The following is a 55071-nucleotide window of genomic DNA, read 5'->3' as shown; positions in this document are numbered from 1 at the left end:
TAGTGCACGCCGGCAGCCGCCGCGGCTTCGGCAATCGCGACCGTCAGGTGGTAGGGAGCGGCCGAAAGAACGGCGAACTTGCCGGTCAGCAGGGCCTTCATGGCGGCAGCGTCGGCGATGTCGACGACGACGGTCGAAACGGCATCGTGGCGCTCGACGGCGGCGAGCTGCTCGTCCGAACGGTCCGCGACGGTGACGCGGTAGTCCCCGCTGTGAGCCAGCATGCGGGCGATGGTCGAGCCGATCTTGCCTGCGCCGATGACGACGATGTCTTTCATGTGATTTCCCTCCGGCATGAATTGATGCGCTTATTTTGGAGGCAGTGACTGTCGATTTAAAGCGCCACATCCGGCATAATACATTATCAGTATCGGCAGAATGACGGCAAAAATGAGCATTTCGACGTTAGGCACCAAGGATCGCGAGCTTCTCGCCATCCTTAGCGAAAACGCCCGCGAACAGACCGCGACGATCGCCCGCAAGCTCGGGCTGTCGCGCACCACCGTGCAGGCAAAGATCGACCGGCTGGAGCGGGACGGGGTGATCGCCGGCTACGGCGTCAAACTTTCCGACGCCTATGAGAGCGGCATGGTGAAGGCCCACGTGCTGATCACCATCGCGCCCAAGACGCTTTCGCGCATCACGACAGAGCTGCACGCCATTTCCGCCGTGCGCACGCTGCATTCAGTGAGCGGAAACTTCGACCTGATCGCCGTGGTCGAGGCGGCATCCATCGCCGAACTCGACCACCTGATCGACAAGATCGGCGCGATCGACGGCGTGGAACGCACGCTGTCCTCGATCATTCTTTCGACGCGGATAAGGCGTTAGGTCACGACACCGGCCGGGTAAGCCTCTCAGCCTGTCCCGCCACCTCTCCTCCGTCATCCTCGGGCTTGACCCGAGGATCCATGCCACAAACTCGTGGCGTGCCGTGATGTGTGGATCCTCGGGTCAAGCCCGAGGATGACGGAGGGTGGGGTGAACGGTGGTGGCAAAGCGGATCAGGCGGGGCGGTTGGGCAAGCACTCTTTGTGCCGACGCCTCGCCTTCGCGGCGTCCGCACCCGCGGTCAGGCGATGAAGCGCTCCGGCCGATACGGGCCGATATTGATCACCGTCCGCTCGCCCAGCATCTTTTCCGCCAGCACGCGCCCGGTGATCGGACCGAGCGTCATGCCATGATGGGCGTGGCCGAAGGCGAACCAGAGGCCGGAATGGCGCGGGGCCTTGCCGATGATCGGCATCATGTCCGGCGTGCAGGGGCGGCAGCCCATCCACGGCTCGTCGTCGCGCCGTTCGGCGAGCGGAAAGAATTCGCGCGCCACTTTTTCCGCGCGGCGCAGCTGCACCGGCGTCTTGCGCGTGTCGCGCCTTGCAAATTCGGCACCGGTGGTGAGGCGGATGCCGCGCTGCATCGGCGCGAGGAAATAGCCGCGCTCGGCGTCGAGCACCCAGTTGTTGAGGTGTGCACCCTCTTCGGCACCATAGTGCATGTGATAACCGCGCTTGACGGCGAGCGGGAAACGGTAGCCGAGCTTGCGCGTTACCGTATCGGCCCAGGGGCCGAGCGCCACGACGACTTCCTTGCCCTCCAGCGGACCTTCCGGCGTCGCGATGCGCCAGCCCTCGCCTTCCAGCACATGCTCGATGGTCGCGGCGTCGCCGGACTGGAGCGTGCCGCCGAGCGACTGGAAATAGGCGAGATAGCGCTTCATCAGGCTCTGCGGATCGAGGATCGACCATGGGTCGGTCCAGCGCAGGCCACCGGTGAGCTCCGCGCGGATGGACGGCTCGGCCGCCGCCACTTCGGCCGTCGTCAGCTTCTGGTGGTTGACGCCAAAATTGGCGGACAGCTTTTCCGCATCCGCATAGGCGGCGTCGCGCGCCTTCTCGGAACGGAAAACCTTCATCCAGCCGTCCTTGCGGATGAGGTCGTCGGCACCGGACGCCGCGATCAGGTCGGCATGTTCGGAAATCGAATTCTCGATGAGCGGCGCATAGAGATGGGCGATGCTCTGGTGCTGCCGGAAGCCGGAATGCCACCAGTAGCGCGCCAGGAACGGAATGATGCTCGGGATCGCCGACGGATGATAATGCGCATCGATCGTGTTGTTCAGCGCATAGCGGAACAGCGCGCCGAAATCGTGCGGGAAACCGTAGGGAAAGACACCCTCGCGCTGGATCAGGCCGGCATTGCCATAGGATGTCTCTTCCGCAGCACCCCGGCGATCGACGAGCACCACCGATTTGCCGCGCCGTGCCAGATGGATCGCGGTCGAAATGCCGATCACGCCCGCGCCGAGAACAATGACGTCCGTCTTCATGTGCCTGCCCCATAGTCCACATTCAGGTTTTCTGATCCATTGCATGGGCCGAACGGGGGATGCAAGCCGCTTGCTTGCGGCAAAGCGCCTTCAGGCGCCAGAGATGGACACCGGCCGGATGCGGCGATAGCGTCACGACACGAGGGGACCTTCGAAAGGAAGCGGCATGCAGTTTGGTACCACGCGCGAACTCTGGCGTTATCCCGTCAGCTCGCTGACCGGAGAACAGCTCGAAACCGCCGAGCTCGACGAAGCCGGTATCGTCGGCGACCGCCAATGGGGCCTGTTCGACAAAGACAGCAAGGCCGTTGCGGCGCCGGAAAAAGAGCGGCGCTGGCGGCCGGTTCCGGGGCTCCAATCGCGGGCGGCTGTCGATGGGCCGGAAATCAGCCGCGATGGCACCGCATGGCATGCCCTCCCCTCGCCGACGGCCGACACGATCGCTTCCGACCATCTCGAATTCCCCGTCCAGTTCCTGCCCTTCGGCGAAACGGGTGCGGCACCGCGTTATGATCGCGATCACCTGCATATTCTGACCACGTCTTCGCTGGCACACCTGCAAGCACTGTTGCCCACGGCCATCCTCGACATCAGGCGTTTTCGGCCCAACATCCTGATCGGCACATATGCGGGTGACGTCGATTTCGTCGAGCAAAAGCTCATTGGCCGCATCCTACGCGCCGGCAACGCGGTCATCGAAATCCTCGAGCCCTGCGCGCGTTGCGCCTTTACCGCGCTTGGCCAGCCCGGCGTGCCGTTCGACAAGGATGTGCTGCACACGATCGCCAAACATGGCGGCGGCGGCTTTGGCGTACTGGCCAGGGTGGTCGCCCCGGGCAGGATTGCGCTTGGCGATACTGTGACGGTCGATTAGACCTATTGCCCGGCAAGCCGCAGCAGGTTTTCGATCGCCGCGCGCTCGAAGCCGCCGATGCCCTCGGAAATATCGGCCTTGATCGCCGCCGCCACAGCATCCTCGTCGCGCTTGCGCAGCGCCTCGATGGCCTCCACGTGACGATCGACGAAATAGAGCTGGGCGACATGTTCCATGGCGATGCCGAGGAAGGGGCCGAGCTGGAGCCAGATGCTCTCCACCATCGGCATGATCACCTGCTCGGGATTGGCAGTGTATAGCGTGCGATGGAATTCCTGGTTCAGCAACAGGGCCGTCCCGTTGTCCTTGCGGGAAATCGCCTCGTCCTGCGCCTTGTCGATCTCGGCAAGCCGGTCGATGCGCCGTTCGGTGATGTGCGGCACGGCCCGGCGGGCGGCATGCTGCTCCAGCACGGAGCGCAGCGAGACCAGCTCGCTGAAGCGGTCCGCCGTCATGCGCGGCACCATGATGCGCCTGTTGTCGAGCACCCGGAGTGCCCCCTCGGAGCTGAGGCGCCGCAGGGCTTCGCGCACGGGCGTCGGGCTCGATTCCATCGCCTCCGCAATGCCGCGAATGGTCAGTGATTCGCCCGGCCGGATGGAGCCCACCATGATCGCCTGGCGCAGGCGCCGATGCGCATATTCATGCGTCGTCATGCCTTCCGGCCGGTCCAGCGGCTCAAGCGCCAAATTGCCCAATCCATCCCTCCTGTGACCGGCTGCGGGGTGCTATCCTACCCCTTGTGACAGGTTCTAGCAGCTTGACCGGCGACAAGAAAGTGTGCATATTTCCAAAATGTGATCACAAATATTACTATGTGATATAGAAAGACGAGGGCGATGAACGAAGATTCCAATTGGCTGATCACCGCCGATGGCGTGGAAAGCATCCAGGCCGTCGTCTGCGATCTGAACGGCATCCTGCGCGGCAAGCGCGTGCCCGTCGGGCAGGCGGAAAAGGTGTTGAAGGGCGGCATCCGCATGCCGCTTTCCATCGTCGGCGTGGACGTCTGGGGCGAGGACATCGTCGGCTCGAGCCACGTCTTCGCGAGCGGCGACATGGACGGCATCTGCGCGGCGACCGGCCGTGGTGCGCTGCCCGTGAGCTGGACGCTGAAACCGTCCGCCGTCGTGCCGCTCTGGCTGTTCAAGGAGAATGGCGAACCCTTCCTCGCCGATCCGCGCCAGGCGCTCGCCAATATCGTGCGCCAGTATCACGAACTCGGCTTGCGCCCCGTCGTCGCCTCGGAGATGGAATTCTACCTGATCGACGCCGAGCCGGATCATGCCCAGCCGCCGATCTCGCCCTATACCGGCAAGCGGCTCGATTCCGACGCCATCCTGTCGATCGACGAGCTTGACGATTTCGGCCAGTTCTTCTCCGACGTCTATGCGGAATGCGAGCGGCAGAACGTGCCGGCGGATTCGGCCGTCGCCGAAAACGGCATTGGCCAGTTCGAAATCAATCTCATGCATTCCGACGACCCGTTGAAGGCCGCCGACGACGCACTGTTCTTCAAGCGCATCATCAAGGGCATCGCCCGCAAACACGGCTTTGCCGCCACCTTCATGGCAAAACCCTACGGCATGCGTTCCGGCAGCGGCATGCACATGCATTTCAGCCTGATCGACGAGGACGGCAACAACGTCTTCGACGACGGCACGCCTGAGGGCTCCGACATCATGAAACATGCCGTCGCGGGCCTCACGCGCGGCATGGCGGAATCGACGCTGCTCTTCGCGCCGCATTTCAACTCCTACCGCCGCCTCAGGCCGGACACGCACGCCCCGACCTCCGTCTCCTGGGGCTACGAGAACCGCACCGCCGCCATCCGCATTCCCGGCGGCAGCAACAAGGCGCGGCGCATCGAGCACCGCGTCGCCGGCGCCGACGCCAACCCCTATCTCGTCATGGCGGGCATCCTTGGCGCTGCGCTTGTCGGCATCCGCAACAAGTGGGAGCCGCCGGCACCGGTCTCGGGCCGCGCCTATCTCTCGCAGCTGCCGCGCATCCCCTCGGAATGGGGTTCGGCCGTCACCGCCTTCGAGAACGGCTCGATCGTCTCGGAAATCTTCGACGCGGATCTCCGCTCCATGCTGATCGCCTGCAAGCGGCAGGAAATCGCCGGCTTCGCCGAACAGGTGACCGACTTCGAGTTCAGCGCCTACCTGGAAATCGTCTGATGGCTACGAATGAATCCTATGCCGGCAACGGCACCTATCCCGACAGCTACTACGCCGCTTCCCGCAACATCGTGCGTACGCCAAAAGTGCTTGAAGGCGCAGTGACGGCCGACGTCGCCGTGCTCGGCGCCGGCTATTCCGGCCTCTCGACCGCCATCCATCTCGCCGAGAAGGGCTACAAGGTCGTGATGGTCGAAGGTGCGGGCATCGGCTGGGGCGCATCGGGCCGCAACGGCGGCCAGATCGTCAACGGTCTGAACGCCAGCCTCGACACGATCAAGCGCCGTTACGGCGACCAGGCTGGCGCCTTTGTCGGTGGCCTCGTGCAGGAAGGCGGCAAGATCATTCGCCGCATCGTCTCGCAATACGACATCGATTGCGACATGAAGACCGGCAACATCTACGCCGCCTACACGCCCGCGCACATGAAGGACCTGGAGCACAAGAAAGCTCTGTGGAAGAGCTACGGCATGGACGACCACCAGATGCTCGACAAGGCGGCGATCCAGAAACTCGTCAAGACGGATGCCTATGTCGGCGGCATGCTGGACACCACCGGCGGCCACATGCACCCGCTCAACCTCACCCTCGGCGAGGCCAAGGCACTCGAATCGCTCGGCGGCGTGATCTACGAACAATCGCCCGTCATCCGCGTCGAACATGAGGCTGAAAAGCCGGTCATCCACACCGCGCGCGGCAGCGTCACGGCAAACACCGCCGTCATCTGCGGCAATGCCTATCTCGGCCATGTCGTGCCGAAACTCGTCTCGCGCGTCATGCCGGTCTCGACCCAGATGGTCGCGACCGAACCGCTCGGTGACCGCGCCGATGGATTGATCCCGAGCGACATGTGCGTCGAGGACGTACGCTACATCCTAGATTATTTCCGCCTGTCGGCCGACAAGCGCATGATCTTCGGTGGCGGCACCGTCTATGGCGGCACCGACCCGACGGACGTGCGGGCAAAAATCCGCCCGAACCTCGAAAAGGTTTTTCCTTCACTGAAGGGCGTGAAGATCGACTACGCCTGGAGCGGCAATTTTGCCCTCTCCTTCTCGCGCGTGCCGCAGATGGGCAAGATCGGCAAGAACACCTATTTCGCCCATGGCTACAGCGGCCACGGCGTTACGGGCTCGCACCTGTTCGGCCGCATCCTCAGCGAGGCGATCCACGGCGACCTGTCGCGTTTCAGCCAGTTCGAGAAACTGCCCTGGATTCCCTTCCCGGGCGGACGCATGTTCCGCGCGCAGTATTCCACCATCGGGTCTTGGTGGTACCAGTTCAAGGACGCCTTCGGCCTCTGAGATCGAACCCTCCCAAGCAAAAAGCCCGCTGTTGTTTCCAACAGCGGGCTTTTTCATGGGTAGACGATCGGATCAGCTGCGGCGGTTACGGGCGGCAAGCGTGCGAAGGCGCAGCGCGTTCAGCTTGATGAAGCCGGCAGCGTCCTTCTGGTCGTAGGCGCCCTGGTCGTCCTCGAAGGTGACAAGCTTGTCGGAATAGAGCGACTTGTCCGATTCACGGCCGGTGACCATGACATTGCCCTTGTAGAGCTTCAGCGTCACTTCGCCCTCGACATGCTCCTGGCTCCGGTCGATCAGCGCCTGCAGCATTTCGCGTTCCGGCGAGAACCAGAAGCCGTAATAGATCAGCTCGGCATAACGCGGCATCAGGTCGTCCTTGAGATGTGCTGCACCCCGGTCGAGCGTGATGGATTCGATTGCGCGGTGCGCGGCCAGCAGGATGGTGCCGCCGGGCGTCTCGTAGACGCCGCGCGACTTCATGCCGACGAAACGGTTTTCCACGAGGTCGAGGCGGCCGATGCCGTTGTCGCGTCCGTAATTGTTGAGGGTCGCGAGCAGCGTTGCCGGCGACATGCGAACGCCGTTGATCGAGACGGCGTCGCCGCGCTCGAAGCCGACCTTGATGGTGGTCGCCTTGTCGGGAGCAGCTTCCGGCGAAATCGTGCGCATGTGCACATATTCCGGGGCCTCGACGGCCGGGTCTTCCAGCACCTTGCCCTCGGAGGAGGAGTGCAGCAGGTTCGCGTCGACGGAGAATGGCGCTTCGCCCTTCTTGTCCTTGGCGACCGGGATCTGGTGCTGCTCGGCGAATTCGAGAAGATGCGTGCGGCTCTTGAACGACCAGTCGCGCCACGGCGCGATGATCTTGATGTCCGGGTTCAGCGCATAGGCCGACAGTTCGAAGCGGACCTGGTCGTTGCCCTTGCCGGTCGCGCCATGCGCGATGGCATCGGCGCCGGTCTTGGCGGCGATCTCGATCAGGTGCTTGGAGATCAGCGGACGGGCAATCGACGTGCCGAGCAGATAGACGCCTTCATAGACCGCATTGGCACGGAACATCGGGAAGACGAAATCGCGCACGAATTCCTCGCGCACGTCCTCGATGAAGATCTCCTTGATGCCCAGCATCTCGGCCTTCTTGCGCGCCGGCTCCAGTTCTTCGCCCTGGCCGAGGTCGGCCGTGAACGTCACGACTTCCGCATTGAGCTCGGTCTGCAGCCATTTCAGGATGATCGAGGTGTCGAGGCCGCCGGAATAGGCCAGCACGACTTTTTTCACGTCTTTGTAAGATGCCATGGTGATGAGGTCCGTTGCATGGAGAGGATCTGCGGCAAGCCCGCAAGGCCCGGTGTCGCGGCACTTTTAGCGAAGTTGGCGCGTGACGCAAGGGCGAGGCGGGCGGCTTCCTGATGCAAGCCAGGTTTGACAGCGCGCCATCGCAACCCATATTCGCCTCAGTAAACCATGGAAGGGGTGCCCCATGACGAACATCCAGGACATCATCAAGGAAGCCAATGTCGCCGTCATCACCGGCGGTGCCTCCGGCATCGGGCTGGCGGCTGCACGGCGTTTCGCAGAAGCCGGCATGTGCGTCGCGATCGCCGATCTCGGCGGCGACCGGCTCGGTGAAGCCCGTCTGGAACTCGAGGCGATTGCCGGCGAAGCCAACACCATGGCGGTGGAGACGGACGTCGCCCACCGTCACGAACTGGAGGCGCTGGAACGCGCCGTGCTCCAGCGCTTCGGCCGTGTGCATGTGCTGATGAACAATGCCGGCATCCAGCCGGCCACCTCGATCTTCAGCGCCGAGGCCAACTGGGACCATATCCTCGCCGTCAACCTGATGGGCGTCATCCACGGCAGCCAGGTCTTCGGCCCCAACATGCTGGCCCATGGCGAACCCGGCCTCATCATCAACACCGGCTCCAAGCAGGGCATCACCACGCCGCCCGGCAATCCGGCCTACAATGTCTCCAAGGCCGGGGTGAAGGTGTTTACCGAAGCCCTCCAGCACGAATTGCGCAACACCGAGGGCGCAAACATCTCCGCCCATCTACTCATCCCAGGCTTCGTCTTCACCGGCCTGACCAGAGGCGACCGCACGGAAAAGCCGGATGCCGCCTGGACCTCCTCCCAGACCGTCGACTTCCTGCTGGAAAGCCTGGAGCGCGGCGACTTCTACATCCTTTGCCCCGACAACGACGTGCCCCGCGCACTCGATGAACGCCGCATGGCCTGGGCGATCGGCGACGTCATCGAAAACCGCCCGCCGCTATCGCGCTGGCACAATGACTATGCGGAAAAGTTCCGGGCCTTCGTCGAGGGCGAGTAACGCCCGAGACCTTCCCCCTCGACACAGATCCTCGGCTCAGGGCCGGGGATGACGTCCCGGGTGGGGCAGGCCTGTCGGCAAAACCGGGGCGTTCATCGAGCGTTATGACGGCTTATCACAAGCTTTGATTGGTAATTCGCTGAAAGCCGGACTAGGGATTTCGCATCCTTCCGGCTTCTGAGAAACACCATCATGGACTTTCTGCCCACGCTGCCGACACTTCTCACCTTCGCTGCCGCAAGCCTGCTTCTGGCGGCCACCCCCGGCCCGGACATGACGCTGTCGATCAGTCGGGCCTTGTCGCAGGGCCGTGGTCCGGCGCTCTTCGTGGTGGTCGGCACGGGCCTCGGCATCATCGTGCACACGCTGCTGGTCGCCTTCGGCATTTCGGCGCTGATCACCGCCTCGCCGACCGCCTTCATGATCCTGAAGACCGGCGGTGCCGCCTACCTGCTGTGGCTCGCCATTCAGGCTATCCGCTACGGCTCGAATTTTTCTGTCGATGCCGCGGCCGGCCCGCGCGGTACGGCTCTGGCCAACATTTCCAGCGGCTTCTGGGTGAACCTGCTCAACCCCAAGGTCATCATCTTCTTCATGACCTTCCTGCCGCAATTCATCTCGGCCGGCGACCCGGACGTCACCGGCAAGCTGATCTTCCTCGGCCTGTTCTTCATCATCGTCGGCATGCCGATTAACATCATTGTCATTCTCGCCGCCGACAGGCTCGCCGCCTGGCTCCAGCAGAACCCCAAGGTGCTGCGCGGCATCGACTACACCTTCGCCGGCGTCTTCTCGGTCTTTGCGATGAAGATTTTCTTCACGCAGGCGAAGTAGGGGCGGTCACACGCCGTAGCGGTAATGCCCGGTGATCGGGTAAGCGAAAAGCACGTCCTCCAGACGCGCGCCTGCGCCGATATTGTGCACGACGAGTGGCCGGGAGCCATCGGAAGAACGCTCATTCGCCACGATGGCGATATGCGGCAGATTGCCGGGCAGCATCTGCGAGACGATATCACCCGGCAGGTAATCCCCACCATTCTCGCTCAGCGCCAATGCCGCACCCGCGCGCCTGAAGAACGCCTGAAGGTTGGGCACCCGGCGATGGTCGATATTGCGGTCCGTCTTCTTCAGGCCCCAGAGCGCCGGATAGGCCGAGAAGGCGCGCCGCATGTCCTCGTGCACCAGCACCTGAAGGTCGATGCCGAGCCCATCCCGGTAGGCCCGGACGAGCACGTCGGTGCACACGCCCCTCTCGCGTTGCACGTCGCCGCCGGGATAGTCGAGCCTGGAATAGGCCGCATCATAGGTCAGCGTCACGCCGACCTGTTTTCGCGCGGCCGCAACGAGCCGATCCGCCGGTGCGGCCTCTGCCCGCAAGACTGCCGGCAGCGCGAACACAACCCCTGAAGACAGGCCACCGGCCAGCAGCGTACGGCGAAACAGCATGCGCATCCCCCAAATCCGACTAAAGCAAGCTGTTGCCGGATTCGGGCGCTTTGTGGGCGTCAGCCGATCAGCAGGGCGTCATCGTCCAGCGTCTGGCCACGCATCTTGCGGAACATGTCGATCAGGTCCTCGACCTGGAGGTCCTTGCGGCTGTCACCGGCCACATCGAGCACGATCTCGCCGCCATGCAGCATCACCGTGCGGTGGCCGTAGTCGAGCGCCTGACGCATCGAATGCGTCACCATCAGCGTCGTCAGCTTGCGCTCCGACACGATCTTTTGCGTGAGGGTCATGATGAACTCCGCCATGCCCGGATCGAGCGCTGCGGTGTGCTCGTCGAGCAGCAGCACGTCGGATCCGGCGAGCGTCGCCATGACGAGCGAGACGGCCTGACGCTGGCCGCCGGACAGGAGGTCCATGCGGTCGCGCATGCGGTTCTCAAGCCCGAGGTTCAGTTCGGCGATGCGCTCGCGAAAATGCGCGCGGCGCTTGGGGCCGAGCGACGAGGACAGTCCGCGCCGTTCGCCGCGACGGGCGGCAAGGGCCAGATTTTCCTCAATCGAGAGTGCACCGCAGCTTCCCGTCAGTGGGTCCTGGAACACGCGGGCGACCCGGCCGGCGCGCGCCGCCGTGCCTTGGCGCGTAACGTCCACAGTGCCGATCTTCACATGGCCTTCGGTCGCGATGACGTCGCCGGCCAACACGCCGAGCAGCGTCGACTTGCCGGCGCCGTTCGAGCCGATGACGGTGACGAACTGGCCTTCCTCGATGGTGAGGCTGACGCCGTTCAGCGCCTGCTTCTGCAGCGGCGTGCCCTTGCCGAAGACGACCTTGATATCGGAAACGGAAATCATCAGGCGGCTCCCCCGCGGCGAAGGCGCGGCAGCACGAGCGCCACGGTGACAAGCAGCGCCGTCACGAAGTTGAGGTCGGAGGCCTGAAGGCCGAGCACGTCGGAGGAGAGTGCCAGCTGGATCGCGATTCGGTAGAGGATCGACCCCAGCACGCAGCCGATCAGGGCCATCAGGATGCCGCGTGCGCCAAACAGCGTCTCGCCGATGATGACGGCTGCAAGACCGACGACGATGGTGCCGACGCCGGAGGTAACATCGGCAAAACCGTTCGTCTGGGCAAAGAGCGCGCCGCCGAGCGCCACGAGCGCATTGGACAGCGCGATGCCGAGATAGATCTGGCGGTTGGTATCGACGCCCTGTGCGCGGGCCATGCGGGCGTTCGCGCCGGTTGCCCGCATCGAAAGACCGGCGTCGCTTTCCAGGAAGCGCCAGACGATGATGACCGCGATTACCACCAGAACGCCGACGAACAGCGGGCGGACATAGAAATCACGCAGGCCGAGGCCGAAGAACGGGCTGATCATCGTATCGGCATTGATCAGTGCGACATTCGGCTTGCCCATCACACGCAGGTTGACCGAGAAGAGCGCGATCATGGTCAGGATCGAGGCAAGCAGGTTGAGAATGCGGAAACGTACGTTCAGCATCGCCGTAACGAGGCCGGCACCCGCACCGGCCACCATGGCGACACCAGCCGAAAGCCAGGGATTGACGCCCGCGATGATCAGAACCGCCGTGACGGCAGCGCCGAGCGGAAACGAGCCGTCCACGGTCAGGTCCGGAAAATCCAGCACGCGGAAGGCAAGGTAAACGCCGATCGCGACGAAGGCATAGACCAGCCCCAGTTCGACGGCACCCCAGAAGGCAATCAGGCTCACGGCTCTTACGCTTTCTCCTAAGCAATTCCAGCAAAAGTGCGCAGCGGTTTTGCGTCCGGAATTGCGTAAAAACAAAAAGATAGAGCATTTTCACTGAAGGTGGAAATGCTCTGCCCGTTTCCCGCGGGTCTTGCGGGAGGGGTCCTTTTAACAGATCAACCGCCGCCGGGCGATCCGGCAGCGGTTGATTCCGATTTCAGCTGTCCGGGGGACGGCAGATTATTCGATGACGCGGGTCGCGCGGCCGACCACGGCTTCCGTAAGGGTGACGCCCATCTTGGTGGCGGCGGACTTGTTGACCACGAGGTCGGTGCCGGCGGCAACCTTCACGGCGATGTCGCCCGGGTTTTCACCCTTGAGGATGCGCACAACGATCTCGCCCGTCTGCTTGCCGACGTCCTTGTAGTTGAAGCCGAGTGCCGCGACGGCGCCGCGCGAAACGGAATCCGTGTCGGCGGTGAAGAGCGGCAGTTTTGCTTCTTCGGCAACGGCAACCGCGCCTTCGAGCGCCGAAATGATCGTGTTGTCGGTCGGGATGTAGATCGCATCGGCACGGCCAACGAGCGCGCGGGCCGCACCCTGGACTTCAGCCGACTTCGTGGCAGCGGATTCGACGACCGTCAGGCCGGCCTTTTCCGCTTCCGTCTTCAGCACGGCAAGCAGCGAAACGGAGTTGGCTTCACCCGAATTGTAGAGGAAGCCGATGGTCTTGGCGTTCGGCAGGATTTCCTTGATCAGCGCCAGGTGTTCGGCGACCGGCGACATGTCGGACAGGCCGGTGACGTTGCCGCCGGGCTTGTCCATGTCCTTGACGAGCTGCGCGCCGAGTGGGTCGGAAACGGCCGTGAAGACCACCGGGATGTCGCGCGTCGTGGAAACGACGGCCTGGGCGGACGGCGTGGAGATCGGCACGATGACGTTCGGCTCCTCGCCGGCGAACTGGCGGGCGATCTGCGCTGCCGTCGCGGGGTTGCCCTGCGCCGACTCGTAGAGGAACTTCAGGTTCTCGCCTTCCTTGTAGCCGGCGGCTTCTAGCGCTTCCTTGACGCCGTCACGAGCAGCATCCAGTGCCGGATGTTCGACGATGGCCGTCACGGCAACCGTGACGTTTTCGGCCTTGGCCGGCAGCGAAATCGCGAGCGTTGCCGCGAAAGCGAGGAGAAGTTGACGCATGGAGGGCCTCCCTAGAATGATTTTGACCCGTTTCTAGGCAAAACGGCCGTTCAAATCAATTCTCGGAATCCGCTTCTTCAATCACAATTTCTGATAGGAGATGGAGGTGTCGACCCCTCAGTCGTCCTCGCCATGCCCGACGATCATCATCGCCTCGAAGGCCATGCGGTCGACCTTGCGCATGCGCTCGGATTCCGACTTCAGCTGGCCGCAGGCGGCGAGAATGTCGCGGCCGCGCGGGGTGCGAATCGGCGAGGCATAGCCGGCCTGGTTGATGAAATCGGCGAAACGCTCGATCTGCTCCCAGTCCGAACACTGGTAGTTGGTGCCCGGCCAGGGGTTGAACGGGATGAGGTTGATCTTCGCCGGAATGCCCTTGAGCAGCTGGGTGAGCAGCTTGGCGTCCTCCAGCGAGTCGTTGACGTCCTTCAGCATCACATATTCGAAAGTGATGCGGCGTGCATTCGACAGGCTCGGATAGGCCCGGCAGGCCTCGAGCAGGTCCTTCAGCGGATATTTCTTGTTGATCGGCACCAGCATGTCGCGCAGGTCGTCGCGCACCGCATGCAGCGAGATCGCCAGCATGACGCCGATCTCGGAGCCCGTGCGATAGATTTCCGGCACGATGCCCGATGTCGACAGCGTCACGCGGCGCTTGGAGAGCGACAGGCCATCGCCGTCAGTCGCGATCAACAGCGCCGTCTTGACGTGCTCGAAGTTGTAGAGCGGCTCGCCCATGCCCATCATGACGATGTTGGAGACCTTGCGGCCTTCGGCCGGCGCGATCATGCCGGCCGGCGTGTCCCGGTCGGGGAAATCGCCGAGGCGATCACGGGCAAGCAGCAGCTGCGCAAGGATTTCCTCGGCCGTCAGATTGCGCACCAGCTTCTGCGTGCCGGTGTGACAGAAGGAGCAGGTGAGCGTGCAGCCGACCTGGCTGGAAATGCACAGCGTGCCGCGGCCTTCTTCGGGAATGTAGACGGTCTCGATCTCGACCGGTCGGCCGGCACCGCGCGGCGGGAAACGCAGCAGCCACTTGCGCGTGCCATCGGCGGAAACCTGCTCCTCGACGATCTCCGGACGGGCGATGGTGAAATGCGTCTTCAGCATTTCGCGCATGTCTTTGGAGATATTCGCCATGTCGTCGAAATCGGAAACACCGCGCACATAGAGCCAGTGCCAGAGCTGGCTGACGCGCATCTTCACCTGCCGCTCGGGAATGCCCTTTTCAGCGAGCGCCCGGCCCATGTCCTCACGCGAAAGGCCGATCAGCGACGGCTTTTCGGCGGCGGGAAGGGCACGGACGACCGGTGCCTTGACGGGCTCGGCCGTGTTGAGAAAATCCATGCTTGCCATCGGGTCATCCTCAAGAACAGGCCAGGCTGGCGCAGGCTGTTGCGCCGCAAGCGGTCCATGCTCGACAGAAGTTCGTTGCGGGCCCACCGGCGCCGCTCGATGCGGCTCAGGGCCCAGTTGCCGGCCCTTTAGCATTGTTCCGGCAGAAAGTCACCTGCCTTGCCGATGCAGACCTCGCGGAAACAGGCGCGCAGCCAGCGATGCGCCGGATCGGCATCCATGCGCGGATGCCAGAGCATGGAAATGGTGAAGTCCGGCAGGGCGATCGGCAGCGGGAAACTCGCCATGTCGTCGCGAAGCGACAGGGTCGAACGGTCGGAGACCTGGGCGATCAGGTCGGAGTGCCGCGCGAGCGTCACGGCCTCGGCAAAACTTGCGACGGTCACGGCAACGGTGCGCGCCAGCCCCATCAAAGCCAGTGCCTCGTCGACTGGGCCGCGCTCGCGCCGGCCGCGGGAAACAAGGATATGGCTGCCCTCAACGTAGCGCTCCGGCGTGATCGGGCCGTCAAGCAGCGGGTGCCCCTTGCGCACGACACCGATGAAACGATCGCGAAACAGCGCCTGTGCGCGCACTTCCGGTCCCGTCGTATCGCCGATCACGCCCGTTTCGAGATCGACCGTTCCATCGCGCAGCGGCGTGCTTTCCTTGTCCGGCTTTGGAACGAAGCGGATTTTCACATGGGGCGCCTCCCGCGTAAGGCGCGCCAGCAAGGCCGACCCGAACGTATCGACGAAACCCTCGCGGTTGCGGAGCGTAAAGGTCCGCTCGAGGGTTGCGAGATCGAGAAGCTTTGCCGGGCGCAGCAGCGCTTCGGCTGCCGCAACGACCTGGCCGACCTCACCGCGCAGCTCCAGCGCCCGCGGCGTCGGCACGAGCCCCCGCCCGGCCCGCACGAGCAGCGGATCGCCGGTCACCTCCCGCAACCGCGCGAGCGCACGGCTCATCGCCGAGGGGCTGAGCCGCAGCCTTTGCGCTGCCCGCGCCACATTGCCCTCGGCGAGCAGCACATCGAGCATGACGAGAAGATTGAGATCGGGTCGTGACATGGCGCGATCCTAGCATGCCCGCGAAAAGATGACATGGCGTCAAACGCACGAGCACAATGCAAATGATGCGCCTTCCGCCTTATCACGCGGAGGACTACCTGCTCTGAGGATCCCAAGGAGCAAAACCATGCACGATACAGAGACCATAACGGCGAACCGTCAACGGGCCGGGGCCCTTGCCGGCCTCTCGCTCGCCATCCTCTTGTCCTCCCTCGGCACCAGCATCGCCAATGTCGCTTTGCCGACGCTGGCGGATGTCTTTGCCGCACCCTTCCAGCAGGTGCAGTGGGTCGTGCTCGCCTATCTCTTGAGCAGCACCGTGCTGATCGCCAGCATCGGGCGCCTTGGCGACCTATTCGGCCGCCGCCGGTTGCTGCTGGCGGGCCTTGCGGTGTTTTCCGCCGCCTCTTTGCTGGCGGGCCTGTCGCCGTCGCTGCCCCTCCTCATTGCCGCCCGCGCCGTTCAGGGAGCGGGTGCCGCGGCGATGATGGCGCTTGCCATGGCCTTCGTCAGCGAAACCGTGCCGAAGGAAAGGATCGGCAGCGTCATGGGCCTGCTTGGCACCATGTCCGCCGTCGGCACAGCGCTTGGCCCGTCGCTCGGCGGCCTGCTGATATCGGGCTTCGGATGGCACGCGATCTTCCTCGTCGCCGTACCCTTCGGCCTGTCGGCCTTCGCCCTCGTCCACCATTTCCTTCCCGACGACCGCAAAGCTGCCGCGACCGGCCGTTTCGACCTCGTCGGCGCCGGCCTGCTGGCAGCAACGCTGACGGCCTACGCACTGGCGATGACGGTGGGCGAGGGCCGGATCGGTCCGCTGAATGTCGCGCTCGTCGCCGCCTCGGCCGTGGGTGCCGGCCTCTTCGTGCTTCGGCAACGCCGGATCGCCTTTCCGCTGATTCGGCCTGCCGCCTTCCGCCGTGCCGGTTTTCCCGCAAGCCTTGCGGCGAACATCCTCGTCGCGACGGTGATCATGGTGACGCTGGTCGTCGGACCGTTCTACCTGTCGCGCACGCTCGGCCTCGGCCCGGCGCAGGTCGGCTTCGTGCTGGCGATCGGTCCCGTGGTGTCGGTGCTGACCGGTATTCTTGCCGGACGCCTCGTCGACCGATTCGGCGCAAGCCCCATGGTCGCCGCCGGACTTGCCACAATGGCGACGGGCGCCGCAGGCCTGCCCGTGCTGTCCGCCCTGTTCGGCCTTCCCGGCTATATGCTGGCGATCGTTGTTCTTACACCCGGCTACCAGCTCTTCCAGGCCGCCAACAATGCGGCCGTGATGACGGGCATTGCCGCGGAGGAGCGCGGCGTCACCTCCGGCCTGCTCAACCTGTCGCGCAATCTCGGCCTGATCACCGGCGCCTCGCTGATGGGCGCGATCTTCACGCTTGCCGTCGGCACGAAGGACGTAACGGGCGCCAGCGCCGCGGCCGTGGCGACCGGCATGCATGTCACCTTCGCGGTGGCCGCCATCCTGCTCCTGATCGCCCTCGCTCTTGTAAGCGGCTTCAAGCGCCAGGCCTGAAACGGCAAGACCTCCGCCAAGGGCGGAGGTCTCTCTAGGACACAGCAATACCGGGCCTTAGCAGCCGTCGTTTGGTCAGCCCATACGCTCGGATGCGTAGGAGCCCGGGCTCGGCGGGAAGACGATGGTCTTGTTGCCGTTCATGAAGGTGCGGTGGTGGATGTGGGCATGCACTGCGCGGGCCAGAACCTGGCTCTCCACGTCCCGCCCGATCGACACATAGTCCTCCGCAGACTGCGCATGCGTGATGCGCGCCACGTCCTGCTCGATGATCGGACCCTCGTCGAGGTCCTCCGTCACATAGTGCGCCGTCGCGCCGATCAGCTTCACCCCGCGCTCGAAGGCCTGCTTGTACGGGTTCGCACCCTTGAACGACGGCAGGAACGAGTGGTGGATGTTGATGATCCGGCCAGACATCTTCTTGCACACCGCATCCGACAGAACCTGCATGTAGCGGGCGAGCACGATGAGTTCCGCACCGGACTGTTCCACCACCTCCATCAGGCGGGCTTCGGCCTGCGGCTTGTTCTCCTTCGTCACCTTGATGTGGTGGAAGGGGATGTCGTGGTTGACGATGACCTTCTGGTAATCGAAGTGGTTCGACACGACGCCGACGATGTCGATCGGCAGCGCGCCGATCTTCCAGCGGTAGAGCAGGTCGTTCAGGCAATGGCCGAAGCGCGACACCATCAGCAGAACCTTCATACGCTCGTCGCTGTCGTTGAAGCGGTAGTTCATGCCGAAGGGCTTGGCGACCGGGGCGAAGCCGGCCTTGATGTCCTCCTCCGATACGCCTTCCTGGGACAGGAAGGTGAGGCGCATGAAGAACAGGCCCGTTTCGAGGTCGTCGAACTGCGACGAATCCGAGATGTAACACCCCTTCTCGGCGAGGTAGCCGGTGATCGCGGCGACGATGCCGCGGGTCGATTGGCACGATACTGTCAGGACGTGGCTTTTCATCGGTTCCATCTCGCGTTCGGCCGATGCGGGGGCAAGCATCGGCGATCCCCTTGTCATGCGGGCCGCACTTACGGCATGGCGCATATTTCAGTCCGCTTGCGCCAGCGCAAGCCCCTGCAATGGCGAGAAGCTACGCCGCCTCTTGCAAGGAATCCCTCCGGTTCGCGACATCCAATGCGTCGAAAATGCCAACGGGGTCGTTCCGGGCTGTGACTGAAGCCGAGGATCGCCCCGACATGATCCCACCTGAAAGACAGGCCGCACCGAATCTCTCAGCAATGCAAGCCCGCCTGTCGTGTCTCCAAAATCCATCTGGACACTATTATGGACACATGTTCTAAGTACCGGACAAGCGCAACGGGAGCACGCCATGCATCTTTCTATGTGGACCTATCCCTGGGACATCCAGGACCAGGGGCTCGAGGCGCTTGCCGCCGATCTTGCCGGCCGGGCCGGCCTCAACACCGTGAGCGTTGCGACCTCCTACCATGCAGGCCGCTTCCTGCAGCCGCGCAGCCCGAGCCAGAAGGCCTATTTCCCGGAAGACGGCACCGTCTATTTCCGCCCGGATGACACGCTCTGGCAGGACAAGGTGATCCGCCCGCTGGTGGCGCAGAACGTTCTCGATCGCGGCGACATGCTCGACGCACTGACGAAGGCACGCGAAACGACCGGCCTCAAGGTCTCCTGCTGGACCGTCTGCCTGCACAACAGCCGGCTCGGCATGCTGCACCCGGACCACGTCACCCGAAATGCCTATGGCAACGCCAACTACTACAATCTCTGCCCGTCGAGCCCGGCAGCCCGCGACTATGTCGTGACCCTCGTCCGCGACATCACGACGAACTACCAGCCCGACATGCTGGAGCTGGAAAGCCCGAACTTCATGGGCTTCGCGCATGAATACCACCATGAAAAGGACGGCGTCGGCCTCACCGCCGAGGACGACTTTTTGCTGTCGCTGTGCTTCTGCGACCATTGCACCGCGCGCGCCGAAAAAGCCGGTGTCCCGGTGGAGGGCGCCCGAAAGACGGTCGCCCGCTTCATTGCCGAACTGTGCGAGCGGGCCGTGCCGGAAAAACAGTTTCCCGATTTCCCCGCGGCCGGTATCGACGCCTTCCGCGCCCACCCGGAACTGCACGCCTTCCTGATCTGGCGCTCCGAACCGGTGACGAGCCTGATCGGCGAGATCAAGGCCGCCGCCGACCCGGCGACGCGCATCGTGCTGATCGATCTCAAGGACGGCTGGCTCGGTGGGGTCGATCTCGCGGCCGTCGGAAAACTCTGCGACGGCGCGATCCTCTGCTGCTACGACATGACGCCCGAGGCCATCGCCGATGTCATGCACACCGGCCGCGCCCTGCTCGGCCCGGAAAAGTTTTTAGGGTTGGGCCTGCGCGTCTTCTATCCCGAAGTCGACGGTCCGGCGATCCTCACCGCGCGCGCCAAGGCCGCCGTCGAAGCCGGCGCCGATGGCGTGAACTTCTACAACTACGGCCTCATTCCGGCAAAACGCCTCGACTGGGTACGCGAGGCCGTCGACGCGATCACCTGAGATGATCATCCTCACCCGTCGATCGGCTCGGCGACCTGGATCAGGCAATCGCCGGCCTGGCTGTCGCAATGCAGGCGATGGGAGATGACGATGCCACCCTCGGCAAAGCGCAGCTCCTCCTCGGGCTGCTCCAGCCGTTCGAGGTCGTGATACCAGCCGGCACGATCGCCGGCCGCAACACGCGTTCCGAGTGCCGCGGCCGGCTCGAACCAGCCGCGTCGGCTGGCATAGATACCCTGGCTGTGCCGCGACAAAGAGAGTAGCTGCAGAGCCGGTGGCGCAGGCAGCGATGCGCCCGAAAGCACCGGAGCCTCGACGAGGCCGAGCGCCACGAGCAAACGATCGATCGCTCCGGCCGTGAACGCCATCGTCTCCGGCGTCACCGTTCCCCCACCGCCGAACTCGCCCGAAAGGCCGATCGCCCCGGCCCGGCCCGCCGCCCCCATCGAGGTCGGTGCCGCCGGCCCGTTGTCGGCGATGAAGGCATGCGCGGCGCCCATGGCCCGCATCAGCGAGACGGCGCGGGCGAAGCGCGCGGCATCCGCCTGCCGCTCGATCAGCGTACAGGGCAGATGCGCCATGGAGGTGCCGCCCGAATGCAGATCGAGCACCACGTCATGCAGGGGAAAAAGCGTGTGTTCGAGGAAATGCGCCATCCGCGCCGTCGGCGTACCCGTCGCATCGCCCGGAAAGGCGCGGTTGAGATTGCCGCCGTCGAACGGCGAGCAGCGCTTCGCCGCCATCACCGCCGGCAGGTTCGCCATCGGCAGGATGGTGACGGAGCCGCGAATCCTGTCGACGTCGAGCAGGCGCATCAGCCGCCCGAGCTGGAGTTCGCCTTCATATTCGTCGCCATGGTTGCCGGCCATCAGGAGCAGGCTCGGCCCCTCGCCGTTGCTGAGGCGCAGGATCGGGACACGGATCTGATAATAGGGCGAACGGTCGATCGAATAGGGGATGGCGAGATGGCCGGACTGCCGGCCTTCCAGCGTAAAATCGATCGGATTGACGAGGCCGCTGTGCATGATGCGCCTCTCAAAGCGCCGCGACGGCGGTCATTTCGACGCGCAGGTCCGGATCGGCAAGGCGCGCCTCGACACAGGCGCGGGCCGGCGGGTTTGCCGGGTCGATCCAGGCATCGTAGACGCCGTTCATGGCCTCGAAATCGACAATCGCCGGCAGGAAGACATTGACGGCGAGCAGTTTCGAGCGATCCGTGCCGGCCTCCTTCAGAAGGGTGTCGATCTTGCCGAGCACGTCGCGCGTCTGGTCCTCGATGGCGGCCTTGCGGTCTTCCGCGACCTGGCCGGCAATATAAACGAGCCCGCCGAAGCTGACGGCCTGGCTCATGCGCGAGCCCTTCTGATAGCGCTGGATCATGGCGTGTTTTCCTTTTTTTGCCTTGGGAGGAGACGTTCAGCCGAAGCTGGTGAGATAGGCGGTCACGACCGTGTGGTCCGGGTCGAGGCCGTAAAGGATGGCATGCCGGTCGAGGCAGGTGCAGGGATGCGAAATGCCGAACTCGACCACGTCGCCGATGGCCACATCGCTGCCGGCGGGCACGGTCACGAAGGCGTGCTGGTCGTTGAGGCGCAGCACGTCGGCACCGGTGAAATCGGCGCGGCGCGCGCTGTCTCGATAAAGTGCAAGCGGCCGGGGCAGGCCCTGGTCGATCGCGACGTCGCGAAGGCCCATGCCACAGATCGCGAGCCCCGGCTCGGGCCGCGACAGCACCTCAGCCCAGACGCGCAGCGCCGGCTTGAAGCCCTTTGATGCGGAGCGGACGTCACCGCCAAACTGGAAACCGCCGCGCGCATCGAGGCCCGCAAGGCCGCGTTCATAGACGCCGTGATCGTGGAAGAAGATCGCCCCGCTGCGCAGCACCAGGCGGCAATCGGGATCGGCCGAGACCGCAGCCGAAAGGCCGGCGACGACCCGGTCGAAAAATACCGAGCCGCCCGCTGTCAGGATGAGCGGCCGTTTCTTGCCGATTCTGGCGCGGACCGCGGGCAGGAAGGTCGCCGTCATGGCAACCAGCCCGTCGATCCGGCGCAGGGTTTCATCTGCGTCTGCTGTCGCGGCAGCGCCCTCGTAGGCGGCGATGCCGGTGAGGCGGAAACTCGGTGTCTCGGCCGCAAGGATGGTATCGACAATCGCACCCGCCGCGTCCGGATCGCGCACCCCGGCGCGGCCAATGCCCAACTCCACCATCAGGCCGAGCGGCGGCAGGTCATTGCGTTCGCGCCAAGCGGCACTAAGGGCCGTGGCAAGAGGGACGGAATCGACGAAGACATGCATCTCCGCCTCGGGATAGAAGGCAAGCAGGGCGGCCAGCCGGCGCGCGGCGGCGATGCCGCCGATCTCGTTGGCGAGGATCAGCCGACGCTGGCCGGCCTTCAGCATCACTGCGGCCTGTCGGATATCCGCAACCGTCGTGCCCCAGGCGCCGACCGCCAGCAGTGCGCCGGCAATCGCCGTAGACATGGGCGTTTTGGCATGCGGGGCGATCTCGACGCCATGATCCTTCACATAGGCCATCATCAGGTCGATATTACCGGCGAAGGCCTGTCGGTCGAGAGAGATCAGCGGCAGCGCCATCGTGCCGTCATAGGGTTTCCAGCCCTGCTTTCCGAGCGCATCGAGCGGCAAGGCTGCGTGTCCCGGCGGGAACCCGCGAATGCGGTCGTCGATCAGCGGATTGTCCGCGCCATTTGCGTGCAGGTCAGACATGGTTTTCTCCTTCGCCCAAGGCGGGATCGCTCATCCCGAGGCGGTAGGTATCGTTGGCGGTCGTGAAGAAAAGGGCGCGCTGCTCATCGATGGAGAGCGGAGCAGCAGCGGCGCGGAAGACCGCATAAACCTCATCGAAGGACGCGTGCAGGCCGGCGACGGGAAAATCGCTGGCAAACATCGACCGCTCCGGGCCGAAGCAGTCGAGGCAATGTTCGATCACCGGACCGAGGCTTCCGGGCGTCCAGTCATTGTCGTAGGCGACGAGGTCGGAAATCTTCAGGCGGACATTCGGTTGCCTGCCGAGCGCACGAAGGCCACTGCGCCACAGCGCCATGCCCCCCGCCGTACGATCGGCCGGACTTCCCCCATGGTTGAGCACGAAGAGCGTATCGGGAAAGGCGGTCACCAGGTCGAGCGCCTCGACCATCTGCCAGGGATAGAGCATGAGATCGAAGACCAGCCCGAGCCCGGAGGCATGCGCCAACCCGGTCCGCCAGACGGGATCGACCATGCGGTAGGCGCGCGCGGCAAAACTCTTCGCCGGCTCAGGATGCCAGCTCACGATGTCGCGGATGCCGACCACGTTGGGATTGTCCGCTTCCGCGTCGATGAGGCGCGCGGCATCAGGACTGTCGAGCGAAACGCGCGCAACGTAGCGCCTCGCCACGCCGGCGCTGCGGTCCAGACCATCCAGCCAACGGCTTTCCTCCAGCGGATGGGCATCCGACCAGCCAGCCTCGACATGTACGGTGGCGACCACATTCTGGTTTGCGGCATCGGCACGGTAGTCCGCGATGCCGTAGTCGCGCAGGAGCGGTGCGAGGCTGCCGAAAACCATCTCCTCGCCAGCCGTCCGGGCTTTTACCAGCCAGGGATGGCGTTTCAGCGACAAGTCCCAGAGATGATGGTGCGGGTCGATGACCGGCCCGTCATAGCGCGCCGTCATCGCCGCGCCTCGCGGCCGGAAACCAGGAGAAGCGACAGGATCAGCGTGCCGAACATGATGGAGCGCCAGCCGGGCGAGGCGTTGACCACCGTGATCAGCGCCGTGGTCGTCACGAGCAGGATGGCGCCCGGAATGGTGCCGGCATAGGTGCCGCGCCCGCCGAGGATGGAGGTGCCGCCGAGCACGACGGCAGCAATTGACGTCAGCAGGTAGGGATCGCCGATGCCGACATAACCCTGCCGGTTCATGCCGAGCACCAGAATGCCGGCGAGACCCGCGAAAAAGCCGGACAACGCATAGAGGATCAGCGTGTTGCGCGCCACACTGACGCCGGACAGGCGGGCGGCGAGCGGGTTTGCGCCGAGTGCCAGGAAGCGCGCGCCGATCGGCATGCGGTGGATGATGAGCAGCACGGCGGCCGAGACCACGAGCCAGAGCAGGATGCCGGCCGGAACCCCGAGCGGCCTTGCCTGCCCCAGCAGGAGCACGGCGGGATTGCTGACGGTGACCGCGCTGCCGCCGGCCACGACGACGAGCAGACCTTGCAGGAACGTCGCCATGGCGAGCGTCATGATGATCGGCGGCACGCGCAGATAGGCGGCGCCCGCCCCATTAAGGACGCCGATGCCGGTGGCAATCGTCAGCGCAAGTGCGATACCGACAAGACCGGTCGGATCCCAGGCGGGTGAAATCAGCGGCACGAGGATCGCCGTGACGGTGATGACCGCGCCGACCGAAAGGTCGATGCCGCCCATCAGGATGACCAGCGTCTGTCCGGCGGCGGCAATGCCGATGACCGCGGCGAGTTCCAGCAGGTAGCGCAGATGACCGTAGGCGCCGAAGCCGCGCAGCGTAAGGCCGGCAACCAGCCAGACGAGCGCCACCAGGACGAGGGTGAGCAGCGGCGGATTGCGCAACAGGGATTTTGCGGCCTTCATCGCCTGGCTCTCCACTGCTTGAGAAGTTCCGGCACCGCGACGGCACCGACGATGATGAGGCCCTGCGCGATGTATTGCGCGACCGGCGGGAAACCGAGGAAGAACATCACATTGATCATCACCGATAGCAGCAGGCTGCCGCAGATCGCCCCGCGCATCGTGCCCTTGCCGCCGAGGAAGCCGACGCCGCCGAGCACCGCCGCGGCAATGGAGTTGAGTGTGAAGGGTGCGCCGATGACCGGGTCGCCCGAGCCGGTCTGCGCGGCGACGAAGAGCCCCGCCAGCGCGGTAAGCAGGCCGGAAAGCGCGAAGGCGACGATCTTCACCCGCTCGACCGGCACACCGGAGCGGAAGGCGCCGATCGGGTTGTCACCCGCCGCATAGATGCCGAGGCCGAGCGGCGTCGCCAGAAACACCTTCCAGAGTGCCAGGATGAGGACGAGCAGCAGGAAGGCGACGGGCGTGTGGCCGGCAAGCATGGTGGAAAGCCAGCCGGGAATGAAGCCGCCAGGGCGGGGCAGGAGAAGCAGTGCCACGCCGGTGATGATGAAGGAGCCGGCCAGCGTGACGATGATCGCCGGCAGGCGCAGCTGCGCCACGATGACGCCGATGACGGCGCCGATGGCAAGGCCGGTGAAGGCGACGGCGAGAATGCCGCCCGGCACGCCGAACACGCCGCCCATGGTGGTTGCCGCGATCACCGCGCCGAGGCTGACAAGCGGGCCAATCGCCAGCGTGATGCCGCCATTCAGCATCAGCAGTGCCTGGGCCATCGTGACGAGCGCGAGCGGAAACCAGTTCTGCGTGAACTTGGAAAAGCCGCCGATCGAAAGAAGGCCCGGAAAGAGCACCGCATAAAGCACGAGAAACGCGGCGACGACGAAGTAGAGGCCGCCAAGGCCGCGATTGCGGCGACGCTGGATGGCGCCATAGAGCCCGAAGGAGGACGAAACAGCGCTCATGCGGCCGCTCCCTTTCTATCGACGCCCATGGCCGCGCCGACGATGGCCTCTTCGCTGATCGCATTACCGACAAGCGTCGCGGCGACATGGCCCTCGCGCAGCACGACGACACGGTCACAGAGATGTACGAGCTCCGGCGTGTCGGAGCTGGCGATGATGATGAGCCGCCCTTCGGCGGCGAAGGCACGCAGCATCAGGTAGATTTCACGCTTGGTCTCGATATCGACGCCGCGCGTCGGGTCGTTGAGCAGCAGCACGGAGGGATCGAGCGGCAGCCACTTGGCGAGCGCCACCTTCTGCTGGTTGCCGCCGGACAGCGCCTGGACCGGGCGAGCGACGTCGCCCTTGATGGTCAGCCGGCGTGCCAGGTCGGCGATAAGGCCGGTCTCCGCCGCCGAATCGCGAAACCCGTTGCGGGCGAGACGGCCGAGCGAGGGCAGGATGAGGTTGGAGGCAATGGAATGGGGCAGAACCAGCCCCTCGTGCTTGCGGTCGGCCGGCACATAGACGAGGCCGGCGGCGTTCGCCGCGCCGACATCCGCCGGCAGCGCGGGCACGCCCGAAACCTCCGCCCTGGTGGCCCTCGCCGGGATCGCCCCGTAGAGGCCCAGCAACAGATCTTCCTGCCCCTGCCCGACAAGCCCACCGATTCCGACGATTTCGCCGGCACGGGCGGAGAAGGTGATATCGCGCACGAGGCCCGCGGAAAGTCCATCGACGTCGATGCGCAGTGCGCCGGGCGTGCATGCCGGGCGCGGCGGGAAGAGATCACCCGTCTCGCGGCCGACCATCAGGCGCACCAGCCCTTCGCCGTCGATACCCGACAGCGACTGGTCCGCCGTGACGCCGCCGTCCTTCAGCACGGTGACATGCGCGCAGAGCGCCTGCACCTCGTTGAGGCGGTGGGAAATGTAGAGAAGTGCGGTGCCGCGCTCCCGCAGCCTCTCAATGACGCCGGCCAGAATGCCGGCCTCATGGGCGGAAAGCGAGGAGGTTGGCTCGTCGAGGATGAGCACACGCGGCTTGCGGAACAGCGCCTTGGCGATCTCCACCATCTGGCGACGGCCAAGGGCGAGATCGGCAACCGGCATGTCGAGCGGCTCGGTCAGCCCCACCATGGCGCAAACCTCACGCACGCCGCGATGCAGCGCCGCATAGTCGATCAGGCCAAAGCGGCGCGGGAAGGCGCCAAGCCCGATGTTCTCGGCGATCGACAGGTCGGCGGTGAGGCTGAGTTCCTGCTGCACCACGGCAATGCCAGCCGCACGGGCGGCCGCCGGGCTGAAACGCCCGGCCGGCCGACCGTCGACGGCAATCGTGCCGCTGTCCGGCTGGAGGGCACCGGAGAGAAGATTGATCAGCGTGGATTTTCCAGCTCCGTTCTCCCCCAGCAGGGCGTGCACCCTGCCGGGATGAAGGGCGATGTCGACGCCCTTCAGAACGGGATTGCCGAAGAATCCCATGAACACCTGCCGGGCTTCCAGCAGGGGTTTTGCATCCGTCATGACGGCATCCTTCACGCGGACTACTGGGCGAGCAGCTTGTCGAACAGCGCCTTGTCGTAATCCGAGTAGATGTAGCCGTCGGCCGGGAACTGGTCGGCGCGAGCGAGATAGCTGTCGATCGTGCTGTCATCGATGACCGGCAGCGGCACCTTGATGAAGGCCGGTACATCCTTGCCTTCCAGCGCCTGCACGGCCGTATAGACCGAGAATGCGCCAAGCCAGTTCGGCTGCATGGTCGCCCAGCCCTTCAGGCCCTTTTCCTTCCACAGTTCCAGGAACTGGCGGGCATTCTCGCCGGTAATGGGAACCTGCTCGCGGCCCTGGCGGTCGAAGGCCATGACGGAGCCGGCAGAGATCGCTCCGCCGAGCGACAGCACGCCATCGATTTCCGGATTGGCGAAGAGCAGGCTGGTCATGGCTTCCTGCGCGGGGGCGGCGTTGTATTCGGTGTTCGTCTCGGTGATGATTTCGAGACCCGGATTGGCTTCGAGCACCGGCTGGGCGCCCTTGCGGCGGTCGTCGCTGACAGAAATGCCGGCCGGGCCGTTCATCACGATGATCTTGCCCTTGCCGCCGAGCTGGTCGGAGAGCCACTTGGCAGCACCCGCACCCCATTCGGCGGAATCCGTATTGATCTTTGCCGTTACCTTGTCGGTGTTGACGAGGCTGTCGAAGTTCACGACGGCGATGCCCTTGTCGCAGGCATCCGAAATCACACGGTCAAGCGCGTTGGACGAGCCGGCGATGACGACGATGGCGTCAACATTGGCGTCGATCATCGACTGGATGTGCTGGATCTGCGTCTGCGCATTGCCCTGCGCGTCGGTGATCATCAGGTCCTTGACCAGGCCGGCCTTCTTCAGTTCCTCCACTTCGGCGGCAATCGTGCCTTCTGTCTGCTTCATCCAGGTCGGCACGGAATAGATGTTTGCCCAGCCGACCGTATAGGGCGCCTTGCGGTCGCCCTTGATGCAATTGGCGGCGGCCGATGCCGTGCCGGCCGACAGGACGAGAAGGGCCGCGGCAGCGGCGGCACCTGCGAGAAGGCGGCTGCGCAGCGCGGTGGACGGGCGGTTTTCAAAATTCTTCATGGCGTTCCCCTTTTTGTTCGGCGAGCGGTTACGGGCTTGCCATCCGCTTTCGTCCAATATAATGTACACATGATCTAAATACTGGACGGCGCGATCTTATGCTGATTTTTTCTGCCCGCAAGAGGGGTGGCGAAATTTCGTGCGACGCGGCGGGAGCGTGCGGATTGACAGATGTCGCGGCCGGCGAGAGAAGCTTGGTCGACGAAAGCCAGGGACCGACGAGAATGGATGCACTTTCCGACGATGCAGGGGGAAAACGTGCCCGTGGGCTCGACCGCGCCTTCGAGATCCTCGATTTCCTGCGCCAGAAGCGCCAGGCGCTGAAACCCAACGAGATCGCCGCGCAAATCGGCGCACCGCGCTCATCCGTCTATGAGCTGGTGAACCTGTTGCTGCGCAACGGCATTCTGGAATTCACCGGCGGCGAGGGCCGCGTCTATCTCGGCCGAAAGCTCTATTTCCTTGGCGCAGCTTACGAAAACCATTTCGACTTCACCCGCGAATGCGAGGCAGCGCTGGAACGGCTGGCCGACGAGACGCGCGAGACCGCGCAGTTCTGCATGCTGGACGGCAACAAATACACGGTCGTGCGTATGCGCGAAGGCGCGCGCCCCTTCCGCATCTCCACGGATGTCGGCCAGTCGGTGCCGATCCCGTGGACGGCGTCCGGCCGGCTGCTCGTGGCACATATGAGTAACGAGGACATCCTGACCTTCATTCCGCCGCAGGATTTCTGCCTGCCGAGCGGCGAATGGCTCGACCCGCAGGCCTTCCTCGCCGAGGTGCGCCAGGCCGAACGGGACGGGCTTTTTACTTTCAACAGCATCGTCGACAGCTTTACCCATTGCTTCGCCGTGCCGGTCACCGACGAAGAGGGCCATGTGGCGGCAACGCTCTGCCTCGTCGCCCCGCGCGATGACGGGCTTGCCAATCGCGAGCGCTATCTCGATTGCCTGAAGGAAGCGGCCCGCGGCCTCAGCCATGCCCCGGCGCGGCCGAAGCGGAGCTGAATTCCGGTGTCATGTCGCCTGGTTGCATAGCCAGCGATCCATACCGGCCGCCGCCGCCCGTCCGGTGGCAAAACACGCGGTCAGAAGATACCCACCGGTCGGTGCTTCCCAGTCGAGCATTTCACCGGCGGCAAAGACACCCGGCATGGCTTTCACCATATAGGCCTCGTCGATGGCGTCGAAACGAATGCCGCCGGCCGACGAAATCGCCTCGGCAATCGGCCGCGGCCGAACAAGGCTGAGCGGCAACGCCTTGATCGCCGCAGCCAGCGCCGTGGGAGCAAGCTTTGCAGCATCGGCAAGGCATTCGCGCAGCAGCGCCGCCTTCACGCCGTCAAGCCCCGCGGCCTTGCGCAGGCGCGTGGAAAAACTCGCCTTGCTCCCCTGCTTCGCTAGATCCGCAGCAAGCCGTTCAGCCGATCGTCCCGGCGCCAGATCAAGCATCAGCCTTGCCGCGCCCGCCTCCTCGAGAGCATCGCGAAGTTCAGCGGCATGGGCATAGACGAGGCTGCCTTCGACGCCGGTCCCGGCGATAACGAATTCCCCGGGAATTGTGCCGGCCGCCGACGTTGCGGTGACACCCTTGACCGGCGCGCCGGCGAACCTTTCCACGAAGACCGCCGACCAATCCACGTCGAAGCCACAGTTGGCGGGACGGAAGGGTGCGATATCGACGCCTCTCTCTGCAAGCCCGTCGACCCACGCGGCATCCGAGCCAAGCCGTGGCCAGCTCGCCCCGCCAAGCGCGAGCAGGACGGCATCGAATTCCATCACGCTCTCACCTTCCGGCGTTTCGACCAGCAGACCGCCCGGTGCAAACCCTTTCCAGCGGTGGCGCACGCGAATTTCGACACCCTGCTTTTCCAGGCGCGCCCGCCAGGCGCGCAACAAGGGCGAGGCCTTCATCACCCTGGGAAACACCCGGCCGGACGTGCCGACGAAGGTTTCCGTGCCGAGCGCCAGCGCCCAGGCCCGCAGGTCTTCCGGTGTGAAGGCATCGAGCGCCGGGCGCAGCCGGTCATTCGCCGCACCGAAACGGCCGGCGAAACGCGCATAGGGCTCCGAATGGGTGATGTTGAGGCCCGATTTTCCGGCCAGCAGGAATTTTCGCCCGATGGTCGGCATCGCCTCCAGCACCGTCACCGCACGGCCGCGTGCAGACAGCACCTCCGCCGCCATCAGCCCGGCCGGCCCGCCGCCGACGATCCCGATCCGCTTGCTCATGCTGCTCCACCTTGAAAATCCTGGCCACCCTCATAAGTCGTCTCCGGTGGCTCCGCCAGTGATCGGGTGTAAGGTCGCGCAAACGAATCGGAGACGGTCATGGACATCAAGCGCAACGGCACCAATCCTTCGACGCCCGGCCCGGCGGATTATTTCACCGGCAATGTCCGCCTCGACACGCCGTTCAAGGCCGAGGCGCCCGGCCGCGCCGGCGGCGCGATCGTCACCTTCGAGCCCGGAGCGCGCACCGCCTGGCACACCCATCCGCTCGGCCAGCTCATCATCGTCACCGCCGGCCTCGGCTGGGCGCAGCATGAGGGCGGGCCGATCGAGGAAATCCGCCCCGGCGACGTCGTGTGGTTTCCGCCCGGAGAAAAACACTGGCACGGCGCCACCGACCGCACCGCGATGACCCATGTCGCCATCGCCGAATCGCAGGATGGTTCGCCGGTGACCTGGCTGGAAAAGGTGACGGACGAGCAATATCGCGGCGGAAAAGCCTGACGATCAACCGGCCGACGAATCGTATTTGCGCGTGAAAGGCACGCCGTTGAACGTGTGCGTGCAGCAGGCGCAGCCCGGCTCCATATGCTCGACACGCAGGTCCGGATCGACCAGCCGCAGCCGGTTGTCCCCATCGACGAAGAGACCGCTGTAATAGGCGTTTTCGCCGATCAACACGAACGCGCTTTTATCCGCATCCGATCGGGCGACCATCCAGAAGATCGGCTCGGGCCTGTCGAGCCGCGCCACCGCTTCGGCATGGACGGCATCCCAATCGTCACCAAGGTGCGACAGCAGGAATTTGAAGAGCGGCGTATAATCGAGCCCGCGGCGCTGCTTGCCGGGCATGGCGCCGACATGCACCCGGTCTTCTCGGCGCCGCGACCAGCGATAGTCGCCGCCGGAATTATGAAAGACACCCCGGGTGCGCGTGTTGACGCTTCGATAAAGCGGTTTCTTTCGCCGCATGTGCGCTCCAGCCGTGCGATCACGCCCACGTCATAGCGTGAAACGCCGACCAGAGACAGCCGCCTCAGTTGGGCACGCCAGGCGCCTCATGGCCGGTCTGGGCAACATATTCGGTATAGCCGCCGGGATATTGGTGCACGTCGTCGCCGTTGAGCTCAAGCACCCGGTTCGACAGGGCACCGAGGAAATGCCGGTCGTGCGACACGAAAAGCATGGTGCCCTCATATTCCGACAAGGCCTTGATCAGCATTTCCTTGGTATCGAGGTCGAGATGGTTCGTCGGCTCGTCGAGGATCAAAAAGTTCGGCGGATCGAACAGCATCGCCGCCATCACGAGGCGGGCCTTCTCGCCGCCGGAAAGCACCCGGCACCGCTTCTCGACGTCATCGCCGGAAAAGCCGAAGCAGCCGGCCAGTGTGCGCAGCGGCCCTTGGCCTGCGCGCGGAAACTCCGCCTCCAGCCATTCGAACACCGTCAGTTCGCCGTCCAACAGATCCATCGCATGCTGTGCAAAATAGCCAACCTTGACGCTTGCCCCAACCGTCACGCTGCCCTCGTCCGGGGTCGCTGCGCCCGCAATGAGCTTCAGCAGCGTCGACTTGCCGGCGCCATTGATGCCCATCACGCACCAGCGCTCCTTGCGGCGGATCAGGAAGCTGAAATCCTGGTAAATCGACCGGCTGCCATAGGCCTTGTTGACGTTCTTGAGATTGACGACGTCTTCGCCGGAGCGCGGCGCCGGCTGGAACTCGAACATGACAGTCTGGCGCCGGCGCGGCGGCTCGACGCGCTCGATCTTGTCGAGCTTCTTCACCCGGCTCTGCACCTGCGCGGCATGGGAGGCGCGCGCCTTGAAGCGCTCGATGAACTTGATTTCCTTGGCCAGCATCGCCTGCTGGCGCTCGAACTGCGCCTGCTGCTGCTTCTCGTTCTGCGCCCGCTGCCCCTCGTAGAAACCGTAGTCGCCGGAATAGGTGGTGAGCGAGCCGGCGTCGATCTCGATGATTTTTGTCACGATGCGGTTCATGAACTCGCGGTCGTGCGAAGTCATCAGCAGCGCGCCGTCATAGCCCTTCAAAAACTGCTCCAGCCAGATCAGGCTTTCGAGGTCGAGATGGTTGCTCGGCTCGTCGAGCAGCATGACGTCCGGGCGCATCAGGAGGATGCGGGCGAGCGCCACGCGCATCTTCCAGCCGCCCGAAAGCTTGCCGACATCGCCATCCATCATTTCCTGGCTGAAGCTCAGGCCTGCCAGCACCTCGCGCGCCCGGCTCTCGAGCCCGTAGCCGTCGAGCTCCTCGTAGCGCGCCTGCACCTCGCCATACCGCTCGATGATCGCGTCCATCTCGTCGAGCCGTTCCGGATCGACCATCGCCGCCTCGAGGTCGCGCAACTCGGCGGCCACCGTGCTCACCGGCCCCACGCCGTCCATCACCTCGGTGACGGCGCTGCGCCCCGCCATCTCGCCGACATCCTGGCTGAAATAGCCGACCGAGACATTCTTCTCGACCGAAACCTGCCCCTCGTCCGGCGCCTCCTGCCCGGTGATCATGCGGAAGAGCGTCGTCTTGCCGGCGCCGTTCGGCCCGACAAGCCCGATCTTCTCGCCGCGGTTCAACGCGGCCGACGCCTCGATGAAGAGGATGCGGTGGCTGTTGGACTTGCTGATATTCTCGATGCGGATCATGAAAAACAGGCCTCGTCGTGTTCCGCGCCCTATGCCATGCCGCAGTGCAGCGAGTCCATGCCGTAGACGCAGGAAAACCGGCAAATTCAGGCGACAATGCTGCTCTTCGCCTTCCGCCCCACGCAAGCGACCATTTCGGATCAAGGCGAGAGGCATGAGCCTCATCCAGCAAAAAATGCATTTCGATGGAATAAGCCGCTAGGCGCCCCGTTCTTCCCTCGCAACACGGCAATGGTGCCTGTGAACCGAGGAGCTTTCAAATGGTTACGAAACGCGGGAACGACGACGACAACCGGATCGTCGGGACGAACCAGCAGGATTATCTTTATGGCCGTTCGGGCGATGACCTGCTGTACGGCCATGGCGGCAACGATTTCCTCTATGGCGAGGAAGGCAATGACCGCATCGACGCCGGCAGCGGCCACAACCAGGTCTGGGGTGGTTCGGGCAACGACCGGATCGTCTCGGGCAGCGGCAACGACAAGCTGTGGGGCGGCGAGGGCGACGACGTGCTGCGCGCCGGCGACGGCAACAACCGGTTGATCCTCGACGAAGGCAACGACTACGCCGTCGCCGGCAAGGGCAGCGACTATATCAGCGGCGGCGAAGGCAATGACAGGATCTATGCGGGCGCCGGTAACGATACGCTTTCCGGCGGCGAGGGCGACGACACGATCTTCGGCCAATCCGGCAACGACCGCATCGTCGCGCATGAAGGCAACGACGTCCTGAACGGCGGCGCCGGCAACGACCGGATGACCGGCGGCGAAGGCGCCGACCTCTTCGTCTTCAACGGCGGTCGCGACACCGTCACCGACTTCGAGAACGGCGACGACCGCATCGACGTATCCCACTACAACCAGTTCGACAGCTATTCCGACATTCGCAACGCCGCCAAACAGTCGGGCACCGACGTCATCCTCCGCGCCGGCAGCGACTATCTGGTGATCGAGGACACACGCCTCAGCGAACTCAGCCACGACGACTTCAGCTGGTAAACCCTCGATCGAGGGTGACCAAGTGCAAACCCCAGCCACAACCAAGGCGCCGCCGATCGATCGGCGGCGTTCGTTTATCGAGGTACTGTCCCGCGAACATTAGCAAGGTGGGTTCTAGCCGAGCGTTTAGCGGCCCGGAAGCGGACTCAACGCGCCGGCTTAGTCAGCTGAAAATCAAAAGTTTATGGCGGAGAGGGTGGGATTCGAACCCACGATACGGTTGCCCGTATGCCGCATTTCGAGTGCGGTGCTTTCGACCACTCAGCCACCTCTCCGCTTTGCTGGTCGGCGCTTGGTCAGCGCGGGGCGGTACATAGCGGGTGTCGGACGGGCTTGCAAGGGGGCGCGGGCCCTGAATGTTCATCTATTTGTCACGGTGACGGAAATCTCCTTGACAGTTTTCATCGCCTCACCTATTGCGCAAGGTGCAGTGGTATAGGTTTAACCCGTGCCGCAACGCTGGTTCTTTGTGCCGCACATCCTTGATGTTTCTCAAGCGTGGCATGTTGCAGGGAACCATTTGGGCCGGCGATGCGCCAATGCATCGCTATTCACGACTGACAAAAAGACGGCCGTGCCTTTCGGGGCAAAGAGCCGGCACGAACATGAAAGGATATAAAATGTTCGCAGTCATCAAGACCGGCGGTAAGCAGTACCGCGTGGCCGCCAACGACGTTCTGACAATCGAAAAGCTGTCGGGCGACGCTGGTGCGAAGATCGAATTCACCGAAGTGCTGATGGTTGGCGTCGGTGCCGATGCGACGATTGGTGCACCCTTCGTCGAAGGCGCCATCGTCACCGCCGAAGTCGTCGAGCATGGCCGCGCCAAGAAGGTTATCGCCTTCAAGAAGCGTCGTCGCCAGAACTCGAAGCGTACGCGCGGTCATCGTCAGCACAACACGACTGTCCGCATTCTCGACATCGCTGGCGCCGGCAAGGCAAAGAAGGCTTCCAAGAAGTCTGAAGCCGCCGAAGCAGCAGCCGAATAATCCGGGCAGGTAAAGGAGAACTCCCATGGCACACAAAAAAGCTGGCGGCTCCTCGCGCAACGGTCGCGATTCCGAGTCCAAGCGCCTTGGCGTGAAGAAGTTTGGCGGCGAAGCCGTCATCGCAGGCAACATTATCCTCCGCCAGCGCGGCACGCAGTGGCATCCCGGTGCCAATGTTGGTCTCGGCAAAGATCACACGATCTTCGCTCTTACGGCTGGCAATGTGAATTTCCGTACGAAGGCCAACGGTCGCGTTTACGTGTCTGTCGCCCCGAAAGCGGAAGCAGCGGAATAAGCCGGTAGCGCTCTAAAACAGCCGGCGTCTCATTGACCCGGCTGGCGCGACAGGTTCAGACCTGACGAAAAAAGGGGAGATGGGGCAAGACCCATCTCCCCTTTCTCGTTCCGGAGGACTGAACCATGCAAACCGACTTGTTGAGAGGAGACCAATCACGGTCTCCCAAGGAAAGGCTGAGGCCTGAACGGCCAAGGACCGATTGCCCGATCTTACTGTCGCAGAGGCTCGTCATGAGAGCTCCGCACGAAGACGACATCGACGCCCTTGCCCATCTCGCCAACAACGCCAACATCGCCAACATGGTCGCCCGCATGCCCCACCCCTATACGGTGGCGGATGCCGCCGATTTCGTGCGACGCACACGCGCCGGCGCGATTGGCAAGTGCGTCTATGCCATTACCAAAGCCGACAACGGCGCCTTCCTCGGTTGCTGCGGCATCGAGCCGCACGAGGATGGGCGAACGGTCGAGCTTGGTTATTGGCTGGGCGAGCCCTACTGGAACCAGGGTTATGTCACCGAAGCGGCCCATGCACTGATCGACATGGTCTTCCGCACCCGCGACGTCGAGCAGATCGATGCGCGCTGCCGGGTCATGAACATCCCGTCCCGGCGGGTCATCCAGAAGTGCGGCTTCCAGTTCCAGGCGACCGGCATGGTGCAGAGCCTTTCGGTCGGCGGTATGGTTCCCGTCGAATGGTACAGGCTCGACCGCAAGACCTGGGTCTCGTTGAAGAGCTGGGGAGGCATGCGATGAATGCCATGCAGACCCCGATGGAGCACGAGCGCGTTACCGGTCCCGGGCCCTGCCCGGTCATCACGACGGCGCGTCTCGTGCTGCGTCCGCACCGCATGTCCGATGCGGACGCGATCGCCCAGTCGCTCAACGACTTCCAGGTCTCGCGCATGCTGGCGCGGGTGCCCGCCCCCTATGACCGGCAGGATGCGACCGAATGGCTGTCGGTGGCGACCACCGATCTCCAGGAGGGCTGGGCCTTTGCCATCACCGCCGGCGACGACGTCCATATCGGCTGCGTCTCCTTCGAGCAGCGTGGCAGCGAATGGGAACTCGGCTATTGGCTGAACCGCTTCTACTGGCGGCGCGGCTATATGAGCGAGGCGGTGCATGCGGCAACGACACGTTTCCTCATGCGCATGCCGGGCACGGTGATCCATTCCGGCATCTTCGCCGACAACCTCGCCTCGCTGAAGGTGCAGGAAAAGGCGGGGTTTCGCGTGACCGGGTGCAGCGACGTGTTCAGCCTGGCGCGTGGCACGATGGTCGCCCATATCGAAACGCGCCTGGAGCCGGGTGATTTCCGTCCGGCAGCGCCAAGGCACTAACATGAACCGGGGCGGAAAAACCGCCCCGGTTCTCCTGCATCAGGAAAGTTCGAACCAGACCGGCATGTGGTCGGAACCGAAGGCGGTTTCGTCGACCCAGGCATCCGTCAGCCGTTCGACGAGGCCATGACTGAGGAAACAGTAGTCGAGGAACATGCGATCGGCATGATCCTTGGGATTGATCCAGCTGAAACTTGCGGCATGGCGTTTGCCGAGACCGGCCACCGCGTCGACCGGATGGGTAGCGCGGATCTGCCGGCCGTAGAGCGCGTCCACGCCGCCGACCATTTCGCAATATTCCGGCGATTCCGGCACCATGTTGAAATCGCCCATCAGCACGTAATCCTCAGGCACCGGCGGCTCGGCCACGCCGAATTCATGCGCACCGGAAATCGCACCGCCCTCGACGCCGTAAAGCTGGGCGCGATCCTTGAGGTAGCGGATCTGCGCGATGCGCTCGTCGCGGTGGACATGGTCGAGGTGCACGGAATAGACGCGGATCGGCCCCTTCGGCGTAGCGATCACCGCTTCGGTGGCGCCGCGCTGGAGGTTGAGCTTGTCGAGCGTACGTGTGCGCGGCAGCGAGATGAGCCGGGTCGACAGGATCGGCCAGCGCGAAAAGACCATGTTGCCGAACTGGAAGCGACGGTTGACCACCCGGCCCTTCTCGATCGCCGAGCCGGCATCGAGATCGCAGGCCGGCCAAAAGACGGAATAATGATTGGCAAGCAGGGTCTGCAACTCTGCGACCATGTCGATATTGCCATTGCGGTGGAAGTTGCGGGTCACCTCCTGCAGCGCGATGATGTCGGCGCCATGGATGCTGGAGACGATGCGCGGCAGGTCGAATCGGTCATCGAGACCGATCCCGTACTGGACGTTGTAGCTGACGAATTTCACGATAGTCTTTGACCTCTGCGGGAAGCGGCTATATCGAAGACGGCAAAATGACCACGACCATACAAATAAAGCGAACGGCGAGCCTATGAAGTTCCTGGACGAAGCAAAAGTCTATATCCGTTCCGGTGACGGCGGGGCAGGGGCTGTCTCGTTCCGCCGTGAAAAATTCGTCGAATTCGGCGGACCGGACGGCGGTGACGGCGGACGCGGCGGCGACGTGTGGGTGGAGGCCGTCAACGGTCTCAACACGCTGATCGATTTCCGCTTCCAGCAGCACTTCAAGGCCGCGACCGGCACGCACGGCATGGGCCGCAACCGCACCGGCGCAAACGGCGCCAGCGTCACCTTGAAAGTGCCGGTCGGCACCCAGATATTCGAGGAAGACAACGAGACGCTGATCGTCGACATGGTGACGGAAGGTCAGCGCTTCAAACTGGCCGCCGGCGGCAATGGCGGTTTCGGCAACACCCATTTCAAGTCTGCCACCAACCAGGCGCCGAACTGGGCCAATCCGGGCCTGGGGGGCGACGAAAAGACCATCTGGCTGCGGCTGAAGCTGATTGCCGATGCCGGTCTCGTCGGCCTACCAAATGCCGGCAAGTCGACCTTCCTCGCCACTTGCACCCGCGCCCGGCCGAAAATCGCCAACTACCCGTTCACGACGCTGCACCCGAATCTCGGCGTCGCGACGATCGACGGCGCCGAATTCATCCTTGCCGACATTCCGGGCCTCATCGAAGGCGCCCATGACGGCATCGGGCTCGGCGATCGCTTCCTCGGCCATGTGGAGCGCACACGCGTGCTGCTGCACCTCGTCTCCGCACAGGAAGAGGATGTCGCCAAGGCCTACAAGACGGTGAAGTACGAGCTGGAAGCCTATGGCGGCGGCCTTACCGACAAGCCGGAAATCGTCGCGCTCTCGCAGATCGACCTGCTGGACGAGGACGAACTGAAGGAGAAGACCAAGGCGCTCAAAAAAGCCTGCGGTCAGACGCCGCTGCAGCTGTCCGCCGTCGCCAATGTCGGCATGATCGCGACGCTTCGGGCGCTGCGCGACATCATCGTTGAAGCGAAGAATTCCGGATCCGACGACTGAGATGACGAAAAGCCGCAAACCGCTCGGAAAATACCGCCGGATTGTGATCAAGATCGGCTCCGCCCTGCTCGTCGACCGGGGCACCGGCCTGAAAAAGGCATGGCTCGATAACCTGTGCGCCGATATCGCGGCGCTCAGGGCTGGCGGCACCGAAGTGCTCGTCGTCTCCTCCGGCGCCATCGCGCTCGGCCGCTCCGTGCTGAAGGTGCCCTCGGGCGTGCTGAAGCTGGAAGAAAGCCAGGCCGCCGCCGCCGTCGGCCAGATCGCGCTCGCCCGCGCCTGGTCGGAAAGCCTGTCCACCGATGGCATCGTCGCGGGCCAGATTCTCCTGACGCTCGGCGACACGGAAGAACGCCGGCGCTATCTCAACGCACGCGCGACCATCAACCAATTGCTGAAACTCGGCGCCGTGCCGATCATCAACGAGAACGACACGGTCGCGACCACGGAAATCCGTTACGGCGACAACGACCGGCTTGCCGCGCGCGTCGCCACCATGACCGGCGCTGACCTGCTGGTTCTGCTCTCCGATATCGATGGCCTCTATACGGCCCCGCCGCATCTCGATCCCGACGCCCGCTTCCTCGAGACGATCGACGCGATCACGCCGGAAATCGAGGCGATGGCTGGCGGCGCGGCCTCTGAACTGTCGCGCGGCGGCATGCGCACCAAGATCGATGCCGGCAAGATCGCGACGGGTGCGGGCTGCGCCATGATCATCGCCTCGGGCAAGGTCGACCATCCGCTACGCGCCGTGGAAGAGGGCGCCCGCTCCTCCTGGTTTGCGCCCTCCGGTTCGCCGGTAACGGCACGGAAAACGTGGATCGCCGGGCAGTTGCAGCCAGCCGGGCGTCTCGAAATCGATGCGGGCGCAGAAACGGCGCTCACCTCGGGTAAAAGCCTGCTGCCTGCCGGCGTGCGGGGCGTCTGGGGCTCGTTTTCCCGCGGCGATACCGTATCGATCTACGGCACCAACGGGCGCGAGATCGCCCGTGGGCTTGCCGGTTACGACGCCGACGAAGCGCGGCTGATCGTCGGCAAGAAATCGGCGGAGATCGCGCCCATTCTTGGTTATGCCGGCCGCGCTGCCATGGTGCACAGAGACGATCTGGTGGTGACCGGCTTTTTCGCGCCGGCCGCTGCCGAGGCGGGAAAGGATTTGAGCCATGCTTGATCAGATCAGGACCGATATCGACAGCCTGATGGCCGATATCGGCCGCAACGCCCGCGCGGCCGCCCGCCCGCTCGCCATCGCGAGCGCCGAGCAGAAGAACCGCGCACTCGAAGCCATGGCCGCGGAGATCTTTGCGGGTCGCGAGACCATTCTCGCGGCAAATACCATCGATCTTGCCAATGCCAAAGAAAGCGGCGTCGCCACCTCCTTCATCGATCGGCTGACCCTGACGCCGGAGCGCATCGAGGGCATCGCCGCGGCGATCCGCGACATCGCGGGTCTGAAGGACCCGGTCGGCGACATCATTGCCGAATGGGACCGCCCGAACGGTCTGCATATCGAGCGCGTGCGCACGCCGCTCGGCGTGATCGGCGTGATCTATGAGAGTCGGCCGAACGTGACGGCGGATGCCGGCGCGCTCTGCCTGAAGGCCGGCAATGCCGTGATCCTACGTGGCGGCTCCGACAGCGTAAATTCATCGCAGGCTATCCATTCCTGCCTCGTCGCCGGCCTGAAGAGCGCCGGCCTGCCGGAACATGCGATCCAGTATGTGCCGGTGACGGATCGTGCTGCCGTCGGCGCCATGCTGTCCGGTCTCAACGGCTCGATCGACGTCATTGTGCCGCGTGGCGGCAAGAGCCTCGTCGCCCGCGTGCAGAGCGAGGCACGCGTGCCGGTCTTCGCCCATCTCGAAGGCCTGTGCCATATCTACGTGGACAAGTCGGCGGACCTCGGCATGGCCCAACAGATTGTCGTCAATGCCAAGATGCGCCGCACCGGCATCTGCGGCGCGGCGGAAACGCTGCTGATCGACCGCGCTGTCGCCGATACGCATCTGGCGCCGCTCATGGAGGGCTTGCGCGCCGCCGGCTGCGAAGTTCGTGCGACGGACGAGATCCGCGCCCGTATTCCAGATCTCGTTGCCGCGACGGAGGCGGACTGGTCGACGGAATATCTCGACGCCATCATCTCCGTCTCGCTCGTTGACGGCATTTCCGGCGCGATCGAGCACATCAATCGCTGGTCTTCCGCCCATACGGAAGCCGTCATCGCCGAGGATCCGGCGGTGGTCGAACGCTTCTTCACCGAGATCGATTCGGCGATCCTGCTGCACAACGCCTCCACGCAGTTTGCCGACGGCGGTGAGTTCGGCATGGGCGGCGAGATTGGCATCGCCACGGGAAAGATGCATGCGCGCGGCCCCGTTGGCGTCGAGCAGCTCACCTCGTTCAAATACCGGGTGCGCGGCACCGGACAGGTGCGGCCCTGAAGTGACGTCGGACGCGGTTGCAGACCACTATCTGAAAATGCCGCATGTTGAAAAAGGCATGGCCGTCGGCCTGTTCGGCGGCTCCTTCAACCCGCCGCACCAAGGCCACGCACTGGTTGCCGAAACCGCGCTCCGCCGGCTCGGCCTCGACCAGCTCTGGTGGATGGTCACACCCGGCAACCCCCTGAAGGATCACCGCGAACTGGCGCCACTTGCCGAGCGCCTTCGCCTGAGCGAGGCCATGGCGCCCGGCCCGCGCATCAAGGTGACCGCCTTCGAAAAGCGGCTCGGCCAGAGCTATACGGCCAAGACGCTGGAGCGCGTGCAGGCGCTGAACCGCGGTGTCAACTTCGTCTGGATCATGGGTGCCGACAACCTCAAGAATTTCCACAAGTGGCAGAACTGGCAGAAGATCGCCTGCACCTTCCCGATCGCCGTCATCGACCGGCCGGGCTCGACGCTCTCCTACCTCTCCTCGCGCATGGCAAAAACCTTCGATTATGCCCGCGTTGACGAGGAAGACGCCATGTCGCTGCCGGGCCGCCGGGCGCCCGCCTGGACCTTCATTCACGGGCCGCGTTCGGGACTGAGTTCCACGGCGTTGCGCACTGCACAGAGCTAGAGTTTGTCAGGGAAAAGTCGAACCCGGTTTTCCCGAAAAGACAAACGCAGACTCTAGAGAAAACCATCCATCAGAAGTACGTCTTGAAACTGGCACCCATTGATGCCTACATTTAGTATGTACCGGTCCGGTATGCCGGTACGAGATGTGCTGTCCTGGTACCCAGAAAGGAACGAACCTGACAACAGTGCACGCAAAGGGAAGCGCCAAAAGCGTTTTCTCGAAAAGCCCGGGACGTGGCGACGATGCCGCCGACCGTGCGCTTCAACTGGTCCTCGCAAGCCTCGAGGACTCGAAGGCAGAAGATATCGTCTCAATCAACATTGCCGGTAAATCGGCGCTGGGCGACTACATGGTGGTCGTGTCCGGACGCTCGAACCGTCATGTCATGGCGATTGCCGATCACCTCATTTCCGATCTCAAGGACGAAGGCCTGGGCAATGCCCGCGTCGAAGGCCTCGAGGCGGGCGACTGGGTACTGATCGACGCGGGCGATATCATCGTTCACGTGTTCCGGCCGGAAATCCGGGAGTTCTACAACATCGAACGGATGTGGGCAGCTCCCGAGATCGAGGACGGCACCGTACACTGAGCAATTCGAGCGAAAGCACGACACGCTTTTGCGTCCGGAATTGCGCACGACGATAGTGCCGGACACCTGTCCGGTGAGGAAAAGAGGTGACGCGATTTCGCGCCACCATGAACGGACAGGACGAGGGCAATGCGGGTTGGACTTTTTTCGGTGGGACGGCTGAAGGCCGGCCCGGAGAAGGATCTTGCGGCCCGCTACATAGACCGTTTCGCGAAGGCCGGTCCCGCCATCGGCCTCGAACTCGGCAAGCTTGCCGAAGTCGGCGAAAGCCGTGCCGGCAACCCCGAGACACGCAAGCGCGAGGAAGCGGCGATGCTGGAAAAGGCGCTGCCTGACGGCGCTGTGCTGATCCTGCTCGACGAGCGCGGCAAATCGCTCGATTCTCCAGCCTTTGCCGACCTCCTTGCCGGTTTTCGCGACGGCGGCAAACGCGACCTGATGATCGCAATCGGCGGCGCCGACGGGCTCGACCCCGCCCTCTATACCCGTGCCGACGCCACGCTCTGCCTCGGCAAGTTGACCTGGCCGCACCAGCTTGTGCGCATCCTACTCGCCGAGCAGCTTTATCGCGCCGTCACTATTCTTTCCGGCCACCCATACCATCGCAGCTGACGAAAGCGTCATCGCCACGCAAGCCCCAGAGTTCAGGATGGCAGAGGCCGTATTTTTGGCGCTGTTTGTTGCCCAATTGATTTCGTGATCGCGGGATTTCTTGGCGAAAGCGCCAAATCAGCATAGAGCGGTGAGAACGGACGTTCGGGAGACGATGAGGAAAACCGGCACAATCAACCGGGGTGAAGGGTTTGGCCGCCTGCTGCGGCCGGCTTTGCTCTCGGCTGCCGTGATCCTGGCCGTGGCACCCTATCCGATTGCCGCCGAGCCGAACGAGGCCGAGGTCACGCTCGAAAAGACCGGCTCGCTGCCCAAGGCGGAGCCGGATCCGGCCGCAGCCCTGGCACTTCGCCGCGACAGCACGCGCCGGGAGCTGGAAACGCTCTCGCAATCGATCACCGTCTCCTCGGAGAAGACGAAAGAGCTGGAAGCGGAAATCGCCACGCTCGAAAAATCGCGGCAAAGCCTGCGCGAGGCGATCGTCAAGTCGGCCGCAACGCGCAAGGATATGGAAGAGAAGATACTCGCCGGCGAAAAGCGGCTCGAAGGCATGCGCGAGCGCGAGGCCGGCGTGCGCGCCTCGCTGCATGATCGCCGCGGCCTTTTGGCGGAGGTTCTGGCTGCCCTCCAGCGCATGGGCCGCAATCCGCCGCCCGCCTTGCTGGTGACGCCGGAAGATGCGCTGTCATCCGTGCGCAGTGCCATCCTGCTTGGCGCCGTCGTGCCGGGCATCCGCAAGGAAACCAATGCGCTTGTCGACGACCTCGCCTCCTTGATGGACATCAAGAGCGATATCGACCAGGAAAAGACCGAGCTGACCGACGCGATGCAACTGCGCATCGAGGAAGAAAAGCGCTCGGAACTGCTGGTGGCCCAGAACGAGGCCCTGGCAGAGACCAACAACCGCACGCTCGCCGCCGAACGTCGGCGCGCCGGAGAGCTCGCAGCCCGCGCGACCAGCCTCGAAGGCCTGATCGGCAGCCTGGAGCGCGATATCGGCTCTGTGCGTGATGCGGCAGCCCTTGCGCGCTCCAAGGAAGAGGAACTGCGCAACCTGAGCGCGGCCGAGCGGGAGAAGGCGAGGGCGATCGCGCGCGACGCGGTGCCCGACAAAAACCGCATTGCTCCGGCATACGAATTCTCCGAACTGCAGGCAAAACTCGATTATCCCGTGGCGGGCGACGTTCTGCGCCGATTCGGCGAAGCGGACGGCACCGGCCATGATTCGCAGGGGCTGACGCTGGCTGCCAATCCGGGCGCGCTGGTCACGGCACCCTCGGATGGCTGGATCGTCTTTGCCGGCACGTTCCGCAGTTACGGGCGCATGATCATCCTGAATGCGGGGGCGGGCTACCATCTCGTCCTCTCCGGCATGGACCGGGTGAACGTGCGAGAGGGTCAATTCGTCGTGGCGGGAGAACCGCTCGCCGTGATGGGTGAAAAAAGGGTCGCGAGTGTCAACGCTTTGACGCTGGAAACAGACAAGCCGACACTTTACATTGAATTCCGAAAGAACGGAAAACCGGTTGATTCCCGGCCATGGTGGTCCGCCAAATATGCTGGAAAGGCACGCAATGATACGTAGGGCTTCTCTTGTTCTCGTCGGTGCACTCATGGGTGCGACGGCCATGAGCGTCATCAACACGGCAACATTGCCCGCCGAAGCTGCCGGCTCGTCGACCTATCGCGAGCTTTCCATCTTCGGTGATGTCTTCGAGCGTGTGCGCGCCCAGTACGTGACGCCGCCGAAGGAAGACCAGCTGATCGAGAATGCCATCAACGGCATGCTCACCTCGCTCGACCCGCATTCCTCCTACATGAATGCCAAGGACGCCGAGGACATGCGCACGCAGACGCGCGGTGAATTCGGCGGTCTCGGCATCGAAGTCACGATGGAAGACGAACTCGTCAAGGTCATCACGCCGATCGACGACACGCCGGCATCCCGCGCGGGTGTTCTCGCGGGCGACTTCATTGCGAAGATCGACGGCGCGGAAGTGCGCGGCCTGAAGCTGGAAGAAGCCGTCGAGAAGATGCGCGGCGCCGTCAACACGCCGATCAAGCTGACGCTGATCCGCAAGGGCGCCGACAAGCCGATCGAACTGACGATCATGCGCGACATCATCGCCGTGCGGGCCGTAAAATCCCGCGTCGAGGGCGATGTCGGTTACCTCCGCGTCATCTCGTTCACGGAAAAGACCTATGACGACCTGGAAGCCGCGATCGAAAAGATCAAGGAAGAGGTTCCGGCCGACAAGCTGAAGGGCTACGTGCTCGACCTGCGCCTCAACCCGGGTGGTCTGCTCGACCAAGCAATCAACGTTTCCGACGCCTTCCTGGAACGCGGCGAGGTCGTCTCGACCCGCGGCCGCAACGAGGACGAAACCCGCCGCTTCAACGCGACGCCGGGCGACATCACCGACGGCAAGCCGGTCATCGTCATGGTCAATGGCGGTTCGGCATCGGCGTCTGAAATCGTCGCTGGCGCTCTGCAGGATCTGCGCCGTGCCACCGTGCTCGGCACGCGGTCCTTCGGCAAGGGTTCGGTCCAGACCATCATCCCGATGGGTGACGCCGGTGCGCTGCGCCTGACGACGGCGCTCTACTACACGCCATCCGGCAAATCGATCCAGGGCACCGGTATTACGCCGGACGTCACGGTCGAACAGCCGCTGCCGCCGGAATTGCAGGGCAAGCTGGAATCCGCCGGCGAATCGAACCTGCGCGGCCATATCCAGGGCCAGAGCGAGACGGAATCCGGTTCGGGTTCGTCCGCCTACGTGCCGCCGGAAGCCAAGGACGACCTGCAGCTGCAGTACGCGCTGGAACTGCTGCGCGGCCAGAAGACCGACCCGTCCTTCCCAGCCAATCCGGAAAAGGCCGAGCTGAAGAAGTAAGATGCATTCGCAGGGCCCGCCGCAGCGCGGGCCCTGTTTTCCTCCGCACCTTCCGGCCAGCGCGGACTGACCTTGGGCACAGACATTCACGCACCTCTCGGCCAGGACCGCAAGGCAAGGCCAGGAACGGCAGGACCCTCGCGGTTCTCCGCCGGCAATTTCGTGTTTGCCGTCGCCATCGTGGGTCTCCTCGGCTTTTCCGGCTGGACATCGCTGGCGCCGAGCGGGCTGCGCACCGCGCCCCTCACGGCTCCCGTTGAAGAAGCCGCATCCCAAACGCCGACCGACACCAATGCCGACCAGAAGACGGCCGACGCCAAGGACGGCGTGCGCAGGGCGAATGGGCTTTCCGGCGCGCAGGTCGAGGAAACGTTGACCGACGACGGCAATATCGTGCGCAAGTACTCGCCGGGTACACGCGACGGCGATGGCCCGCTCATCATCGAAGCCAACCGCATCGGCCAGGACGCGCGCACGGCCGCGTTCCCGAACGACGACCTGCTCGAAGACACGTCCGACGGCAAGATCCCGATCATCGGTCCCGACGGCACCCGGCCGATGGACCAATACGCCCGGCCCTGGTCCGGCGCGCGCGGTACGCGCATCGCCATCGTCGTCGGCGGCCTCGGCCTCAGCCAGACGGGTACGCAACGCGCCATCCGCCAGCTACCGGGCGAGGTAACCCTCGCCTTTGCGGCCAGCGGCAACAGCCTGTCGCGCTGGATGCAGGAGGCGCGCCGCAAGGGTCACGAAATCCTGCTGCAAGTGCCGCTGGAGCCCTTCGACTATCCGCAGAACGATCCGGGCCTCTACACGCTGCGCACCGATCTCAGCGAGACCAAGAACCTCGCGGAACTGCACCGCGCCATGGCCCAGGTCACCAATTATACCGGCATCGTGAACTTCATGGGCGGCCGCTTCCTGTCGGATGCGGATGCGCTGGAACCGATCGTCCGCGACGTCTCCAACCGCGGCCTCGTCTTCCTCGACGACGGTAGTTCGGCGCAGTCGCTTTCGGGTACGATCGCCGGCGCGGTCGAGGCACCCCATGCCTTTGCCGACCTCCAACTCGACGCCGATCTTTCACGCGACGCGGTGCTGAAGAAGCTCGACGAACTGGAACGCATCGCCCGCCGCAACGGCACGGCGATCGGCATCGCGTCAGCCTTCGACGAAAGTGTGGACGCCATTCGCGAATGGTGCGAGGAAGCTGGCGGTCGCGGCGTCGAGATCGTCGGTGTCGCGTCGCTCGCAGCCGTTCCCGCCAAACGATAGGAATTTTCGATGGGCAAGGACAAACACAAGGTGGTTCGGGCCGAGGACCTGCCTTACCGCCCCTGTGTCGGCATCATGGTGCTGAATGCGGACAACAAGGTCTGGGCAGGCCGGCGGATTCCCGTCGGCAATTCCGAATATGACGGCTCGCCGCAGCTCTGGCAAATGCCGCAGGGCGGCATCGACGAGGATGAGGATCCGCTGGCGGCGGCCTACCGCGAACTCTACGAAGAAACCGGCATGAAGAGCGTCTCGCTCCTCGCCGACGCGGGCCGCTGGATCAACTACGACCTGCCGGCCCAGCTGATCGGCATCGGCCTCAAGGGCAAGTTCCGTGGCCAGACCCAGCGCTGGTATGCCTTCCGTTTCGAGGGCGAGGAAAGCGAAATCGCCATCAACCCGCCGCCCGGTGGCCATGAGGCGGAATTCGACGCCTGGGACTGGAAGCCGATGCGCGACCTGCCGGAGCTGATCGTACCCTTCAAGCGCCAGGTCTACGAGGAAGTCGTCGCGGCCTTCGCGCATCTCGCACCCTGACAACAAATCCTCCCCGGCAAGCCGGGGAGGGGTCTTTCTTTGCGGGAAGGCTCAGAGGAACCCGAAGTCGCTGGTCGTCAGCGTCTTGACGCCCTGCAGCGTCGCGACGAGTTCCAGATCGGCCTCGGTGCCCTTGCCGTCGGCATCGAACCAGAGGCGACCGTTGTCGCTTTCGAACAGGAAGGTGCCCTTCGTGCTCGTGGCAACCGGATCGGCGCCGACCACCAGCGTCACGACCGCGTCACCGGCCGCCACACCGTAATCGCTGCGGTCGATCATCAGCTTGTCCTGGCCACGGGTGAAATCGGTGATGACGTCGCCCTCGCCATCCCGGCCCGCAAGGTTGAAGACGAACTGGTCGTTGCCGGTTCCGCCGGTCAGCCAGTCGTCACCCGCCCCGCCGACGAGAACGTCATTGCCGGCACGCCCCTGCAACACGTCGTCGGCATCGTTGCCATAGAGCGTGTTGTTGCTGGCATCGCCCCGGATGTCATCGTCGGCGCTGCTGCCGTGGATGATCTCGAAGCCCTTGACGGTCAGACCAAGCGCAAGACCCTTGTTCTTTGCCTGGGTTTCGAGGTCGAGGACCACCGAAGTCGGGCCGTCGTCGAACATCAGCGTATCGATGCCCGAACCGCCATCGAAGACGTCCTTGCCGGTGAACGCTGTGCGCACCAGCACATCGTTGCCGGCATCGCCGAACAGCTGGTCGTTGCCCGCACCGTCTTCCAGGGTGTCGTTACCGCTTGCACCGCGCAGGATGTCGTTGCCGGCATTGCCCTCAAGCCGGTCGGCAAGCACGCCGCCGGTCACCGTGTCCTTGCCCTTGCTGCCATCGTAGTTCAGCGCCTCGAAGGCGTTGAAGCTGGTCGTGCTGTCGACCGTCACCTTGCCCGTCGAGAAGGTAAAGGTGATGTCCTTCGACTGCTCCGCGACGTCCAGATTGAGGGTGTCGGTGCCCGCACCGCCATCCGCAAGATCACCGATGCCGGCGCCGACCGTGTCATTGCCATTCTCGCCGTAGAGTTTGTCGCGGCCACCGGTCTTGTTGAGACCGTCGCCATAAAGCACGTCGTTGCCATCGCCGCCGCGCAGCGTGTCGGCACCCGCATCGCCGGAGAGGTAGTCGTTGCCTGCGCCGCCGGTGAGCGTGTCGGTGCCCGCACCGCCGCGCAGATCATCGCTCAGCGCACCGCCGGTAAAGGTGTCGTTGCCGGTACCGCCGATGAGTGCGACCCGCTCGACATTCTTGACAGTGACCGGCGCCCCGGTGACCGTGACATTCGGCGACAGGTTGAAGACGATCCCCGTGGAGTACTTGCTGAAGTCGATGGACGCGGAGTCCGTGCCCGTGCCGCCATCGAGCGTCAACTTGCCGGTCGATGCCGTGCGGAAGAAACTGTCATCGCCCGTACCGAGGTTCACCGTGTTGTGGCCGACGGATTTTGCACTGTCGCCGACGCGTACGACGTCATTGCCGTCGCCGGCACTGATCGAGTTGGTGCCGCCCTGGTCGTGCAGCGTATCGTTGCCGGCACCGGAGGTCAGCTTGTCATTGCCTTCACCGCCGTCGAGCGTATCGGCACCGGCCGTGCCGATCAGCGTGTCGTTGCCGGCAAAACCGAGGAAGTGCACGGCCGACGCCGAGCCTACGGACTTCACGACGTCATTGCCCGACCCGAAGGCCACTTCGATAACCTCGAAGTTGTTGAGCGCCGTGCCCTCACTGATCTTCGCGGCGGCACCCGTCGCCTCGAAGGTCAGGCTGGTCGTGGTCGACCGGCGATCGACCGAAACATAGTCGAAATCGGCGCCGCCATCCGCCTTGTCCGCACCGCCTTCGCCCAGTTCCACCATGTCGTTGCCGGCACCGGCATTGACGGTGTCCTTTCCGGCAGCCGTGTCGATGACGTCGTTGCCGGCACCCGTGGTGATCACGTTGGCACCCGACCCAGTGGCCGTGATCGTGTAATGCTCGAAGCCCTTGATGGTCGTGCCGCCGGCAAGGGTGTTGACAACGGTCGCCGCCTTGGCCGTGAAGTTGCCGGTGAACGCGTCGATCTCCAGGCGGTCGCTGCCGCTGGCGTCAGTGATCGTGTCCTTGCCCTCGCCATAGGCGTAGGTGATCGTGTCGTTGCCGCTGCCGCCTTCGATGATGTCATTGCCATCACCGCCGTCGAGGGCGTCATCGCCCGTGCCGCCATTCACCGTGTCGTTGCCTTCGCCGCCATCGATGATGTCGTTGCCGGCATCGCCATAAAGCGTGTCATTGCCGGCATCGCCATTGATGAAGTCGAAGTCGGCACCGCCATAGGCAATATCGTTGCCCGCACCGCCGTTGATCAGGTCCACGCCCTGTTCGCCATAGAGCTTGTCGTCACCGGCACCGCCATCGACGTAATCGGTGCCGTATCCGCCCCGGATCGTGTCGTTGCCGTCCTCGCCAAACAGCATGTCCACCAGGCCGCGGCCGCCGGACAGGGTGTCATCACCACGACCGCCCCTCAGCGTGTCGGAGTAATTTCCGCCCGTGACGCGGTCGTTGAGATTGGTGCCGGTGATGTCGAAGCTTTCGACATTCAGCGCACTGACATTGCCGGTCAGCGTTTGCGGTGAAATCCAGTCTTTGATGGTGATGTTGAGGGCCGTCGCCTGATCGGAATAGTCGATGATCATCCGGTCGGTACCCGAGCCGCCGTCGAGCACGTCGCCGGATGCGGTAGCGAGCTTGCCGACTATCAGCGTGTCACGCCCCGAGCCGCCATAGTACTTGTCCGCTCCGGCACCACCCTCGATCATGTCGCTGCCGCTGTCGCCGTAGAGCGTATCCTTGCCCCCGTCGCCCGTGATCATGTCGTCCTGGAACGAGCCGTTGACCGTATCGTCCCCTTCGCCGGCCATGATTGAGTCGCGGCCCATGCCACCATTGACCTTGTCGGCACCGCCGAGCGCCATGATGAAATCATCCTCGAGATCGCTGCCGAGCAAAGTGTCGACGCCATCCGTACCCATTATTGTACCCATTCGGGTCTCCTCATCGTGCGTTCTGGACATGCGCCGGCCGCCCGCGGCCCCGCTGGGAGACCACGATGGAAAGTGCGAAGGTCCTGGAAGGAAGTGCTTCAAGCCGGGACCGGCTTCGTCCGTTCAATCGAACGCCGCGGGCTGCGTGCGTTCTGCCGCTATATTCGGCAAAAAAAGACGGGTCCCTGTTTCCGCGGGAACTGACAGCGGTGGATCGCCCGCGCGCGCAAGTCTGCCTGTTACCGAGGTTACAGGGGTTGGACGGGCGGGCCGGAAACGAAAAATCCCCGGGCAAGCCGGGGATTTCGGGATGATGTGAACGGGTCGCTCCGAAGAGGCCCTCTGTTACTCGGCTTCGTTGGCCGGTGCGGCGTTGAGCTGGCCGTACTTTTCCGCGCCGAGCTTGCCGAGAAGCTCAAGCTGGGTCTCGAGGAAGTCGATATGGCCTTCCTCGTCGATCAAAAGCTCTTCGAAGAGCTTCATGGTGACGTAGTCACCGGCATCATGACAGATGTCGCGCGACTTCTTGTAGGCCTTGCGGGCATCGTATTCGCCGGCGAGGTCGGCTTCCAGCACTTCCTTGACGTTCTGGCCGATGCGAAGCGGCGCGACGGTCTGGAGGTTCGGGTGGCCTTCGAGGAAGATGATGCGCGCGACGAGCTTGTCGGCGTGCTGCATCTCTTCGATGGACTCGGCACGCTCCTTCTTGGCGAGAAGCGTGTAACCCCAGTCCTCGAGAAGGCGGTAGTGGAGCCAGTACTGGTTGACAGCACCCAGCTCAAGATGGAGCGCTTCGTTAAGCTGCTCGATGACTTTTTTGTCGCCTTTCAAGATCCGCTCTCCTGTTTTCTTCATGGAATTGTTTGAGGCGGGTCATGAAATCAAATATCTCGTCGTCCGTCGAGTGGCGGCCGGCGTGGTACTGCTCGGTTGTGCGGACGATGATGTCCACCACGTTGGGAAAACAGCCGCAGCAACGGCCGCGCTTCTGCATTGCGTGGTAGACTTTTGCAGGCACGATGAGCTGCCAACAGTCCTCGTCGAGGAGGCTGTTGATCACGTCAACAATGTCCTTATCGGTGATGAAGTTGCAGCTGCAAACCAGCATTTCGTCCTGCCTGCCATACGCAAAGTACTGAGTTTCCGGCATTAAGCAAAAGAGGACACTGGCTGTCAAGAATGAACAGGTCAGCCTTGTTGACTCATTAATTTAGAGTCGTTCTAATCTTGACTAGAAATATCGCCTTTTCAGAGGGTTACGCTTTTGTGACATGGTGAAAACTTTGAGCCAGGTGCGACAAGCTGACCGATCACGATTTGTTGCAAAAGTGCCTTTTGGCGGCGCCCTTTCGAAAAGTCGCTCTTTTGGCACCCGTCGGCGTAAAAGTCGGCTCGCCACGCAAAACGTGCCATTGACGCGACGGAATGCGGGCAGGGCATGCAAATTCTACCCTCGAAAAGCGCTGGAAATCGTCTATATGACGGTCAAAGGAGTGCCCATGGCCCGCATTGACCAGACCGATGATTGGCGGACGCGCCATGCCCCGACGATCAGCGCGTTCGAATCGCTGGCGCTGGAGGCTTATGGCCATCTGCCGGAAGAATTCCGCGCGCTCACCGGCAACCTCATCATCGAGATCGCCGAGTTCCCGAGCGACGACGTCTTTGAAGACATGGCGCTGGAAACGCCGTTCGACCTGCTCGGCCTGTTCGAGGGCCGCGGCATCAGCGAGCGCTTCACCGTCGAGACCGGCGAAATGCCGAACCGCATCACCCTCTACCGCCGCCCGATCCTCGATTACTGGGCGGAGAACGAGGAGACGCTGGGCGACATCATCACCCATGTGCTCATCCACGAGATCGGCCACCATTTCGGCCTGTCCGACGACGACATGGAGCGCATCGAGGCGAGCGCCGAGATCGCGGCGGGCTGAACCGCCGCGATTTGCTTTGAGCTTACTGCTCGGACAGCTTGATGTCCGGTGTGTAGTCCTTGCCCCGAACGTCCTTCACCACCGCCTGGCCGCATTGCATGATCTTGGCGTCAGCATTGTAGGCGTAGGTCGGCGAGCCATGCAGCTCCCAGCCCTTGTTCAGCGCCAGCGTCACCTTGTGGCAGAACGAGGCATCGTCGGGAGCGGTCAGGAGTCGGTAGACTTTCATACGTTTCTCTTTCTCTCGTTGATCAGGTCGACCTTGGCGAGCAGACGCCCGGCCTGGTCGGCGTGGAGCTTTTCGACCATGCGGCCGCGCAGATCAATGACGGCCTTGCCGGCATTTTCAGGTGCCGCGAAGGCGGCGACGATGGCGAGTGCTTCCGCGGCATCGCCCTCGGCAACGCCGAAGGCCTCGTTGGCGATGGCAATCTGGGCGGGATGGATCAGCATCTTGCCGTCGAAACCCATCTGCCTTCCCTGCACGCATTCCGCTTGAAGACCGTCCGTATCCGAAAAATCGTTGAACACCGCGTCGACGATATCGAGCCCCGAGGCGCGCGCCGCCACGACGACCTGAACCAACAGGGGAACGAGGTAGGGGCGGCCCGGAATATCGGCAATGCCGGTTTCCTTGCGCAGGTCGTTGAGACCGACGACGAAACAATCGAGCCGGCCGCCCTGGGTGCGGCCCGTCTCGGCAATGGCCGCGAGATTGAGCAGACCGGCAGCCGTCTCGATCATCGCCCAGAGCCGTGGACCGTCATCTGCCCCCGCCTCAGAAAGCCAGTCAGCAACGGTGAGGATGTCCTGCGGCTCCGACACTTTCGGCAGCAGCACGGCATCCGGCATGCAGTCCAGCACCGCTTCGAGGTCCAGCGCGCCGTCCGCCCCGTCGAGCGAATTGATCCGGATGACATGTTCGCAACCGGAGGCCCGGCCGAGCCCCTTGAAATGCTCGACGAGGGCAGTGCGGGCCTCCGCCTTCTTCTCCGGCAGGACCGAATCCTCCAGGTCGAAGATGATCGCATCGCAATCCAGCGAGGCGGATTTGGCAAGCGCCCTGGCATTTGCTGCGGGAACGCTCAGCACCGAACGGCGCAGGCGAAGCGGATGGTGGTGCGGGGTTCTGTTCATCCGTCCTTTTTGCCGCGCTTTGTCGCAGCCGGCAAGCACTGCAGCGCCACGAATCCGGCAAGTTCGGCCTTGCAATGAACAAAATCGCCCCCCACATTACAATCTAGAGAAAGGGCAAAATCCATGCAGCGCATACGCTCCATCGTCTTCACAGTCCTCGCCACGCTCATCGCAGGCGCGACCTTCCTGTTCGCCGCCTCTGTCGGCCTTGCCATCGCCGGCATCGTCGCCGTGCTGATGCTGGGCTCGATGCTCGCCGGCAAGCTCCAGCCTGCCCCGGTTCGGGCAAAGGCCCGCGCGCGCAACAATCGTACGGCTTCCGGCCAGCGCGAACCGCGCATCTGGAACGACGGTCGCGGCACGATCATCGATCTTTAACAGCATCCCTCTTCTCGAAGGGGACACCGGGCGCAGACCGCGCCCGGCTTTTGCGTCTGCTCGACCCGGTTTTCCGAAGATTCTCCTTCAAATTCCGGGAAAACTGATCTAAACGCTGGACCGAACCGACATCACCGACTTTCGAGGTATCCGCATGGAAAAGTTCGTCAAGCTGACCGGCGTCGCCGCGCCGCTTCCCGTCGTCAACATCGACACGGACATGATCATTCCGAAGGACTACCTGAAGACCATCAAGCGCACCGGTCTCGGCGCAGGCCTCTTTGCCGAAGCGCGCTTTCATGAAGACGGCAGCGTCAACGAAGACTTCGTGCTGAACAAGCCCGCCTACCAGAACGCCACGATCCTGGTTGCCGGCGACAATTTCGGCTGCGGCTCCTCTCGCGAACACGCGCCGTGGGCGCTGCTCGACTTCGGCATCCGCTGCGTCATCTCCACCAGCTTCGCCGACATCTTCTACAACAACTGTTTCAAGAACGGCATCCTGCCGATCGTCGTCAGCCAGGACGACCTCGACAAGCTGATGGACGATGCCAGCCGCGGCTCCAACGCCATCCTGACCGTCGACCTGGAAACCCAGGAAATCACCGGTCCCGACGGCGGCCGCATCACCTTCGACATCGACGCCTTCCGTCGCCACTGCCTGCTGAACGGCCTCGACGACATCGGCCTGACGCTGGAGAAGGCGACCGCCATCGACAGCTTCGAGAAGCAGAACGCCTCCTCGCGCCCCTGGGCCTGAGACGATGCGCCGGCTGATCTCGTCCGGTTCTCCCTTCGAACTGAAGGCGGGCTATTCGCGCGCCGTCGTTCAGGGTGACTGGTGTTTCGTTTCCGGCACGACCGGTTACGACTACGCGACGATGACCATGCCGGAAAGCGTCGAAGAGCAGACGCGCCGCTGCCTCGTCACTATCGGCGAAGTTCTGGATGAAGCCGGCTTCTCCTTTGCCGACGTCGTGCGCTGCCATTACTACGTCACCGAAGCCGCCTTCGCCGACCGCGTCTTTCCGATCCTCGGCGAGACATTCGCTAAGATCCGCCCCGCCGCCACCATGGTCGTCTGCGACCTCATCCGGCCGGAAATGCTGATCGAGA

General features: G+C 63.8%; 57 protein-coding genes and 1 tRNA gene (2 of these 58 only partly in view). 29 read left to right on the top strand and 29 right to left on the bottom strand.

The genetic code is table 11. The features are described from left to right. Positions 1–278, bottom strand: the 5' end (the start) of a protein-coding gene (locus BSY16_RS16205; protein WP_069060620.1) for a saccharopine dehydrogenase family protein. Its footprint begins 823 nt before the window's first position; the window shows 278 of its 1101 coding nt (coding positions 1–278); it begins with the start codon at positions 276–278; its stop codon lies beyond the left edge, outside the window. 112 nt (positions 279–390) lie between these two features. On the opposite strand from BSY16_RS16205, the gene BSY16_RS16200 reads away from it, so the two are divergent. Further along, entirely contained in the window at positions 391–831 is a 441-nt protein-coding gene (locus BSY16_RS16200) for an Lrp/AsnC family transcriptional regulator (protein WP_286157142.1), read from the top strand. A gap of 241 nt (positions 832–1072) precedes the next feature. Here BSY16_RS16200 and BSY16_RS16195 read toward each other — a convergent pair whose 3' ends face one another. After that, entirely contained in the window at positions 1073–2326 is a 1254-nt protein-coding gene (locus BSY16_RS16195) for an NAD(P)/FAD-dependent oxidoreductase (RefSeq protein ID WP_069060618.1), read from the bottom strand. Positions 2327–2492: 166 nt separating this feature from the next. On the opposite strand from BSY16_RS16195, the gene BSY16_RS16190 reads away from it, so the two are divergent. Further along, complete coding sequence (locus BSY16_RS16190) at positions 2493–3200, top strand: MOSC domain-containing protein (protein WP_069060617.1); 708 nt, start codon at positions 2493–2495, stop codon at positions 3198–3200. 2 nt (positions 3201–3202) lie between these two features. Here the strand turns inward: BSY16_RS16190 and BSY16_RS16185 are convergent, their stop codons facing one another. Then, positions 3203–3856 carry a GntR family transcriptional regulator gene (locus BSY16_RS16185; protein WP_069061581.1) on the bottom strand — a complete coding sequence of 218 codons (654 nt, stop codon included), beginning with the start codon at positions 3854–3856 and terminating at the stop codon, positions 3203–3205. 183 nt (positions 3857–4039) lie between these two features. On the opposite strand from BSY16_RS16185, the gene BSY16_RS16180 reads away from it, so the two are divergent. Together BSY16_RS16180 and BSY16_RS16175 are read left to right on the top strand one after the other, a co-directional pair. Next, on the top strand, positions 4040–5383 hold the full coding sequence (locus BSY16_RS16180) for a glutamine synthetase family protein (protein ID WP_069060616.1): 1344 nt from the start codon (positions 4040–4042) through the stop codon (positions 5381–5383). After that, positions 5383–6687: an NAD(P)/FAD-dependent oxidoreductase gene (locus tag BSY16_RS16175; RefSeq protein WP_069060615.1), complete on the top strand. Its 1305-nt coding sequence runs from the start codon at positions 5383–5385 to the stop codon at positions 6685–6687. The genes BSY16_RS16180 and BSY16_RS16175 overlap by 1 nt, the downstream gene beginning before the upstream one ends. 72 nt (positions 6688–6759) lie before the next feature. On the opposite strand, the gene BSY16_RS16170 is transcribed toward BSY16_RS16175, so the two are convergent. Next, positions 6760–7983 carry an argininosuccinate synthase gene (locus tag BSY16_RS16170; RefSeq protein WP_069060614.1) on the bottom strand — a complete coding sequence of 408 codons (1224 nt, stop codon included), beginning with the start codon at positions 7981–7983 and terminating at the stop codon, positions 6760–6762. 184 nt (positions 7984–8167) lie between these two features. On the opposite strand from BSY16_RS16170, the gene BSY16_RS16165 reads away from it, so the two are divergent. Continuing rightward, positions 8168–9019, top strand: coding sequence for an SDR family NAD(P)-dependent oxidoreductase (locus BSY16_RS16165; RefSeq protein WP_069060613.1), 852 nt, complete (start codon positions 8168–8170; stop codon positions 9017–9019). 192 nt (positions 9020–9211) lie between these two features. Continuing rightward, the gene (locus tag BSY16_RS16160; RefSeq protein WP_069060612.1) at positions 9212–9853 is read left to right on the top strand and encodes a LysE family translocator; all 642 of its coding nucleotides are present in this window, start codon (positions 9212–9214) and stop codon (positions 9851–9853) included. A gap of 6 nt (positions 9854–9859) precedes the next feature. On the opposite strand, the gene BSY16_RS16155 is transcribed toward BSY16_RS16160, so the two are convergent. The 6 genes from BSY16_RS16155 to BSY16_RS16130 all read right to left on the bottom strand — a co-directional run bounded on the left by BSY16_RS16155 (position 9860) and on the right by BSY16_RS16130 (position 15775). Then, positions 9860–10465 carry a DUF1287 domain-containing protein gene (locus tag BSY16_RS16155; protein WP_069061580.1) on the bottom strand — a complete coding sequence of 202 codons (606 nt, stop codon included), beginning with the start codon at positions 10463–10465 and terminating at the stop codon, positions 9860–9862. Between the two features lie 59 nt (positions 10466–10524). After that, positions 10525–11319 carry an ABC transporter ATP-binding protein gene (locus BSY16_RS16150; protein WP_069060611.1) on the bottom strand — a complete coding sequence of 265 codons (795 nt, stop codon included), beginning with the start codon at positions 11317–11319 and terminating at the stop codon, positions 10525–10527. Beyond that, positions 11319–12197: an ABC transporter permease gene (locus tag BSY16_RS16145; protein ID WP_069060610.1), complete on the bottom strand. Its 879-nt coding sequence runs from the start codon at positions 12195–12197 to the stop codon at positions 11319–11321. Before BSY16_RS16145 ends, BSY16_RS16150 begins: the two co-directional genes overlap by 1 nt. Positions 12198–12416: 219 nt before the next feature. Continuing rightward, positions 12417–13370 carry an ABC transporter substrate-binding protein gene (locus BSY16_RS16140; RefSeq protein ID WP_069060609.1) on the bottom strand — a complete coding sequence of 318 codons (954 nt, stop codon included), beginning with the start codon at positions 13368–13370 and terminating at the stop codon, positions 12417–12419. A 117-nt stretch (positions 13371–13487) separates the two neighbouring features. After that, positions 13488–14717, bottom strand: a complete 1230-nt coding sequence (gene rlmN, locus BSY16_RS16135) for a dual-specificity RNA methyltransferase RlmN (protein WP_502696010.1) — start codon at positions 14715–14717, stop codon at positions 13488–13490. Positions 14718–14854: 137 nt separating this feature from the next. Beyond that, positions 14855–15775, bottom strand: a complete 921-nt coding sequence (locus BSY16_RS16130) for a LysR family transcriptional regulator (RefSeq protein WP_069060607.1) — start codon at positions 15773–15775, stop codon at positions 14855–14857. A 127-nt stretch (positions 15776–15902) separates the two neighbouring features. Here BSY16_RS16130 and BSY16_RS16125 point away from each other — a divergent pair, with 127 nt between their 5' ends. Next, on the top strand, positions 15903–17297 hold the full coding sequence (locus BSY16_RS16125; RefSeq protein ID WP_069060606.1) for an MFS transporter: 1395 nt from the start codon (positions 15903–15905) through the stop codon (positions 17295–17297). A gap of 75 nt (positions 17298–17372) precedes the next feature. Here BSY16_RS16125 and purU read toward each other — a convergent pair whose 3' ends face one another. Beyond that, a complete protein-coding gene (purU, locus tag BSY16_RS16120) occupies positions 17373–18257 on the bottom strand; it encodes a formyltetrahydrofolate deformylase (protein WP_069061579.1) in 885 nt (294 codons plus the stop codon). A 370-nt stretch (positions 18258–18627) separates the two neighbouring features. Between purU and BSY16_RS16115 the strand changes: the two genes are divergently transcribed. Next, positions 18628–19812 (top strand): glycoside hydrolase family protein, encoded by a 1185-nt coding sequence (locus BSY16_RS16115; protein ID WP_069060605.1) that lies wholly within the window; start codon positions 18628–18630, stop codon positions 19810–19812. 11 nt (positions 19813–19823) lie between these two features. Here the strand turns inward: BSY16_RS16115 and BSY16_RS16110 are convergent, their stop codons facing one another. From BSY16_RS16110 to BSY16_RS16075, 8 genes are read right to left on the bottom strand one after another with little or no spacing between them, the layout of a single operon-like run. Then, positions 19824–20837 (bottom strand): M14 family metallopeptidase, encoded by a 1014-nt coding sequence (locus tag BSY16_RS16110; RefSeq protein WP_069060604.1) that lies wholly within the window; start codon positions 20835–20837, stop codon positions 19824–19826. Positions 20838–20847: 10 nt separating this feature from the next. Continuing rightward, the gene (locus BSY16_RS16105) at positions 20848–21192 is read right to left on the bottom strand and encodes a RidA family protein (RefSeq protein WP_069060603.1); all 345 of its coding nucleotides are present in this window, start codon (positions 21190–21192) and stop codon (positions 20848–20850) included. A gap of 36 nt (positions 21193–21228) precedes the next feature. Next, on the bottom strand, positions 21229–22542 hold the full coding sequence (locus BSY16_RS16100) for an alanine racemase (protein ID WP_069060602.1): 1314 nt from the start codon (positions 22540–22542) through the stop codon (positions 21229–21231). After that, on the bottom strand, positions 22535–23491 hold the full coding sequence (locus BSY16_RS16095) for an amidohydrolase family protein (protein WP_069060601.1): 957 nt from the start codon (positions 23489–23491) through the stop codon (positions 22535–22537). Before BSY16_RS16095 ends, BSY16_RS16100 begins: the two co-directional genes overlap by 8 nt. Next, on the bottom strand, positions 23488–24429 hold the full coding sequence (locus BSY16_RS16090) for an ABC transporter permease (RefSeq protein ID WP_069060600.1): 942 nt from the start codon (positions 24427–24429) through the stop codon (positions 23488–23490). Before BSY16_RS16090 ends, BSY16_RS16095 begins: the two co-directional genes overlap by 4 nt. Beyond that, entirely contained in the window at positions 24426–25391 is a 966-nt protein-coding gene (locus tag BSY16_RS16085; protein ID WP_069060599.1) for an ABC transporter permease, read from the bottom strand. Before BSY16_RS16085 ends, BSY16_RS16090 begins: the two co-directional genes overlap by 4 nt. Next, a complete protein-coding gene (locus tag BSY16_RS16080; RefSeq protein ID WP_069060598.1) occupies positions 25388–26896 on the bottom strand; it encodes a sugar ABC transporter ATP-binding protein in 1509 nt (502 codons plus the stop codon). Before BSY16_RS16080 ends, BSY16_RS16085 begins: the two co-directional genes overlap by 4 nt. Positions 26897–26916: 20 nt before the next feature. Further along, entirely contained in the window at positions 26917–27987 is a 1071-nt protein-coding gene (locus BSY16_RS16075) for an ABC transporter substrate-binding protein (RefSeq protein WP_069060597.1), read from the bottom strand. 224 nt (positions 27988–28211) lie between these two features. Between BSY16_RS16075 and BSY16_RS16070 the strand changes: the two genes are divergently transcribed. Further along, positions 28212–28997: an IclR family transcriptional regulator gene (locus tag BSY16_RS16070; protein ID WP_069060596.1), complete on the top strand. Its 786-nt coding sequence runs from the start codon at positions 28212–28214 to the stop codon at positions 28995–28997. A gap of 9 nt (positions 28998–29006) precedes the next feature. Here BSY16_RS16070 and BSY16_RS16065 read toward each other — a convergent pair whose 3' ends face one another. Beyond that, positions 29007–30221 (bottom strand): TIGR03862 family flavoprotein, encoded by a 1215-nt coding sequence (locus BSY16_RS16065; protein WP_069060595.1) that lies wholly within the window; start codon positions 30219–30221, stop codon positions 29007–29009. Between the two features lie 99 nt (positions 30222–30320). Here BSY16_RS16065 and BSY16_RS16060 point away from each other — a divergent pair, with 99 nt between their 5' ends. Beyond that, positions 30321–30725: a (R)-mandelonitrile lyase gene (locus BSY16_RS16060; protein WP_069060594.1), complete on the top strand. Its 405-nt coding sequence runs from the start codon at positions 30321–30323 to the stop codon at positions 30723–30725. Positions 30726–30728: 3 nt separating this feature from the next. On the opposite strand, the gene BSY16_RS16055 is transcribed toward BSY16_RS16060, so the two are convergent. Together BSY16_RS16055 and BSY16_RS16050 are read right to left on the bottom strand one after the other, a co-directional pair. After that, positions 30729–31193, bottom strand: coding sequence for a hypothetical protein (locus BSY16_RS16055; RefSeq protein ID WP_069060593.1), 465 nt, complete (start codon positions 31191–31193; stop codon positions 30729–30731). 64 nt (positions 31194–31257) lie between these two features. Beyond that, positions 31258–32880, bottom strand: coding sequence for an ABC-F family ATP-binding cassette domain-containing protein (locus BSY16_RS16050; RefSeq protein ID WP_069060592.1), 1623 nt, complete (start codon positions 32878–32880; stop codon positions 31258–31260). Between the two features lie 260 nt (positions 32881–33140). Between BSY16_RS16050 and BSY16_RS16045 the strand changes: the two genes are divergently transcribed. Then, on the top strand, positions 33141–33878 hold the full coding sequence (locus BSY16_RS16045; RefSeq protein WP_069060591.1) for a calcium-binding protein: 738 nt from the start codon (positions 33141–33143) through the stop codon (positions 33876–33878). A 185-nt stretch (positions 33879–34063) separates the two neighbouring features. On the opposite strand, the gene BSY16_RS16040 is transcribed toward BSY16_RS16045, so the two are convergent. Next, positions 34064–34153, bottom strand: a tRNA-Ser gene (locus BSY16_RS16040). 345 nt (positions 34154–34498) lie between these two features. Between BSY16_RS16040 and rplU the strand changes: the two genes are divergently transcribed. From rplU to BSY16_RS16020, 4 genes are all read left to right on the top strand, one after another. Next, positions 34499–34867 (top strand): 50S ribosomal protein L21, encoded by a 369-nt coding sequence (gene rplU, locus BSY16_RS16035; protein WP_069060590.1) that lies wholly within the window; start codon positions 34499–34501, stop codon positions 34865–34867. A 25-nt stretch (positions 34868–34892) separates the two neighbouring features. Continuing rightward, on the top strand, positions 34893–35162 hold the full coding sequence (gene rpmA, locus BSY16_RS16030) for a 50S ribosomal protein L27 (RefSeq protein WP_069060589.1): 270 nt from the start codon (positions 34893–34895) through the stop codon (positions 35160–35162). Between the two features lie 125 nt (positions 35163–35287). Then, positions 35288–35920 carry a GNAT family N-acetyltransferase gene (locus BSY16_RS16025; RefSeq protein WP_069060588.1) on the top strand — a complete coding sequence of 211 codons (633 nt, stop codon included), beginning with the start codon at positions 35288–35290 and terminating at the stop codon, positions 35918–35920. Beyond that, positions 35917–36507 carry a GNAT family N-acetyltransferase gene (locus tag BSY16_RS16020; RefSeq protein ID WP_069060587.1) on the top strand — a complete coding sequence of 197 codons (591 nt, stop codon included), beginning with the start codon at positions 35917–35919 and terminating at the stop codon, positions 36505–36507. Before BSY16_RS16025 ends, BSY16_RS16020 begins: the two co-directional genes overlap by 4 nt. Before the next feature lie 39 nt (positions 36508–36546). On the opposite strand, the gene BSY16_RS16015 is transcribed toward BSY16_RS16020, so the two are convergent. Next, positions 36547–37407, bottom strand: a complete 861-nt coding sequence (locus tag BSY16_RS16015; RefSeq protein WP_069060586.1) for an endonuclease/exonuclease/phosphatase family protein — start codon at positions 37405–37407, stop codon at positions 36547–36549. Positions 37408–37492: 85 nt separating this feature from the next. Here BSY16_RS16015 and obgE point away from each other — a divergent pair, with 85 nt between their 5' ends. The 10 genes from obgE (at position 37493) to BSY16_RS15965 (ending at position 47482) form a co-directional block, all read left to right on the top strand. Then, a complete protein-coding gene (obgE, locus tag BSY16_RS16010) occupies positions 37493–38503 on the top strand; it encodes a GTPase ObgE (RefSeq protein WP_069060585.1) in 1011 nt (336 codons plus the stop codon). Position 38504: 1 nt separating this feature from the next. Next, the gene (gene proB, locus BSY16_RS16005; protein ID WP_069060584.1) at positions 38505–39677 is read left to right on the top strand and encodes a glutamate 5-kinase; all 1173 of its coding nucleotides are present in this window, start codon (positions 38505–38507) and stop codon (positions 39675–39677) included. After that, positions 39670–40947 carry a glutamate-5-semialdehyde dehydrogenase gene (locus BSY16_RS16000; protein ID WP_069060583.1) on the top strand — a complete coding sequence of 426 codons (1278 nt, stop codon included), beginning with the start codon at positions 39670–39672 and terminating at the stop codon, positions 40945–40947. The genes proB and BSY16_RS16000 overlap by 8 nt, the downstream gene beginning before the upstream one ends. 37 nt (positions 40948–40984) lie before the next feature. Beyond that, positions 40985–41569, top strand: a complete 585-nt coding sequence (locus tag BSY16_RS15995) for a nicotinate-nucleotide adenylyltransferase (protein WP_286157227.1) — start codon at positions 40985–40987, stop codon at positions 41567–41569. Positions 41570–41714: 145 nt separating this feature from the next. Further along, positions 41715–42161, top strand: coding sequence for a ribosome silencing factor (rsfS, locus tag BSY16_RS15990; RefSeq protein ID WP_069060581.1), 447 nt, complete (start codon positions 41715–41717; stop codon positions 42159–42161). A 129-nt stretch (positions 42162–42290) separates the two neighbouring features. After that, positions 42291–42773 carry a 23S rRNA (pseudouridine(1915)-N(3))-methyltransferase RlmH gene (gene rlmH, locus BSY16_RS15985; protein WP_069060580.1) on the top strand — a complete coding sequence of 161 codons (483 nt, stop codon included), beginning with the start codon at positions 42291–42293 and terminating at the stop codon, positions 42771–42773. A gap of 154 nt (positions 42774–42927) precedes the next feature. Then, positions 42928–44358 carry a murein hydrolase activator EnvC family protein gene (locus tag BSY16_RS15980; RefSeq protein WP_150129973.1) on the top strand — a complete coding sequence of 477 codons (1431 nt, stop codon included), beginning with the start codon at positions 42928–42930 and terminating at the stop codon, positions 44356–44358. Beyond that, positions 44348–45670 carry a S41 family peptidase gene (locus BSY16_RS15975; protein WP_069060579.1) on the top strand — a complete coding sequence of 441 codons (1323 nt, stop codon included), beginning with the start codon at positions 44348–44350 and terminating at the stop codon, positions 45668–45670. The genes BSY16_RS15980 and BSY16_RS15975 overlap by 11 nt, the downstream gene beginning before the upstream one ends. Positions 45671–45742: 72 nt before the next feature. After that, positions 45743–46945 (top strand): divergent polysaccharide deacetylase family protein, encoded by a 1203-nt coding sequence (locus BSY16_RS15970; RefSeq protein ID WP_069060578.1) that lies wholly within the window; start codon positions 45743–45745, stop codon positions 46943–46945. Positions 46946–46954: 9 nt separating this feature from the next. Then, positions 46955–47482, top strand: a complete 528-nt coding sequence (locus BSY16_RS15965) for an RNA pyrophosphohydrolase (RefSeq protein ID WP_069060577.1) — start codon at positions 46955–46957, stop codon at positions 47480–47482. 51 nt (positions 47483–47533) lie between these two features. Here the strand turns inward: BSY16_RS15965 and BSY16_RS15960 are convergent, their stop codons facing one another. From BSY16_RS15960 to BSY16_RS15950, 3 genes are all read right to left on the bottom strand, one after another. After that, the gene (locus BSY16_RS15960) at positions 47534–50506 is read right to left on the bottom strand and encodes a calcium-binding protein (protein ID WP_069060576.1); all 2973 of its coding nucleotides are present in this window, start codon (positions 50504–50506) and stop codon (positions 47534–47536) included. Between the two features lie 345 nt (positions 50507–50851). Beyond that, a complete protein-coding gene (gene bfr, locus BSY16_RS15955) occupies positions 50852–51337 on the bottom strand; it encodes a bacterioferritin (protein ID WP_069060575.1) in 486 nt (161 codons plus the stop codon). Continuing rightward, the gene (locus BSY16_RS15950) at positions 51303–51656 is read right to left on the bottom strand and encodes a (2Fe-2S)-binding protein (protein ID WP_083242927.1); all 354 of its coding nucleotides are present in this window, start codon (positions 51654–51656) and stop codon (positions 51303–51305) included. Before BSY16_RS15950 ends, bfr begins: the two co-directional genes overlap by 35 nt. A 349-nt stretch (positions 51657–52005) precedes the next feature. On the opposite strand from BSY16_RS15950, the gene BSY16_RS15945 reads away from it, so the two are divergent. Beyond that, on the top strand, positions 52006–52440 hold the full coding sequence (locus BSY16_RS15945; RefSeq protein ID WP_069061576.1) for a metallopeptidase family protein: 435 nt from the start codon (positions 52006–52008) through the stop codon (positions 52438–52440). Positions 52441–52462: 22 nt separating this feature from the next. On the opposite strand, the gene BSY16_RS15940 is transcribed toward BSY16_RS15945, so the two are convergent. Beyond that, positions 52463–52669 (bottom strand): DUF1737 domain-containing protein, encoded by a 207-nt coding sequence (locus BSY16_RS15940; RefSeq protein WP_069060574.1) that lies wholly within the window; start codon positions 52667–52669, stop codon positions 52463–52465. Then, the gene (locus BSY16_RS15935) at positions 52666–53577 is read right to left on the bottom strand and encodes an HpcH/HpaI aldolase/citrate lyase family protein (RefSeq protein WP_069060573.1); all 912 of its coding nucleotides are present in this window, start codon (positions 53575–53577) and stop codon (positions 52666–52668) included. The genes BSY16_RS15940 and BSY16_RS15935 overlap by 4 nt, the downstream gene beginning before the upstream one ends. Before the next feature lie 123 nt (positions 53578–53700). Here BSY16_RS15935 and BSY16_RS15930 point away from each other — a divergent pair, with 123 nt between their 5' ends. The 3 genes from BSY16_RS15930 to BSY16_RS15920 form a co-directional block, all read left to right on the top strand. Beyond that, entirely contained in the window at positions 53701–53955 is a 255-nt protein-coding gene (locus BSY16_RS15930; RefSeq protein ID WP_069060572.1) for a hypothetical protein, read from the top strand. Between the two features lie 154 nt (positions 53956–54109). Continuing rightward, entirely contained in the window at positions 54110–54715 is a 606-nt protein-coding gene (leuD, locus tag BSY16_RS15925; protein WP_069060571.1) for a 3-isopropylmalate dehydratase small subunit, read from the top strand. A gap of 4 nt (positions 54716–54719) precedes the next feature. After that, positions 54720–55071 carry the 5' portion of a RidA family protein gene (locus BSY16_RS15920; RefSeq protein WP_069060570.1) on the top strand. Its footprint extends 29 nt past the window's final position, so the window shows 352 of its 381 coding nt (coding positions 1–352); it begins with the start codon at positions 54720–54722; its stop codon lies beyond the right edge, outside the window.

The sequence above is a fragment of the Sinorhizobium sp. RAC02 genome (assembly GCF_001713395.1).
GTDB lineage: Bacteria > Pseudomonadota > Alphaproteobacteria > Rhizobiales > Rhizobiaceae > Shinella.
Note: the sequence above shows the minus strand (reverse complement) of the source record. Positions and strands in the feature narration are given on the sequence as shown.

What these genes read in the sequence shown, in the direction of transcription:
- BSY16_RS16200 (WP_286157142.1), top strand. Translation starts at nt 391, where the DNA reads ATGAGCATTTCGACGTTAGGCACCAAGGATCGCGAGCTTCTCGCCATC.
- BSY16_RS16195 (WP_069060618.1), bottom strand. Translation starts at nt 2,326, where the DNA reads ATGAAGACGGACGTCATTGTTCTCGGCGCGGGCGTGATCGGCATTTCG.
- BSY16_RS16190 (WP_069060617.1), top strand. Translation starts at nt 2,493, where the DNA reads ATGCAGTTTGGTACCACGCGCGAACTCTGGCGTTATCCCGTCAGCTCG.
- BSY16_RS16185 (WP_069061581.1), bottom strand. Translation starts at nt 3,856, where the DNA reads ATGACGACGCATGAATATGCGCATCGGCGCCTGCGCCAGGCGATCATG.
- BSY16_RS16180 (WP_069060616.1), top strand. Translation starts at nt 4,040, where the DNA reads ATGAACGAAGATTCCAATTGGCTGATCACCGCCGATGGCGTGGAAAGC.
- BSY16_RS16175 (WP_069060615.1), top strand. Translation starts at nt 5,383, where the DNA reads ATGGCTACGAATGAATCCTATGCCGGCAACGGCACCTATCCCGACAGC.
- BSY16_RS16170 (WP_069060614.1), bottom strand. Translation starts at nt 7,983, where the DNA reads ATGGCATCTTACAAAGACGTGAAAAAAGTCGTGCTGGCCTATTCCGGC.
- BSY16_RS16165 (WP_069060613.1), top strand. Translation starts at nt 8,168, where the DNA reads ATGACGAACATCCAGGACATCATCAAGGAAGCCAATGTCGCCGTCATC.
- BSY16_RS16160 (WP_069060612.1), top strand. Translation starts at nt 9,212, where the DNA reads ATGGACTTTCTGCCCACGCTGCCGACACTTCTCACCTTCGCTGCCGCA.
- BSY16_RS16155 (WP_069061580.1), bottom strand. Translation starts at nt 10,465, where the DNA reads ATGCTGTTTCGCCGTACGCTGCTGGCCGGTGGCCTGTCTTCAGGGGTT.
- BSY16_RS16150 (WP_069060611.1), bottom strand. Translation starts at nt 11,319, where the DNA reads ATGATTTCCGTTTCCGATATCAAGGTCGTCTTCGGCAAGGGCACGCCG.
- BSY16_RS16140 (WP_069060609.1), bottom strand. Translation starts at nt 13,370, where the DNA reads ATGCGTCAACTTCTCCTCGCTTTCGCGGCAACGCTCGCGATTTCGCTG.
- rlmN (WP_502696010.1), bottom strand. Translation starts at nt 14,717, where the DNA reads ATGGATTTTCTCAACACGGCCGAGCCCGTCAAGGCACCGGTCGTCCGT.
- BSY16_RS16130 (WP_069060607.1), bottom strand. Translation starts at nt 15,775, where the DNA reads ATGTCACGACCCGATCTCAATCTTCTCGTCATGCTCGATGTGCTGCTC.
- BSY16_RS16125 (WP_069060606.1), top strand. Translation starts at nt 15,903, where the DNA reads ATGCACGATACAGAGACCATAACGGCGAACCGTCAACGGGCCGGGGCC.
- purU (WP_069061579.1), bottom strand. Translation starts at nt 18,257, where the DNA reads ATGAAAAGCCACGTCCTGACAGTATCGTGCCAATCGACCCGCGGCATC.
- BSY16_RS16115 (WP_069060605.1), top strand. Translation starts at nt 18,628, where the DNA reads ATGCATCTTTCTATGTGGACCTATCCCTGGGACATCCAGGACCAGGGG.
- BSY16_RS16110 (WP_069060604.1), bottom strand. Translation starts at nt 20,837, where the DNA reads ATGCACAGCGGCCTCGTCAATCCGATCGATTTTACGCTGGAAGGCCGG.
- BSY16_RS16105 (WP_069060603.1), bottom strand. Translation starts at nt 21,192, where the DNA reads ATGATCCAGCGCTATCAGAAGGGCTCGCGCATGAGCCAGGCCGTCAGC.
- BSY16_RS16100 (WP_069060602.1), bottom strand. Translation starts at nt 22,542, where the DNA reads ATGTCTGACCTGCACGCAAATGGCGCGGACAATCCGCTGATCGACGAC.
- BSY16_RS16095 (WP_069060601.1), bottom strand. Translation starts at nt 23,491, where the DNA reads ATGACGGCGCGCTATGACGGGCCGGTCATCGACCCGCACCATCATCTC.
- BSY16_RS16090 (WP_069060600.1), bottom strand. Translation starts at nt 24,429, where the DNA reads ATGAAGGCCGCAAAATCCCTGTTGCGCAATCCGCCGCTGCTCACCCTC.
- BSY16_RS16085 (WP_069060599.1), bottom strand. Translation starts at nt 25,391, where the DNA reads ATGAGCGCTGTTTCGTCCTCCTTCGGGCTCTATGGCGCCATCCAGCGT.
- BSY16_RS16080 (WP_069060598.1), bottom strand. Translation starts at nt 26,896, where the DNA reads ATGACGGATGCAAAACCCCTGCTGGAAGCCCGGCAGGTGTTCATGGGA.
- BSY16_RS16075 (WP_069060597.1), bottom strand. Translation starts at nt 27,987, where the DNA reads ATGAAGAATTTTGAAAACCGCCCGTCCACCGCGCTGCGCAGCCGCCTT.
- BSY16_RS16070 (WP_069060596.1), top strand. Translation starts at nt 28,212, where the DNA reads ATGGATGCACTTTCCGACGATGCAGGGGGAAAACGTGCCCGTGGGCTC.
- BSY16_RS16065 (WP_069060595.1), bottom strand. Translation starts at nt 30,221, where the DNA reads ATGAGCAAGCGGATCGGGATCGTCGGCGGCGGGCCGGCCGGGCTGATG.
- BSY16_RS16060 (WP_069060594.1), top strand. Translation starts at nt 30,321, where the DNA reads ATGGACATCAAGCGCAACGGCACCAATCCTTCGACGCCCGGCCCGGCG.
- BSY16_RS16055 (WP_069060593.1), bottom strand. Translation starts at nt 31,193, where the DNA reads ATGCGGCGAAAGAAACCGCTTTATCGAAGCGTCAACACGCGCACCCGG.
- BSY16_RS16050 (WP_069060592.1), bottom strand. Translation starts at nt 32,880, where the DNA reads ATGATCCGCATCGAGAATATCAGCAAGTCCAACAGCCACCGCATCCTC.
- BSY16_RS16045 (WP_069060591.1), top strand. Translation starts at nt 33,141, where the DNA reads ATGGTTACGAAACGCGGGAACGACGACGACAACCGGATCGTCGGGACG.
- rplU (WP_069060590.1), top strand. Translation starts at nt 34,499, where the DNA reads ATGTTCGCAGTCATCAAGACCGGCGGTAAGCAGTACCGCGTGGCCGCC.
- rpmA (WP_069060589.1), top strand. Translation starts at nt 34,893, where the DNA reads ATGGCACACAAAAAAGCTGGCGGCTCCTCGCGCAACGGTCGCGATTCC.
- BSY16_RS16025 (WP_069060588.1), top strand. Translation starts at nt 35,288, where the DNA reads ATGCAAACCGACTTGTTGAGAGGAGACCAATCACGGTCTCCCAAGGAA.
- BSY16_RS16020 (WP_069060587.1), top strand. Translation starts at nt 35,917, where the DNA reads ATGAATGCCATGCAGACCCCGATGGAGCACGAGCGCGTTACCGGTCCC.
- obgE (WP_069060585.1), top strand. Translation starts at nt 37,493, where the DNA reads ATGAAGTTCCTGGACGAAGCAAAAGTCTATATCCGTTCCGGTGACGGC.
- proB (WP_069060584.1), top strand. Translation starts at nt 38,505, where the DNA reads ATGACGAAAAGCCGCAAACCGCTCGGAAAATACCGCCGGATTGTGATC.
- BSY16_RS16000 (WP_069060583.1), top strand. Translation starts at nt 39,670, where the DNA reads ATGCTTGATCAGATCAGGACCGATATCGACAGCCTGATGGCCGATATC.
- BSY16_RS15995 (WP_286157227.1), top strand. Translation starts at nt 40,985, where the DNA reads ATGCCGCATGTTGAAAAAGGCATGGCCGTCGGCCTGTTCGGCGGCTCC.
- rsfS (WP_069060581.1), top strand. Translation starts at nt 41,715, where the DNA reads ATGTGCTGTCCTGGTACCCAGAAAGGAACGAACCTGACAACAGTGCAC.
- rlmH (WP_069060580.1), top strand. Translation starts at nt 42,291, where the DNA reads ATGCGGGTTGGACTTTTTTCGGTGGGACGGCTGAAGGCCGGCCCGGAG.
- BSY16_RS15980 (WP_150129973.1), top strand. Translation starts at nt 42,928, where the DNA reads ATGAGGAAAACCGGCACAATCAACCGGGGTGAAGGGTTTGGCCGCCTG.
- BSY16_RS15975 (WP_069060579.1), top strand. Translation starts at nt 44,348, where the DNA reads ATGATACGTAGGGCTTCTCTTGTTCTCGTCGGTGCACTCATGGGTGCG.
- BSY16_RS15965 (WP_069060577.1), top strand. Translation starts at nt 46,955, where the DNA reads ATGGGCAAGGACAAACACAAGGTGGTTCGGGCCGAGGACCTGCCTTAC.
- BSY16_RS15960 (WP_069060576.1), bottom strand. Translation starts at nt 50,506, where the DNA reads ATGGGTACAATAATGGGTACGGATGGCGTCGACACTTTGCTCGGCAGC.
- BSY16_RS15950 (WP_083242927.1), bottom strand. Translation starts at nt 51,656, where the DNA reads ATGCCGGAAACTCAGTACTTTGCGTATGGCAGGCAGGACGAAATGCTG.
- BSY16_RS15945 (WP_069061576.1), top strand. Translation starts at nt 52,006, where the DNA reads ATGGCCCGCATTGACCAGACCGATGATTGGCGGACGCGCCATGCCCCG.
- BSY16_RS15940 (WP_069060574.1), bottom strand. Translation starts at nt 52,669, where the DNA reads ATGAAAGTCTACCGACTCCTGACCGCTCCCGACGATGCCTCGTTCTGC.
- BSY16_RS15935 (WP_069060573.1), bottom strand. Translation starts at nt 53,577, where the DNA reads ATGAACAGAACCCCGCACCACCATCCGCTTCGCCTGCGCCGTTCGGTG.
- BSY16_RS15930 (WP_069060572.1), top strand. Translation starts at nt 53,701, where the DNA reads ATGCAGCGCATACGCTCCATCGTCTTCACAGTCCTCGCCACGCTCATC.
- leuD (WP_069060571.1), top strand. Translation starts at nt 54,110, where the DNA reads ATGGAAAAGTTCGTCAAGCTGACCGGCGTCGCCGCGCCGCTTCCCGTC.